This is a genomic window from Amaricoccus tamworthensis, from assembly GCF_049800875.1.
GTDB classification, from domain to species: Bacteria; Pseudomonadota; Alphaproteobacteria; order Rhodobacterales; family Rhodobacteraceae; genus Amaricoccus; species Amaricoccus tamworthensis.
In genome coordinates, this window is the sequence record NZ_JBNAFV010000008.1 from 1 (window position 1) to 55833 (window position 55833).

The window sequence follows — 55833 nt, forward strand, 5'->3', positions numbered from 1 at the left end:
CCTGTCTATCGTGAATGTGGTATGCCTGGGACCGGCGGCGAGCCCGTGCGTCGGCCTGGGGGGATTGACCCCGGCCATGGGATTGGGCCGCCGCCGGTTGGTCTGACCAGCCTGAACAGTTGCATGTGCCGCATGAGCACGAAGACATGGACAGGAACCCAGGATGACACGGATCTTTGTTGGCGTCGACCTTTCGAAGGACTGGCTCGACATTTTCGACCCGCGCCGCGGCAACATCCGCCGTGCGAACACCCCGGCAGGGGTGAAACGCTTTCTGTCGGAACTCGACCGCGGAGACATGGTGGTCTTCGAGGCCACGAGCGGCTGCGACGGGCTTCTGCTGCGCTCCGCCCTGGGGGCGGGAATTCCCTTCCACAGGGTCAACCCGCTGCACGCCTGGCACTTCGCCCGCTCGCTCAACCTCCCAAAAACCGACCGTGTTGACGCCCGCATGCTGGCGCGGATGGGGGCGGAACGCGCGTTTGGGCCCTCTCCGGTTTTCCTGCCCGAACGGGCGGAACTGGCGGAGCTCTCCGGACGCAGGGACCAGCTCAAACGCATGGAAACGCAGGAAAGAAACCGGCTTGCCAAAGCCTCCACCGCCGCGATCCGCGCCGACATCACGGCCTCTCTCAGGGCGATCGCCCGTCGCATTCGCAAAATCGAGGCCGCCATCGACGCCTTCGTCGCCGCACACCCGCGTCTTGCGAGGCAGCTCGACCTGCTCGAGACCGTGCCCGGCATCGCGCGGGTGACCTCCGTCACGCTCCTGTCGCACATGCCCGAGCTGGGCACGCTCGACCGCCACACGGTCGCCTCACTGGGAGGCCTCGCACCACGGGCGCGGGAAAGTGGACGCTGGCGTGGACAACGGTTCACCGGCGACGGCAGGCGACAGATCCGGCGCGGGCTCTACATGGCAGCGGTCAGCGCCATGAGCCACCGCAGGCTTTGCCCGGCTTTCGTGGAACGCCTGCGCGCGAAGGGAAAGCCGGGCAAGGTGATCGCCGTGGCCGTCGCCCGAAAGCTGCTCACCATCGCCAACGCCGTCCTGCGCGACCAGAAACCCTGGCAGCCCGCCACCTGACACCACGCTCAAACGATACAGTTGCCCATGGGACCGGTCCGGGGCTGGAACGGCGGGGCTGAAGCCCCTCTGTTCCGTGCCCCTCACCACCCACACAAAAAAACACCCGCCACATACCGTGGCGGGTGCCTCAAACCGTACCGGAAACCCCTGCGTCAGATGTCCTGACGCGCGATCTCCGTGACCAGAACGCTTTTTACCTCGGTGCCGCCCATGACCTCCTTCGCGGCCTTCAACAGAGCCGATTTCAGGTCTGTCATCTTGCGGCCACTGGTGAAGCTGCCATTGAACCCACCGGAATTCGAATGCAGGAAGAAGACCTTCAGGAACCGGTCCCGCAGCCGGGGCTCCATGGTGCCAACCACGGTCGCGCCCTCCTCACCGGTCTCAACCGACAGGGACACAACCACCATCGCGGCGATCTTCTCGCCCTCAAACACCGGCACCACGAACGGCTTCTCGAACGGCACGAAGGTCGTCAGAAGCTCCTCCGCCTCACCCTCGGCTTCCGGCTCCCCGTCAAACGGATCGGCGGCAACCTGGGTTTCGCAGTCCTCCGCCGCGGCGGGCTCCACGGCCTCGCCATCGGCATCGGCCTCGGCAGTCTGGCCCTCGCCACAGGGACCGGTCGCGGCCACTTCCGGCGCGGGCTTGAGCATCAAACCGGCACCAACCCCCGCGCCAAGCCCGGCAATCGCCAGAATAACTGGAATTAGAATTTTCATCATTGGGGGAGTCTCCTTGGCTCCTTAGTACGGCATGACCCGGTCCATGGTGCGCTGGCCGTATCTCGGCTGCTGCGCATCCGTGATCTGGCCGCGTCCACCATAGGAAATCCGCGCGCCGGCGATCCGGTCATATGAAATCTCGTTGTGACGGGAGATGTCGGCGGGCCGCACGATGCCCACGACCTGCAGATCGCGCAGCTCGTTGTTCACCCGAACCTCCTGATCGCCCTGGATCACCAGATGCCCGTTGGGCAGAACATCAACCACCGTCGCGGCCACCCGCAGCGTGATCCGCTCACCGCGGCTCACCGATCCATCGCCGGAGAAGGTCGAGGACGACCCCATCTCAAGCGTCGGGTTCAGACTGTCGAACGCGCCCGGCAGCTTGCTGCCAATGCCGAAAAACGCACCCACATCGGCGCTCTCACTGCCCGACCGGTCGCGCGTGGTGGAGTTCTCGAACTCCGCCTCGTCATCGATCTCAATGGTGATCGTCAGAATGTCACCGAGTGTCCTCGCGCGCTTGTCACCCAGCAGGCCGGTCGGCCCGGTATTCCACAGGGACCCGCGCTGATAGACATATTTCGCGGCCTGCGGCGGCGGCACGGCCAGAGCGGCCCGCTCGGCGGACATCACCGGATCGGTGCGCGGATCAACCGCGTCGATCGTCGACATGCCCGGCGTTGAGTTTGAGATCCCGCAGGCGGCAAGCCCCCCGGTCAGAACCACGAGAATCGGAAAGGATTTCAGTGTCATTTTACCACCGTGACTGAGCCGTCGGCACCAACCGTGCCGGATACGATCTGACGGGAGGACAGGTTCATGACCCGCACCGATTCCCCCGCGCCGCCGCGATCCAGCACCCGGCCATCGGCCGAAATGGTCAGCGGACCGTGGCTGAATGTCATCCGCACCGTCTGGTTGCGCTCGACCAGCGCGGGCGCGCCAACCTGACCCTTCAGAATGGGACGGCCGGGATAAAGCGTGATGCGGGCCTCCTTGCCGATCAGTTCCGCAGGATCGGTCACCGCACCCGGCACGTTCTGGTCGACGACCTGAAGATCGTCCGCCGTGACCATGTGCTGGGCGCGAATGGCGCGGATCGGAACCACGGCCTCGGCGAGGGCTCCGTGACCAAAGGCCAGCAGAGCAAGAACGGAAATCAAACGGTGCGGTTTGAGGGACATTTTCCTACCTGATCTGAACGGTTGCGGAGAGCATCTGGTCGGACGCCGTGATCACCTTGGAGTTCAGCTCGTACCCGCGCTGCGCCTCGATCAGATCGGTAAGCTCACGCACGGCATCGACACTGGATTCCTCCAGGTAGCCCTGACGGAAAATCCCGCGGCCATCCTCACCGGCATCACCCACATTGGGCTGCCCGGAGGCCTCGGTCTCGCGATAGAGGTTGTCACCCATCGCCTCGAGACCCTTCTGGTTGATGAAGGTCACAAGGCTGAACTGACCCAAAAGCTGCGGCTCGATCTGATCCTCAAACAGGGCATAGATCTCACCATCGGCATTGATGGTCAGGCTCACGGTTTCCTCGGGGATCGTCACATCGGGAACCACGGCAAACCCGTCATTCGTGACAATCAGACCCTCGCCATTGCGCTTGAGCGCACCGTCACGGGTATAGGCCGCCTCACCATTGGGCAGCGTCACCTCCAAGTAACCCTGGCCATCAACGGCAATATCCAGCGCACCGTTGGTTTCGCGCAGAGCGCCCTGCTGCACATGCATCGACACGGCGGAGGTGCGCACACCCAGACCAAGCTGAACCCCGGCGGGAATGACCGTGCCATCCGCCGAACTGATCGACCCGGGCGTGACAACCTGCTGATAGTGAAGGTCCGAAAACTCGGCCCGGCGGGCATTGTAGGCGGTGGTGTTGGAGTTCGCGATGTTGTGGGAAATGACCTCAACCCGCTTCTGCTGGGCCGCCATACCGGTCGCGGCGATACTCAAGGCACGCATTACTCTACTCCTGATTCAGTTTACTGGGTTTTGCCGAGGGTATCGACGGTCTTGCTGATGCGTTCATTCTCCTGTTCCAGGAGCTTCTGACCGCGCTCATAGGCACGCTGCACCTCGATCATCCGCGCAATCTCGGTAATGGCGTTGACGTTGGACTGTTCAACGAAACCCTGAACGATGCGGCCATCGGGTGTCTCAACCGGGATCACCTCGCCATCGACGCGGTAGATCGTACCGGCCTCGCGCTGGACCGTCGTGGGATCCTCGGGCACGAACAGACCGACGCGTCCAACCGGATCGCCATCGACCGATACCGTGCCATCCGGCCCGATATCGACGTTCTCTGCCTCAAACGGAATGACAATCGGACCGCCGCCATCATTGAGCAGCGGGTAACCATCCATGTTGACGACCTGACCAATATTGTCGCGCGTGAACGCACCGGCGCGGGTCAGCCGCTCACCGGCAGGTGTCAGGACCTGGAAATACCCGTCGCCCTCGACAGCCATGTCGAGCCTGCCGCCGGTCTGCACCAGAGCGCCCTGCAACTCGTCATTGTAACGGCCCCGCGCCCCGGACATGGCGACACTGCCACCATCGGTCTGAAGGCTCTGAACCATTTCGGAGAAGACAACGCCCTGGCGCTGGTAACCGGTTGTGTTGAGATTCGCGACGTTGTTCGCGACCGCATTCAGTTCCTTTTTCAAACCCGTCTGCCGGGTCAGAATCACATAACTGGCTGTATCCATCTCACACTCCCGCTTTCTGCAAGGGTCCACGCACGTACTGGCGCTCAGGGGGCAACCTGACCAGGCTTGGTAAATATTTGGTCAAGGCCATGGGCCGGCAAGCGACTGAAATATATGTAAAATACAGATCAATTGCGGTGTATGACGGCGGGGGAATCATCCGGCATCAGCCATCCGACACGGCCCCAAAATTCCGCAATTGCCTGAATCCGAACGATTTCATCCGAAGCGACCGAACACCCAAGTCGACCCAACCGCCCGCACCGGATAACCCCGCCTCAACCCGCCCGATTTGACCCGTGGCAAATCGGGCCGCGACTGCCCTCCCACGGCAGTCGCGCTCACGCGACCGCAGGGCAGCCACGCCCCGATCCGGGCCTTCGTTACCAGCTAAACCCCTCTCGGCCTCCGGGCGCAGCCCTCCAGCCGAACGAATCGCGCGGCGCTCCACAGGAGCCCCGCTGACGCGATTCCTCAGATCGGAATATCCGTGAAAAAGGTGATCCAACACGTCCGAAATCTAACGATTTCAGCGCCTTAAATGATCAGTTCCCGACCACCATGGGAATGATCATACCCTGGTAGAACTGCACCAGAGCCTGGCTGGAATAGCCCATCGTCACCCAGTAAACGGCCAAAATCGCACCGAGTTTCGGCACGAAGGTCAGCGTCATCTCCTGCACCGAGGTCAAAGCCTGCAACAGACCGATCAGCAGACCAACGGCCAGGGCGACCACCAGAACCGGGGACGAAATCAGCAGGGCCTTCCACAGACCCTGCCGTAATACATCAAGGACTTCCGCCTCACCCATAACGGTCAGACGGGCATTCTCAGGATTTCCTGATAGGCCTCTACCACCTTGTCGCGCACGGCAACGGCGGTTTCCACGGCCAGCTCGGTCGCGGCCAGCGCCTCAACAACGGCCTGCGGATCCGCACGACCGGCCAGACCGGCGGTCACGGTGGTCTCACCGGCCCGCAGGGTCTCCATGAAATCATCCGCCGCGACCTTGAAGGCCTCGCTGGCGCCACCGGATCCGCCACCATCCTGGTCGGGTTTCGCGGCGGCCTGTGCCTGGCTGTAGAGCTGGGATGCAAGTGTAGCCTTAACGTCCATAACTGGTTCCTTTTACTACTTGCGCAACAGGCCAAGCACGGAGCTTGCCATCTGACGCGCCTGATCGAACATTTTAAGATTGGCCTCATAGGAACGGCCGGCTTCCCGACCATCCGCAACCTCAACCATAAGGTTGACGTTTGATCCCTCGTAATAGCCGTCCACACCCGCAAGCGGATGATTGGGCTGATACACCCTTTCCAGATCGGACCGGTCAAGCTGAACCGGCCCCGCCGCGACGGCGCGGGTATCCCTGGTGTTGTTGTACATCTCCTCAAAGGAGACGGTTTTCCGCCGGTAGCCAGGCGTATCCGCGTTGGCCACGTTTTCCGCCGTAAGCCGCAGTCGCGTGGACTGGGCCCTCATGCCGCTGGCGGCAGCGGCCATGGTCTTCGCAAAATCACTCATACCGGTACTCCATTACTACAGGGGCGCGGCCTACTTGCGGCCGATCGACGTGCGCAAAATCGACAGGGACTTCTCATAGACGCCCAGCGCAAGCTGGTGATTCTGCTGCAACTCAACCGAACGGACCATCTGATCCTCCAGGGACACGTTGTTCCCGTTGGGGGATTCCGCTCCAAACGCCGCTTCCTCATGGGAGCGGTACTCATTCGGAGCGGTGCCGAACTGCACATGCCCTGGACGCGTGGTCCGGGCCGAGAAATTCGACGGGGTCTGCTCGAGCGTCTCCGAAAAATCGGCGATGTCGCGGGCCCTGTACCCAGGCGTGTCCGCATGGGCGATGTTTTCGGCAATAACCTGCTGCCGCGCGGCCGAATGCGATGCAAGACTGCTCGCAAGCCGTAGAATATTCAGGTTTAAATTCATGGGCCGGATTCTCCCGCCAGTAAGCTTGAAACACTCAATTAACGGTTCAGTGTTTAAAAAGTGTAACCAGATTTTAGACAAAACCGGGGCTTCCATGCTGATCGACTTCACGTCACTGACGTCCGAAATTTCCCGAATTTCCAACTATAAACGGGTCGGACGCGTGGTGTCCGTCAGCACGGCCTTCCTGGAAATCGAGGGCCTCACACACCAGGCGCGAATCGGAGACCAGGTCGCCATTCACCTGCGCAACGGCCAGGAGCTTGGCGGCGAAATCGTGAACATCACGGAAAGCCTCGCCCGCGCCATGACCTACTCACCGCTCGACGGTGCGGCCATCGGCAACGCCGTTACCCTTCTTGGCCCCACCGGCGTGCACCCCGACAAAACCTGGGTCGGCCGCATTGTCGACGCCTTCGGCCAGCCCCTCGACGGACGGCCCCTCAAACAGGGCGTGGCAAGCGCCAACCTGCGTCGCCCGGCCCCGGAACCTGCCACCCGCAAGGCGCTCGGCACCCGCATTCCCACCCATCTTTGCGCGTTTGATACCGTTTTGCCGCTCGCCACCGGCCAGCGCATCGGCATTTTCGCAGGCTCCGGCGTGGGTAAATCGACCCTCCTCGCGGATCTCGCCTGCGGCATTGAGGCCGATATCGTGGTACTTGCTCTAATCGGGGAACGCGGTCGTGAACTTCGCGACTTCGTCGATAACGTTCTGGGACCGGAAGGCATGGCCCGCTCCGTGGTGATCGCCGCCACCTCCGACCAGTCGCCGCTGATCAAACGCCGCGCCGCCTGGATGGCGATGGCCTCGGCCGAGGTCTTCCGCGACCAGGGCCACCATGTCCTGCTGCTGACCGACAGTCTCACCCGTTTCGCCGAAGCCCATCGTGAGATCGCGCTCACCGCCGGCGAAAGCCCCAGCCTGCGCGGCTTCCCGCCCTCGACCTCAAACCTGATCGCATCCTTCTGCGAACGCGCCGGCCCCGGCCCCTTCGGTAAGGGCGACATCACCGGCATCTTCAGCGTTCTGGTCGCGGCCTCGGACATGGACGAACCCGTCGCCGACATCACCCGCGGCGTGCTCGACGGTCACATTGTTCTGGAACGTGAAATTGCCGAACGCGGCCGCTTTCCGGCCGTGGATGTCCGCCGCAGCGTCTCGCGAAGCCTGCCGGGCATCGCCTCCGATCCGGAAAACGAGATGATCGCCAAAGTCCGCCGCGTGCTCACCACCTACGAAAACTCGGCCCTGATGATCCAGACGGGCCTCTACGCAAAAGGAAGTGACCCCGCCATCGACGAGGCCATTACCCTGTGGCCCAAACTGGACCAGTTTTTTACGGAACGGGAAAAAGGCGGCCCGGAGCAGAGCTTTCAGCGCCTGGCCGACATCCTCGCCACTCCGGTTCAGTAACCGTAAAGCAGGTTCAGAAGCCCCGAAGACCCCTGCGACGAGCCCGACTGCAACAGCGTCAGGGCCGTCGCCGCCGGACCGGTGGCAACATTGTAGTCCCCGTTCAACTGCGCGCGGGCGAGAAAATTCACGATCATCTTCTCGACATTCTCAGGATCCGACAGAAACGACAGATCCTCGGATCCAAACATCTGTCTGGCCTTGTCGGCCATGTATTCGGCCTGACGGTCGATATCGAGGTTCACAAACTGCGACGGGAAACCAAAGGCGGTCTCAAACACCGTGCGCAGGGATTCAGACCCCAGAACCGTGTACCAGCTTCGGGGACCGTCATCCGTCCCGCCTTCCGCCAGATCCAGCGCCTCCTGCTTGAAATGCAGCGCCAGACGCATGTTGTTGTCGGCATTGCCCACGGCCACCTGGAACGAGTGGTCGCGGAACCTGTTGACGATGTCCTCCACGAACTCCGGATTACCGGTCTGGACCCCACCCTCATTGCCGAAGCCAAAAGCCTCCGACATTTTCGCATAGGTTTTGTCCACGATTTTGTTCGCGAAGGACTCCTCGTCGTCAGTACCCTCCTCAAGCGCCTTGCGAATGAAGGCTTTCTTGTCGATTTCCTCCTCAAGCCCGAAGGCCGTGAGCGAGAACTCGAGCAGACGGTGATCCTGCATCAGGTCGGCAACCTCGGTCACCGATCCGATTTTCTCCCGGAAATACTCGATCTTCCGGTCGAGTTCGGGCGATGCATCAAACGCGGCCTGCTGCGTTTCCTGGGTTCTCTCAAGAAACCGCCATCCCGCCACACCGGCAAGTGGTATTTGAGGTTGATACATCGTCCCGTCTCCGTCTCTCTCAGGCGCTCGCGGCGCCCCCCGACGCGGACTCCCCGTCCGCCCCTACGGCCAGCAGCCTCGTCTCACGCGGAATAAGTCCGCGAAGAGCCCGCATGGCCTGGTAAAACCGCCCCTCCACAACCGCATCGGTCGCATCGGAAAGGAATTTGCGGCTGTCCTCATCCAGGAAAACCTGGCTGAGCTGTTCGATCCCGCTCAGAAGCTGCTTGCGCGCCTCCGTGGGATCGGCCTCCCCGGCCAGAACCAGCTGGGCGACGTAGCACACGCGCTTCACTGGCGTCTTGGCATCCTCGGGATGGATGGCGTCACGCAGTCGAAGCACGTTGGCTTCGGGCGTAACAATGTTGATCCGGGTCCGGCGATCGCCGTTTTCCATGACCACTCCGTTGATCATGATCCGCTCACGCGGCCCCAGTTTAAGGACAAGGCCACTCATGCCGCAGCCTCCACGGATTTACTCCCTCCGTTTCCCCGCAGACCGCGCATTATGGACGTGTTGATGTCAATCAGCGGCTCCACGGATTCACGGCCCGAGAGAACGGCATGTGTATGCCTGGCGACAAACATCGCCAGCGAGATCAGCTGTCCCTTCATCTCGTCGGAGAGTTTGTTCTCCTCACTCATCAGATCCTCGGCCAGCGCGGCCCAAAGACGTGAATTCTCCGCGACGGCCTTGGCCAGTTCCGGGAATGAAGCCCTGTCAGTTTCATCCACGGACTTCATTCGGTGAGTCACTCTGGCGAAGATCTTGTATTCCATTCCACGATCGGTACGGGTCGGTTTAACGGCAGCAGCGTAACCGGAGCTTGCATTGTTTTGGTTGTTCATCGCGAAACCTCATTGCAACCAGACCGGGAGTCCTTCACCGGGCAGGAGGCGTGTCAAAAATCCCAGGGGTTGGAGCGTGCCCAAATGATCAGGCCCACCCGCTCCCGTCGTCAGCTTACTGGAACAGCGACAGAAGTGTCTGCGGCTGCTGGTTCGCGATGCTCAAAGCCTGCGTACCGAGCTGCTGCTGGGTCTGCAAAGCCGTCAGTCGTGCGGAAGCCTCTTCCATATCGGCATCCACAAGGGCGCCAACACCGGTATCAAGGGCGTCCGCCTGTTTGGACATGAAGTCCATCTGGGCCTCGACCCGGGCCTGAGCCGCACCAAACGCGGCAGCAGCGGCGTTGACGATGTCCAATGCGTCGTCGACAGCGTCCATGTCGGTGTCGGAGCCGTCAAAGGCCAGACCGGTCATGGAGTTTGCAACAGCGTCAAGGTCGACAGCGGCAATCGTCATGGTTTCAGCGGTCAGAACACCGGCGGTATCACGTACAACCGAAACAGTGATCGTCTGCGTCGCACCGGCGCTGCCGGTCATGTTGATGCCATTGTACTGGGACGAGTTACCGATCGAACGGATCGTCTCAGCCATTGCCTCAATCTCGGCCTGAAGAATGCCGCGATCAGCGTCCGGGCTGGAAGCCTGGACGACCTTTTCCTGGATCTGGCGAACCAGGTCCGCAGCCTGCTCGGCTGCGGAACGCGCAACACCGACCATGGCCGACGCGGAGGTCAGAACCTCATTCAGTTTACTAAAGGTATTCTGGTCCGACTGCATGGTGGACGCGATCGACCAGGTTGAGGAGTCTTCTTTGGCGGTCGAAACCTTCAGACCGGTTGCGACCTCATTGGAAACCGCTCCCAGATCCTTGTTGATCGTTTTCAGGGTCTGGAGGGCGACCTTTGCGGCGTTGTTCGTCACTATGCTGGACATAGCTGTTTCCTTTCTGGCACGCGACACTTTTAGCGTCGCATTTCATAAAAACCCCGGAAAACCGGGGCACGTGACCGCCATTCTGACTGTACGACCGAGTTAGGGTTAAATCTCCGTCGTGCCGACCTTTCTGGGTCGCCTGCGGGATTGATAACCCCCAGACCGTGAACCAAGTCCTAACCACAAATCGAAAATTGACTGGTAACTAACTGCAAATAATGAAGATTTTCCGGGATTTTGTCCAAAACAAGAATCGACCCGAACCCTATTAACCACTCCCCGCCCCGGACAATCCTCCCCACAGAAGGCCGCCAGCCTGGCCCCAAAAACAAAAAAACCGCAACGCGAATGCGTGCGGAATGCAAAGGGATATGAAGTGAAGCGGGCCCGGAAATTCCGGGCCCGCCCCTGTCAGGAACTTACTGGAACAGCGACAGCAGGGTCTGCGGCTGCTGGTTCGCAATGCTCAGGGCCTGCGTACCGAGCTGCTGCTGAGTCTGCAGAGCGGACAGTCGAGCGGAAGCTTCTTCCATGTCGGCATCCACAAGAGCACCAACACCGGTGTCGAGCGCATCAGCCTGTTTGGACAGGAAGTCCATCTGGGCTTCAACACGTGCCTGGGCAGCACCGAAAGCAGCAGCAGCCGCATTGATGGTGTCCAGAGCGTCGTCAACGGCGTCCATGTCCGTTTCCGAACCATCGAAGGCGAGACCGGTCATGGAGCTTGCAACAGCGTCCAGGTCAACCGCGGCAATCGTCATGGTTTCAGCAGTCAGAACACCGGCGTTGTCACGCACAACCGAAGTCGTGATGGTCTGAGCAGCACCGGCGCTGCCGGTCATGTTGATGCCATTGTACTGGGACGAGTTACCGATCGAACGGATCGTCTCAGCCATTGCCTCGATCTCGGTCTGCAGGATGGCCTGGTCAGCGTCAGGGCTGGAAGCCTGAATGACTTTTTCCTGAATCTGACGGACGATATCAGCAGCCTGTTCAGTAGCGGAACGTGCAACACCGATCATGGCGGAGCTCGAGGTCAGAACCTCATTGAGCTTGCTGAACGAACCCTGGTCCGATTTCATGGTCGAAGCGATGGACCAGGTCGAGGAATCTTCCTTGGCGGTCGAAACCTTGAGGCCGGTGGATACTTCGTTGGAAACCGAAGCGAGGTCCTTGTTGATGGACTTCAGGGTCTGAAGAGCAACCAGAGCGGAGTTGTTCGTTACAATGCTGGACATAGTCATTTCCTTTTGGCGTGTGACGCTTTCGACGTCACGTTTGATGAATACTCCGGATCTTCCGGAGCAACTAATCGCCATTCTGACTGTGCGGTGGGAACTGGTAGCCAGTCCCGGTCGCGCCAACCTCGTGGGTCGCTTGAGGAGGTGATAGCCTGGAATCCGTGAAGCAATCACTAACGCCATGGTAAATGCGGCCGCGTAACAATCTGCAAATACTAAAGATTTTCCAGAATTTTGTCCCAAAAAGGATTCGACTGCAGGCGGATTAACCGCCCTTCCGGACCTTCCGCCCATAAAGCTCAAGCCGGTGATGCTCGATGCGGTAGCCCAGTTTTGCGGCGATTTCCTCCTGCAGCGCCTCGATCCGCTCACTGGCAAACTCAATCACCTCACCGGTGTCGAGATCGATCAGATGATCGTGGTGTTCCCCGTCATTCTGCTCAAACCGCGCGGGTCCGCCCTCAAAGGCGTGGCGCTGGATCGTACCCGATTCCTCCAGCACCTTCATCGTCCGGTAGACCGTGGCCAGCGAAATCCGCCGGTCGATCCGGTTCGCCCGCTCGAATATCTCCGTGGCGTCCGGATGCCCGGCGCTGTCATTGAGGATGTTCAGGATCAGCTGCCGCTGCCGCGTGATGCGAAACCCCGCCGCGCGCAGGATCTCCTCATACTTCGCGATGCCGGCCTCATCATTCATCCACCCAGCATACCGCGCCCACGGGGGCATGCAATATAATGTCGCAGACCCCTGGGGTCCAACCCGCACACCTGTCCCGCCCGGCGGCACGGCTTTTTTGCCACCACCGCCCAAAACACCCCACCCGCCCGGCGGCACCGCCGGGCAGCGCCAACCGCCCCCATGGGCGGCGCTCCGCTCCGCCCGCGGTTGTTCCTGCCCTCAGGGGAAAGGGCGGAAGGCCCGTCCAAACTTGCATGCAGGTTCCACCACTGCGAGCATCACGGAAACTGACAAACCGGATAATCTGGAACTACGTTATGGCTTTGTTTCTTGGGTACGATCCTGGAGGGCGCGGAAAACATGGCGTCGCCGCAATAGAAGTGGTCGGAAAAATCACCAAAGTAATAGAAGCATCGACTACCGAAGATGCAGGCGCGGCTCTGCTTTGGTTAAAGGGTTTCGACGGTGAAGCAACAGCGCTGGGTATCGATACTCTTCTGGCATGGACACTCCACGGGGACCGCGCGTGTGACAAAGCGCTAAGGGCCAAATACAAAAGCCGCAAGGTAATCACTCAAAACTCACTGTACAGTTCAATGACCTTGAATGGTGCTTTCGTTGCCAAACGGATTGGTTTGCCGCTTTACGAAAGCCATCCCAAGTTACTGCTTGAACTTTGGGTCGCGGATGAAATCCGGGAGACCTGGCAACAGGTCATTGATGATGGGTCGGATCATGCAGGTGACGCGGTCATTGCGGCCTGGTGTGCCGCTATGGGCGAAACAGGGGAATGGGCTGTCGATCTGTTTGAGGCTTGTAAGGAGGATTACGAATTCGTCGCACCACGAACTCGATATCCATGGTTTGAGACGCCAGAATAAATTCTCTCCAGGAACGGAGCCTCACCCAAACCGTAAATCCACCACCACCGCCCAACACACCCGTCCCGCCCGGCGACCAAGCCGGGCAGCGCCAACCGCCCCCATGGGCGGCGCTCCGCTCCGCCCGCGGTTGCCCCTGCCCTCAGGGGATGGGCGGAAACCAGCAAAAAAATATCCATGAGGAACATTTAGCTCAAACAAGGTTAAAAGATATATGGTGCCTCTCACACAGCATATTATCGAGCGGCCGCAACAACTGGAATAGATTCCACACGTTTCTTTCTTGACCAGCCCGCGGTACTACTGTTCTCACTCCGAATTGATGTGCAATTTCACCTCGAACTCCGCCATATGAATTTAGGCTTTGGCACAAAATGCGGTCAAATTCCATCAATCTGACTCCAATTGGACGAAGAATTGCATCTTGGTCTTTTGTCTTTATCCCATTTATGCCTTCTAAAGCTCTGACGTGTTCGGAACGTGCTTTTTTAAACAAGATCAGAAATAGGTCGTGGCACCTATCACCTGCTTGCCTGCTAGGCGCTTCCTCGCTCAATACTATCTTGTAATAACTGCATGCAGACAACAACGGATCCCTGAATACTGAATCGTTTTCGAAAGCCACCAAGCTATCGTTCAGAACTGCCAAGGACACGCTTTCCAAATACTCCTCAATGGCAGCATGACAAAGCAATACATAAGACTTTAACTTAAGTTGCTGAAGACGGTTTCCAACGTCATGTTGGGGAAGGTCCGCGAGCAAACCACCGGCCTCTACTAAAGCTAACTCCAATTTTGCAAATTCCACAGAGGTCTCAGTCATTACTTTATCAGAGGAAGACGAGGCCTTTTACCGAAATTACTAAAAAGACAATCATACCAAGCTCCGAAACGATACTTAGTGGCTGCAATACTCTTTGTTGTGGTTTCAACTGATCGAACAAAATTAACATTATCAAACATCCGTTTGTAAAGATCTTGAAACTTATCCGGATCAGCAGCGGCTTTTGCACGAATGCTTCCATCAGCGAGAGATCCACCCAAGACATCAAATATCGCTCTATTAAAACTACCCTCGAACTTTTTTGAATCAGGCACGTATTTTCTTGAAAATTGACGTTTGGAAAAAATTTCCAAACCAACAGATATCATATCTTCGAGATCTGCGACCTCTGCAATTGCTTCACCTTCCGAAAATCTCTTGTTCTTTTGACGACAGTAAGCATCCAAAAAATCTTTCAGGTTTCCGCGATATTCGATCGAGAAATCTTGAAAAGCGAAGTGACGTATCGCAACTTCGACGTCTTTCATTCGCTTATCGGGTTGACTGAGGCCAAGCATTTCTTGGAGATTTGGACAGCCAGCCGTTTGCTTGATCGCTTCACGAACAAACGGCCCTCGAATAAGTGACATTCGTAATTCCATCGGCGACAGCCTTACCGATCCGGAATTCAGTCGATGAAAAATTTCATACAGCACATCATCTCTACGCCATCCTCGAATTATCGCAGTCCTGATAATCGCAGCATCAATTGCTCGGGCAATTTGTGGAAAACCCTTTTTGATCGAACCCCAACTTTCCCCGTTGAGATCTTTCAAATCATTTAGACCTTTTAGCTTAAACTCATTTCCAGACGAATTCTTGCCTGTAAAAAACTCATTTATAGCTGATAGTCTTTGTTTTCCGTCCAAAACTAAAAACTTGTTTCTTTGATTGGAATTTTCGGCCAATAATATTTGTGGAATTGGAATTCCTAATATCAATGACTCTATGAATCTAGATTTGGACGTTTCGGACCAGACGCTGCGCCGCTGAAAGTGTGGCTCCAAGTCCACGATATCCACCATCTCGTGGCGAAGAGTGGAAACAGTCCAATCTGAAGGGATCACAAATATATCAGAAAAATCTGAAGGCGCGATTCTGTAATCATCGCTACCCTCGGCGGACTCATCGTCTTCGAATAATTGATCCAGTTCCGACATGCCCTTAGTCCTTTTCCAAGCCGTTGGACGGTATTGTAGTACATACCGCATCTGAATGCCGCTCAGATGTCAGAACCTCAACCGATCCAGTAGTTAGTGATGCTCATCTCCTCATTGGGTTGCCAAAATGGGATGTGCTTGGAAGATTGCCGGCCTGGCCCGAAACATCGGAACAAGGAGAAGCAATCGTTCTGTAAGTTCCTAGATCAAAGTTGCCCAAACCGACGGCCAAACATGCCTTCGAATACTGACGTACCTACGCCAAAATTGGAAGTCGTTTGAGAACTCCAGAGGGGCTCATTGCTCCCCCCTTCTGCACAACTGAACTCGACTAGTTGCCGACACCACGGCAACCAAAACCACCCCCAATTTCGGCCATTTTTGGCAAAACCCCGTGCAATCTGTGCCATTTGACTCACAATCTGTGCCAAATCCCTGCACATCTGTGCCACTTTTCGCACAATCCGTGCCACTCAGAAGGCCAGCTGGACCTTCATCGCCTGTTTTCTGTCCCCGGCCAGGTCAAAAGCCCGAACGGCGTCGTCCAGACTTTTTGTGTGCGTTATCAATGGCTTGACGTCAATCAGCCCCTTCCGCATCAGGCTCACGCCCGTGGCAAACTCCTCATGGAAGCGGAACGACCCCTGCAGGGATAACTCCTTGGAAATAATGGACAAAACCGGCAGATTCATATCCCCACTCATCCCCAGCTGCATCACCGTCCCCCCAGGCCGCATCGCCCCAATTCCAGCCGTCAAAGCCGGCACCGCGCCCGAGCATTCATACAGAATATCGAACGTCCCCTTATCCGCCGCGAACCGGTCCAGGCCATTGGAATCACTCGACAAATCAATGACCTCATCGGCGCCGGCGGCCCTGGCGAACTCCAGTGTAAACGCCGAAAGATCCGTCGCCACCACCCTGTCCGCGCCCGCTCTGCGCGCCGCCAGGATCGACAGGATCCCAATCGGCCCGCACCCGGTCACCAGAACGGATTTTCCCAGCATATTCCGCAACTTACGCGTCGCGTGCAGCGTCACCGCCAGAGGCTCCGCCATCGCCGCCTCCCCCGGCGTCAGCCCATCCGCCGGCACACACTGCTCCGCCTCCGCCACCAGCATCTCCCGAAACGCCCCCTGAATATGCGGAAACGGCATCGCGGAGCCGTAAAAGCGCATGTTGAGGCACTGGTTAAACATCGCCTCGGCGCAAAATTTGCAGTTTTTACAGGGCCTTGAGGGTGACACGGCCACGAGCTGCCCAGGCTCCAGCCCCGTCACGCCAGGCCCCGTTTCAACCACGTATCCGGCCACCTCATGCCCCAAAATCATGGGCTCCCGCAGCCGAACCGCCCCAAATCCGCCATTGTGGTAGTAATGCAGATCCGAGCCACAAATTCCGCCAGCCGCCATCCGCACCAGCACCTGCCCCTCTCCGATCACCGCCGGCTCCCGGTCCTCGACCCGCAGGTCATGCGCCTCATGAATGACTACCGTTTTCATCTTACTGCCCCTCAAACCCCGGAAATCAAAGCGATCCCATCTGCGCGCGCACCTTGACTTTAGGCGCGTTCGAAAACAAGACCGGTGTCACCTGATCCAGCCGAAATTGAAAGAGGCCCTGAATGAGCACCGCCCTGTTTGACCTGACCGCGAAGCGGGCTCTTGTAACCGGATCCTCCCAGGGCATCGGTTTCGCACTGGCCAAAGGCCTCCAGGAGGCCGGAGCGTCGATTGTCCTGAACGGACGCGACGCGGGCAAGCTCGAGGCTGCGGCCGCCGCGCTCCGCGAGAGCGGCGGTGAGGTTGAAATTCTGGCCTTCGACGTGACCGACCATGACGGCGTGCGTGCGGCAATTGACGGTTTTGAAAAGGAAAAAGGCCCGATAGACATTCTGGTCAACAACGCGGGCATGCAGCACCGGACACCGCTGGAAGACTTCCCGGCGGATGCGTTTGAGCGGCTGCTTCAGACAAATATCGCCTCCGTTTTCCATGTGGGACAGGCCGTGGCGCGTCACATGATCGACCGGAAGGCCGGCAAAATCATCAATATCTGCTCGATCCAGACCGCCCTCGCCCGTCCCGGCATCGCGCCTTACACGGCGACCAAAGGGGCCGTTGCGAACCTGACCAAGGGCATGGCGACCGACTGGGCCAAGCACGGGCTTCAGTGCAACGGTCTGGCGCCGGGGTATTTCAAAACACCGCTGAACCAGGCTCTGGTGGACGATCCGGAGTTCAGCGCGTGGCTTGAGAAACGCACACCTGCGGGCCGCTGGGGCAATGTCGAGGAACTGGTCGGGGCGTGTGTGTTCCTGTCCTCCGCGGCATCGTCGTTCGTGAACGGCCATACCCTCTTCGTGGATGGCGGCATGGCGGCCTGCGTATGACCCGGAAATTCGTGGTCATGGGCGTCGCGGGCTGCGGCAAGACGTCCATCGGAAACATGCTGGCGCGTCACATGAACGCCGTGTTCATCGACGGGGACGACCTGCATCCTCCTGCAAACATTGCAAAAATGTCGCGGGGTGAGCCCCTGGACGACAGTGACCGCGCACCCTGGCTGGCGCGGGTTTCCGCGACGCTGGCCGAAAGCGACGGCGTCACACTGATCGGGTGTTCCGCGCTGCGCAAAATCTACCGGCACTGGATCCGCGAGGGCGTCAGTGAACCGGTGATGTTCATTCACCTCGCCGGCAGCCGTGACGTGATCGCAGAACGCATGGGCGAGCGGGAGGGGCATTTCATGCCGACCAGCCTGCTCGACAGCCAGTTTGAGACGCTCGAACCGCCGGAAGACGATGAGCTTTCGCTCACCGTGGATATTGACCGGTCCCAGGAGGATGTCGTGGAGGCAATCCTCGCCGACCCGCTGATGCGGCAGCAGACGTCCTAAACGGCCGGCCGCGTCGTATTTTGGAGGTAGGCCTCGAACGCATCCTTCCAGTCGGGATGCCAACGGGACAGGGGTGGGCGGTTTTCGATAATGTCACCCATCGCCCAGGCCATGCGCTTTTCATCGAGGTCACGCGGCACATCATTGTCGGGGCAGAGAATATAGAAGTCGCCCGCCTCCAGCCGTTCCATCATGAAATCCGCGACCTGATCCGGAAGCCAGGCTCCCGCCGGTTTCTCCGTCCGATCCCCACGGGTGAGGTCGGTATAGACGAACCCTGGTATCAGCAGATGCGCGGTCAGGGCGGAGTCGGATTCGCGCAGATGATGGGCCAGCGCCTCGGTGAAGACCTTCACCGCCGCTTTTGACATGTTGTAGGCCGGATCGCCCGGAGGCGCGGTAATCCCCTGTTTTGAACCGGTATTGATGACCAGACCGGGTTTGCCCCGCTCCATCATCCCAGGAACGAACACCTGGCACACATTGACGATGCCGCCGAGATTGACACCGAGTATACGCTCCCAGGTTCCTGAGCTGTCGAAAATATCGCTGCCGGGCTGAACGCCCGCGTTACACATAAGGACGTCAATGCCACCGGTCAGTCCGTCGACTTCGTCGCGCAGGGCCTCAACTACATTGCGGTTCGACACGTCAACGGCGCGGGTAATGACATCCGCGGCTCCATCGTCCCGGAGGGTTGTTTCGGCCTCCGCAAAAAGTTCGTCCCGGACATCGAGAACGATGACGGTCATGCCAACTTTCGCAAAGCGGCGGGCGGCCGCGAGACCGATGCCGGCAGCTCCGCCGGTCACGAGTGCGGTGTTTCCGGATTTTATGGCTTCAACGCTCAAAGCGGTTCCCCCTGTTTTCTGTCAGCTCCGCGTCGGACGCGCGTTGTGGGAACAGTCAAACCTCAACAGGGCAGAAGGCACAAGGTATCTGGGGGTATGGCGCCGATGGGGAAACAGACAGTTTCCATTTCTGTTTGGCCGCGGGCGACCGGGTTCCGCCAGCGGCTTGTGTGGGAAAGGAATATGTCAGCCGTTCCGCAGGGGTTTGAGCGCGGCGGCCCATTTCTGCAGCTCGGTGAACATCCCGGTGGCACCCTTGCGCATTTCGTCGTTGGGCTCGAACACGCCGTCATCATCGATAAAACCGGTGAAGAACGGCGCGGGGACGACCTGTGGGATTGGCATGACGCCGACATTCATCAGGATGTGGCGCAGCGTTTCAGCAGAGCGAAGACCACCGGACACGCCACCATAGCTGACGATACCGGCCGCCTTGTAACCCCACTCCTTAAACACGAACTGGACCGCGTTGATCAGCGAAGCCGGGGCGAAAAAGTCATATTCCGGGGTGACAAAAACAAACGCGTCGGCATCGTCGATCACGGCGCTCCAGCGCTTGGTGTGCTCGTGCTCGTAATCCTGTGCGGCCGGGTGGCTGGCCTCATCAAGCAGAGGCAGATTAAAGTCAGCGAGATCAACCGCCTCCACCTCGAACCCGCCATGTTCGCGGGCGGCGGCATTCACCCATTCGGCGACCTTCGGCCCCTTGCGGCCAGGTCGCGTGGAGCCGGTGATGACCTTTAGTTTCAGTGTCATTTTTCGCTACCTTTCAGAGTGTTACAGAACCTGAAAAACGCCCAGCGCCTCCTGAAGTTCCGTTTCCTCATACCCGAAATGGGACCGGATCGCCGCGTCCAGCATCTCGAACGTGTCCCTGAGTGCCGCGTATGTTGACGGATCCGGCGACTGCATTACGGCCATGGCGCCGGTGCCGAGATCCTCCAGAAGGGCGTGGATGACCTCGTGCTCCTCACGGAGTTTGGCGATCACCGCGCGAAGACCGGTGTCACCAAGTTCCTCCAGGGCCGGGAACATGTGATGCTCCTCCGCGCCGTGGTGGAAGAGAAGGTTGTTGCATTCCCGACCGCAAAGCGCGCCGAAATTGCGAAGGTTCCGGGTCATGGCGAGTTCCGGCACGGCCTCGGCGAGGTCTTTGGCGGCGCTACGGTCGTGCTCGATACGCTCCACCATTTGACGGATCATGGCCATGTCCGAGAGGTGCATGGCGTGGATCATGGCAAGCGACCTGCCCTGCTCGCGCTGCGCGTCGGTGGCCCCGGGTATTTTCGGAGCGCGGGGACGGGCGTGTACCTTCAGGGCGGAGAGATCGGGCATGAAAGAGTCCGTGATTGCGTTTGGAAAGGGAGGTATCCGTGGAATACCTAACCACTCCAATCCGCTCCGCAAGACGGCACCTGAAAGGCGACGGCAACGACGAACGGTTGGCCGCCTGTTCGCGGCCGGTTTCAAGCAAAGACGGCGCCGGGAATGATGGCCATAAGTGCCAGCATCCCCGTCATGCAGGCCATGGCGACGGTGATGATCAGGAGATAGACCATGTCCTCCATCTCCGCCCCGCGCGGGTGACGGGGTGTATTGCGTCCCGCATCGTTCGGGCTGTGGGTTTTTCCATGGGTGATGTCGTGTCTCATGCGCATTGTGATGCCCTCCGGGTTGGTGGAGCCGCCGGTGTGTCGGTGTGGCGGCGATGGAGGGTGAATACGACGCAGCGTGTGTCCAGGTATCGGCAGTTTCTGACAGGTGCCTGGCCGGTTCTGCCAACCGTGGGTTCAGGCGGGTTCGCGCTGCTGGCGGTACTGGGCGGGGGCCTGGCCGACCCAGCGTTTGAAGGCGCGGCTGAAGGTGCTTTGTTCCGAGAAACCGGTGAGGAAAGCGATCTCGGCGATGGAACTGCGGCTCTCGCGCAGAAGCTCCTGCGCGAGGGAGGATTGCGCCTCGGTCAGTACATCGCGGAAGGTCAGACCCTCGTCAGAGAGGCGCCGGTAGAGGGTGCGTTCGCTCATGCCCATGTCGCGTGCGATGTCGGCCGCCTGGGGCAGACCGTTGCTGAGCGCCGGGGTCAAACGGCGCAGAAGGTCGGCGCGGATCGAAGTGTCATGGGTGAGCGGGCCGATTTCGGTTTCGAGATGGGCGGTCAGAAAATCCGACACCGCCGCATCGCCAAGCCGGTTGGGCAGGTCGAGCATGGATGACCTGAGGGCTATGGCGTTCCGGTCGGCATCGAACCGGACGGGGCAGCCGAATAGATCGGCGTAGCGTCCGGGATCGCTTCGACAGGCGTGGCGAAATGCCACGTGTTCGAGGACCAGGCCGCTTTCCACGAAGCGGTACATGTTGCGGGCGAGACCGGCCAGCGCGCCCTCGTTGCGGAAGTCGAGAACGGGATGGTGGCCGGTGCGCGCCTCAAAGACCAGCAGGGCCGGATCGCTGGACTGGTCCAGCGTGTAAACCGCCGTGTCCGTGACCACCCGCCAGTAGCGTTCGACACGTTCCAGTGACGCGCGAAGCGTGGGGGCGGTTTTGATCGCGAGGCCGAGAACGCCGATGTCATCGACGCGGATCAGTTTCGCATAGGCCTCAACCAGTGCGACCTCATCCTCATGCTCACGGCGGATCCAGTCGAGAAGGTCGAAGTAGTCCGTATCGGTCAGCTGGTCATCGGTGGTTTCCGAAATCCGGCGCACCACGACCCCATCGGAGACCAGCGCACCGTCCTCCCTGAGCGTCATGCCCGCGGCCTGCGCCATGGCGCGGGCGAATGCATTCGTCACCTTCGGCATACTGAATGGTACGCCGGGACGCGCGGTCGGGGAAGATGGCACGTACGGCAAACAGGGGCAGGTTTTCAACTCAGCGGGCCATTTTGCACGCGCTGGTTGTGAGTGGGTCGATGTTTCGCTCAAGACAGCGGATACGCGCATGCAAACGGGCCAGTTCACCGTGGCGTTCCCCGTCGGTGAGGCGCAGTGGAATGTCGTCTGAACCGGACCAGTCGAACGCGGCAATTCGAACGACAACCGCGAGATTTGCATCCGGTACGCCAAGCGGATTGAGGAACTCGACCACATCGGCATCATCGGTGGTCCGAACATGCCCGATCAGCCGCAGACGCCTGCGGCGGGCGAAATCAACGGCAATGATGGACACCCGGTCTTTCTGCTCCGGTCCACCGGCGCCAATGGCCTGCCGGTTGCTGCGGCGCTCGACAAATCCAATCGTGCGCTGGTCGATGATGCGGATGAAACCCGGCTGGCCGCCGCGAAACTGAACGTCGGGCCAGGCGGCCTCAGTGGCGGTTGCCTGGAAGAGTCCGTCCCGTTCAGTGAGGAACGTGGCCTCGCGTGCGGTAAGTTCCTGCCCGTAGTCCGTTTCCGGCGGCCGGATGTCGGCGTAATCTCCGGCGACGGAAACATGCGGCGGGTAATCGCAAAATTCGGGCGCAAATGCGGTTTGTGCGTTTGACATGGCAACGCCTCCTACAGTCCAAGTTCGGTCAGGCCGGGGTGATCCTCGGGCCGCGGTCCGTCCGCCCAGTGCATCAGGCGGTCCGCTTCTGCGATGGGCAGATCATTGATCGACGCGACACGCCAGCGCATCAGGCCCTCGCCATCGAATTCCCAGTTCTCGTTGCCATAGGCGCGAAACCAGTTGCCCGCATCATCGCGGTACTCATAGGCAAAGCGCACGGCGATGAGGTTGCCCTGCCAGGCCCAAAGCTCCTTGATCAAACGGTAGTCGAGTTCGCGGGCCCATTTCCGCGTCAGAAATTCGACGATACGGGCGCGGCCCTCGAAAATCTCCGCACGGTTGCGCCAGCGGCTGTCGGGTGTGTAGGCGAGCGACACCCGTTCGGGATCGCGGCTGTTCCAGCCATCCTCGGCCAGGCGGACCTTGGTGCGGGCCGATGTTTCGTCAAAGGGCGGAATCGGAGGGCGTGTCATGGTGCGGGCCTCGTGTGAAATTCGGAAAACGGCCCCGGTCGCGGACGAAGGGGGTGGGGGTGAATGCGACCGGGACCTGGGTGAGGTCAGGCCGCCTGGGCGCTGACCTCGGGGAAATCAATCGGCGTGCCGAGCGCCTCATTGAGGTAGTTCGTCAGGGTGTTGAGCGCGACATGGGTCACGATCTCAACGATCTCACCCTCGGTGTAGCCGGCCATTTTGACGGCGGAGACATCCGCATCCGACACCTGGCCACGGGCCTCAACAAGTTTGGCGGCAAAGCGCACGGCGGCATCCGCCTTGGGGTCCGACGATCCGCCGCGACGGTTGGCGGCGATTTCCGCCTCGTCGAGTTTCGCGACGTTTTTGCCCAGATAGGTATGCGCCGACAGGCAGTAGTCACAGCCGTTGATCTGGGCCACGGCAAGCGCAATGCGCTCGCGGGTCTGCGGCGTCAGGGTGCCCTTGGCGAGGCCCGAGTTAAGGCCAAGATATCCGGTCAGCGCCGCCGGGCTGTTGGCCGTGATGCGGAACATATTCGGAACGCTGCCGAGCATCTTCTTCACGCCCTCCAGCTGGGCCTGGGACGCGGCGGGGGTCTCATAAATGGAATCGGGCAGGGTGATACGGGACATGTTGTGTCTCTCCAGGTGTGTTTCAGTGCCCTGAAGATAGGCCCCTGACCCGCCCCGGTATTGGCGCAACCTGCCAGCGTTTTGGCCGGCTCTGCCAATGAATCGGCGTGGCCCCAGGTCGGTCCGTTACGCCGGGACAGGGTACGTCAGAAACGAGAAATGAACCGCATTGAGGGCAAAATGCACCAGGATCGCGGCCTCGATGCGTCCGGTGACATGGCGGGCAAACCCGTAGCCAAGCCCAGCGAGTGTCGCGAAGACCACGAGAGCAACACCGCCAGCGGCATGGGCCAGACCGAACAGCAGGGCGGCCAGCACCACGCCCGCCAACGCCGGTAGTCGCCGGTCACGGCACGTGTGGACCAGGCGGGACTGGATAAGGCCACGAAACAGGGCCTCTTCGACAACGCAAACGCTTAACAGATTGACCACGGCCCAGGGCCAGAAGGCCGCTACCGGCGTCACGTCCAAATGCAACGAACCGGACAGCACCGCCAGAATGGCCAGCAAAAGCGGAACACCGACAATCCACGGCCAGGACTGCACGAGCATCACCCGCCAGTCGGCGCGGCTCCGGAGATCCGGCAGGGCAACTGCGAGCAGGAGTACGCCCGCACCGACCTTGTCGACGGACAGCCATTTGCCATATTCCGCGCCCGCGCCAATCCGCATCGGCCCTAAAATCGGCCAGCCCGTAATTCCCGGCACCAGATGCAGGAAAAACACGGCCGAAGCGATGACAAGTGCTGCCCATGCCGACCATCCGCCTGACTGCCGATACCACCAGGCAAGCCCCGCGAAACCGGCCAGGCATAACGCACCCACGAATGTGACATGCCCGGCGACGCCGGAGACCACGGTGGCAAGTCCAAGCACCCCAAGGGCCACGTACCGTTTGATCCACAGGCTGACTACGGCGAGGAGCAGCAGGATGCCTGACGCAGTGGTAAGCCCGGTCAGTTCCGCCGAAAATATCAAGAGCTGAACTCCGACACGGGTTTTCGAAGCGATGATCCGGCGCCGTCACCCGGGCGACTCGTCGGGGCAATAATTCCACGGCACCGCACTATGCAGGATGGTGCGGGCGGGGGGACTCGAACCCCCACGGGCTCACGCCCTCCGGATTTTAAGTCCGGTATGTCTACCATTCCATCACGCCCGCACGCCCCTGCTTCCTACGGTTTCAGCGGCGTCTGGGCAAGGGTATCAGTCGATGGGCAGCTCCCGGTCGCCGAGATATTCGCGCAGGGCGGCGGCGGCCCGATCGAGCTCCGCCTGGTTGTCCCCGCGGAACACGACATCGGCACCGAAACCGCCGTTGCGGTTGAAGGGATAGCTGCCGATATCCACACCCGGCCAGGCCTCGTTCAGCTCACGAAGTGGACCGGCAAGCTCGCCCTCGGGCATACCGGCACGAACCGTGAGCGACAGAACCGCCCGGCCCTGCCGCAGCGTGGGCAGGAGGACACCGACCATGGATTTGAAAACCGACGGGACACCCGCCATCACATGGACGTTTTCCAGGCTGAAACCCGGCGCCTTGGAGACCGAATTTTCGATCAGGGTCGCGCCATCGGGAATGCGGGCCATGCGCAGGCGGGATTCGTTCAGATCCACCTCCGGATTGGCGTAGTTCTGGGCCAGGATTGCCCGGGCATCCTCCCGCACGTCGATATTCACGCCAAATGCGGCGGCGACGCAGTCTGCGGTGATGTCGTCATGGGTCGGGCCAATACCGCCGGAGGTAAACACATAGGTGTAGCGTTTGCGCAGGTGGTTGACTGCTGCGATGATTTCCTCGGCCACATCCGGGACAACGCGGGTTTCGCGCAGGCCAATTCCGCGGGCCGTGAGTTCCTTCGCCAGGAAATTCATGTTGGTGTCCTGCGTGCGGCCGGACAGTATCTCGTCACCTATGGTGATCATTGCGGCGGTTGGATTGCTCATCTGAGGTCTTGTCCCTGAAACGCGTAACCCCCATGGTCGCGCGCATGAAATTTGAAGCACCCCTTGTCCGTGGTCAACTGCTGCGGCGCTACAAACGGTTCCTGGCGGACGTATTGCTGGAGGACGGCACGGAGATCACCGCCCACTGCGCCAATCCTGGCGCGATGCTGGGCCTGAACGCGTTTGGCAGCACCGTCTGGCTGGAGCCGTCGAACAATCTTAAACGCAAGCTGAAATGGAGCTGGCGGCTGGTTGAACTGGACGGCGGGCACATGGCCGGAATTGACACCAGCCTGCCAAACAGGGTGACGGGTGAGGCGCTGACCTCCGGGGTAGTACCGGAGCTGGCCGCCTATGCGCAATGGCGGGCGGAGGTGAAATACGGCGCCAACAGCCGGATTGACTGGCTGGGCCGCGGCGACGGTCTTCCCGATGTCTATGTGGAGATCAAAAACGTGCATCTGCGGCGTGAACCTGGGCTGGCGGAGTTTCCCGACTGTGTCACGCTGCGCGGGGCCAAGCATCTGCGCGAGCTGTCGGACATGGTGGCGGAGGGGCACCGGGCGGTGATGCTGTTTCTGGTCCAGCGCACGGACTGTGACCGCTTCCGGCTCGCGGCCGATCTCGACCCTGGCTACGCAGCCGCTTTTGCGGAAGCCCGTGCGGCGGGGGTGGAGGCGCTGGTGTTTGACACAGTGATTACGACCTCCGGCGTTGAGTTTGGCCGTGCGATCCCGATGGAACATCCCTGAAGCGTGCCCGGAGGGGTTTGCAAACCGGGCCTTCCTTAGTTACATCTTGCCGGTCGCGACAGCCGGGAGACCGAACCATTGGAAGGCAACCTGCCAGGCCACCTCAACAAGGATGGCATCCGCATTCATTCCAAAGACGATTTTGCCGGCATGCATGCCGCCGGTCGGCTTGCCGCGAACATACTTGACCGGATTACCGATCACGTTGTCCCTGGTGTTACCACTCTGGAACTGGATACGCTGATCCATCAGATGGTGATTGATGCGGGCGCCAAATCGGCCACGGTCGGCTACAAGGGCTATCAGCACGCCTCCTGCATTTCGATCAACCATGTGGTATGCCACGGCATTCCGTCGGAGAAGAAGAAACTCAACGCGGGCGATATTCTGAACATCGACGTGACGGTGATCGTGGACGGGTGGTTTGGTGACACCAGCCGCATGTATGTGGCGGGCCAGCCCAACCGCAAAGCGGCGCGTCTGATGGACATCACCCATGACGCCCTGTTTCAGGGCATCGCCCAGGTCAAACCCGGCAATACGTTTGGTGATATTGGAGCGGCCATTCAGCGCTATGCCGAGGCGCACCGCTGTTCCGTCGTGCGCGATTTCTGCGGTCACGGGCTTGGGCGGGTGTTTCATGCCGCGCCCAACGTGCTGCATTACGGCCGCTGGGGATCAAAGCCGGTTCTGGAGCCGGGGATGTTCTTCACCATTGAACCGATGATCAACCTGGGGCGGCCGGAAACCAAGGTTCTCGATGACGACTGGACGGCCGTCACACGGGACCGGTCGCTGTCGGCGCAGTTTGAGCACTCGATTGGTGTGACGGAGGATGGCTGCGAGATTTTCACGCTGTCCCCGGCCGGGCGCTTTCATCCGACCTGGAAGCGCGACGAAACCTAAACTTCAGCCTCCGACGGTGATGACCCGGCCGCCCGCGGCCTTGGCGTCCTCCGGGTCATGGGTGACGAGCACAACCGGCAGGCCGGCGGCACGGGCGTGATCGAAAACGAGGTTGCGAATCTGATCCCGCAGGCCCGCATCCAGTTTGGAAAACGGCTCATCGAGCAGTAGCGCCTTTGGTTGCGACAGCAGCACCCGCATGAGTGCCACGCGCGCCCTCTGGCCCCCAGACAGGGTTGCCGGGTCGCGGTCGGCAAATCCGGCGAGACCGACACCCGCGAGGGCTTCATCCACCGCCGCCATGCGCGCCTTGCGTCCTTTCACCGAGGGATGCAGGCCAAAGGCGAGGTTACCCCGCACGGAGAGATGCGGGAAGAGAACGTCGTCCTGGAAAAGGATGCCAACCTGCCGGTCCTGGGGCGGAAGAGCGGTAATGTCCCGGCCACCCAGGATGATACGACCCGATGTGTCGAATTCAGGGCTGATCGTGCCAGTCGCCATGGCGAGCAGCGTCGACTTGCCGGACCCGGACGGCCCCATGATCGACAGCGTTTCCCCCGGCGCGACCGTCGCGGAAAGGGTGAGGAGCCGCTGACCGTCGCGGGTCAGGATTACGTCCTGGAATTCGAGATCACCGTTAGAGGTCACTGTCGCGCCTCCATGGCCCTGCGGTTCCGCCAGACGAGCCTTGGTACCGCAAGTGCCACACCAAACCCGATAAACGGCAGGATCGCCTGGAGCAGACCATAGACACCGATCAGGCGGCGATCACCACCTGCCGTAAGCGCCACGGCCTCGGTGGTCAGGGTGGTCACGCGGCCCACGCCGATCAGGAGCGTGGGCAGATAGAGGCCCAGCGAAACGGCCAGGCCCACCGCCGCGGCGGTCAGAATTGGTGTCAGCATCAGTGGCAGGCGCACCCACCAGAAGATGCGCCACGGCCCGGAGCCGAGGGTCGCCGCAACGGTTGAAAACCGCGGATTAAGCGCCCTCCAAGGGTCAGAAAGTGACAGATAGACGTAGGGCAGGACAAACATGAGATGACAGACAAAAACTCCGAAATGGGTCCCGTCGAGGCCGGAGATCGCGCTGAGGATTTGCAGACCCAGTAAAAACGCAATCTGCGGCAGAATGAGCGGCAGATAGATGAGCCACATCCCCTGTCCGCGGTCCGGGGAACCGTCGAGGCGGGTTGTCTGCTGCAACTGGTACAGCACGAGGATCAGTGCCACGACCACACTTGCAACGGCAATCCCCATTCCGGTGGCCACGAGGGACAGGAGCGTGTCGCCCGACCGCATCCAGGTTTTGAGCGAGAACGCCTGAGGCAATGCGTCCGGGAAGCGCCAGAACCCGGCAAACGACCAGATTCCGAGGACCACGAGCCCCGCGAAGACCGCACCGGAAACGGCAAGTGCCGATACCAGGGCGATGGCACGCGGGAACCAGTCGGACCGCCCGCGGTGCCCCGCCATGATGCGCATCAGGGCCAAACGGGCGATAACAGTTTCACCGAAGCGCCAGAGCAGGAAGGCGAAGAGCACCAGTGCGAGTTGCAGTGTCGCCCCCGCGGCCGCCTGAAACCAGAGCGTGAGATCAGGGTCACGCATCCAGCCCGTCACCCGGACCGCGAGGGTCGCCGGTGTGGTGGGGCCGAGGATCAGCGCGACCTCAACCGTGGACATGGAGAAGGCCAGAACGGCGTAGACCGGCAGCCGGATCTGGGGGTAAACCCGTGGCAGAACGGTCCGGCACCAGCCCGAAACGCGACCATATCCAAGGGTCATGGCGGCGGCCAGTGTGCGGGAGGCATCGGCCTGGGGCAGTGCGGCAATGGTCATCAGCAGCAGGAACGGCACCTCCTTGATGACCAGACCTCCGATAAGTGTCAGACCCCAGGTGTCATGGATGATCAAAAGATCCGGCGGCGCGTTCCAGCCCGTCAACCAGGGTGACAACAGCCTCGACAGCCACCCGGATGGTGCAATCAGAAACGCGAGTCCAAATGCCGCCGCCGCGTGTGGGACCGACAATAGCGGTGACAGGACGCGCTCGACCCTGCGAAAACCGCGGGTGCCCTGAAAGGTTGCGACGATCAGTATGACCAGAATGACGGAAATTAGTGTGGCGGCGAGGCCGGTGCCGAGACTGAGCAGGGCGGACCGGAGGATGCCAGGTACCGCGAAAAGATCATGCCACGGTTGAAGCGAGAGGGTTTCGCCGCCCAGCGCAGGCATCCACCCAAAACCCGGGAGTATTGCACCGGCCAGCCCGGCCGTTACCGGGATGGCCAGGATCAGCGGAACCAGGCCGACGCGAAACCGGTGTTGAATGCCAGGCTGTCCAGCTATTGGGAAACCCCGTAGCGGGAAATCCAGTCTTCCGACAGGCGGTCCATCCAGCTTGGGTGTGGCTCCTGAAGCGCCTGGCCCAGCTCCTCGGGCGTCAGCGTGGCAACACCCAGTTCAAGCGAATCGAAGCGGGCGCGGTGGGTCTCGTTGAGCTTGTCCAGGTCGAGAACCGTGAAATTGCCCAGAACCTCGGGATCCTGCGCACGGGCCTGTGCCTCGGGCGACATCAGGAAGTTTGCGAAGACCATGGCCCCTTCCCTCGCCGAGGCGTTGTAGGGGATGGCCACGAAATTCGCGTTACCAATGGTTCCGCCCTCAAGGACATAGGAGCGCACGGTGTCGGGAAGCTCACCGGCCGCGATGGCGGCGCTGGCCTCGGACTGGTTGAAGGAGAACGCAATTTCAATCTCTCCATCTGCCAGAAGCTGTTTCATCTGGGTGCCGGTGGACGGATAGGCGCGGCCACTGCGCCAGAGATTCGGCGTCACACCATCGAGCCAGGCCCAAAGCGGTGCGGTCAGGTCCTCATAACGGTCCGGATCGACCGGCTCCTGAAGGACGGACGGGTCCTGCATAAGCTCATAGGCGGCCTGTTTGAGGAAGGTCAGGCCATGAAAATCCGGGGGCTGTGGATAGGTGAACCGACCGGGGTTTTCCTCCAGCCATTCGCCGATTGCGACGATGGATTTCGGCGGATCGGGCAGCGTTTCCGTATCGTGATAGAAAATCAGCTGCGCCATGCCCCACGGGGCCTCAAGACCATCGGTCGGCACCGTGAAATCGCTCTGGACGGTGGGTTTGCCCTCCACATCCACATACTGCCAGTTGGGAAGTTCCTCGGCCCAGGGGCCGTAAAGGAGGTCCTGCTCCTTCATGGAGGCGAAGTTGGCACCGTTGATCCAAATAAGATCAACCGACCCGTCCTCGTCACGACCCGCGGCCTTCTCCGAAACGACCTGGGACACGGCCTCGGCGGTATCGGCAAGTTTCACATGGGTAACGACTACGCCGCTGCGGTTGAGAATCTGTTCGGCCGCCCATTCGATATAGGCATTCCGGCGCGGATCGCCGCCCCAGGCGTGGAAATACACCTCCTGCCCGGTTGCCTTGGACTCAATCGCCGACCAGTGTTCCACGTCAATATGATGATCCGCCGCAGCAGTCGCGGCATGAAACAGGAACAACGGCACAACGGCGGCAAAAACGGATTTATGCATTCGACTTCCAATCGTTACGTACAGCCGGCAAATTCCCCGGCCTCCGGAGACTACCCATAGAATCTTTTCGGTACTCGCGTCCAAATTGTTTCACCAAAAACCGGATAGCATGATAAATCTTCCGTCGGGAGTTGCATTTGGCTCTAATCACAGGGAATTTTCGTCCTGAATTTTGCCATTGAGAGGAAATCGAAGATGATCCGAAGTCTGCTTGTCGTCACGGTCATCGCCATGCTGACCGCATCCTGCACCCGGGATGGGACGAAATGCGACGATGGCGGCGATGGCGGGGACAAAAACGGTATCGTCATTGACGGCGTGTGCCTCTGACGAAGGAAACGGCTGTCCAGTGAGTATTTCGAAGGACCGCGTAGCGGTACCGGTTAACGTGTGACTCCCTTAAGCGTGCTAGGTTTTCTGGGCCGGCAGGCCCGGTGGATTCTGCTTGGCGGGATCGCGCTTTGCTTTTTCATTCCCGAGGTGTCCCGGTTTCTGCGGCCGGCGCTGCCGTTTCTGGTCTGTGTCGTGCTTGGTCTCGCAATGGCGCGGGTGGATATGGTCGCGACGCTGCGCGCATCCGTTCAGCCTGGGCGTCTGGGATTCCTTTTTCTCGTCATGGTTGTACTGATGCCGGTCAGCGCCGGTATTTACCGGTTCGTCGCGACCGCGGTCGGGTTGGATACGGAGATGGTCATGGCGCTGGTGTATCTGGCGGCGGCGCCCCCCATCGCCTCGACGGGGACGCTGTGTTTCATTCTCGGCTACAACGCGAGGCTGGCCGTTGAGGTGACGGTGGCGTCAATGCTTTTGACGCCGGTGCTGGGGCCCCTGACCGTCGCGCTGTTTCTACCGGGTGAGGTCGTGATCACGCCGGTTGAGCTGGCGGTGAAGCTGTTTCTGATGATTGCGGGGGCGTGTCTTTTTGCACTCGTGCTCAATCTCGTGGCGGGGCGGGAAAGGCTGATGCGCTATTCGACCGAGCTGGATGGGGTGGGCGTCATTGCGCTGATCGTCTTCGTCATTCCGCTCTTTGACGGTGTGCCGCAGCTTTTGGCTGCGGATCCGGTGTGGGGTTTGAAGGTGCTGGTTTTGGCCACAATCGCCAATATTGGAGTGAACCTTTTGGTCCAGTTCCTGGCCGGTCTGGCCGGACCGCCGGGGGATACAGGTGCGCTGGGGGTTCTGTTCGGCAACAGAACAATTGCCATTTACCTGGCCGCCCTGCCGTTCATTGAAAGTTTTTCAGTATTTGTGGCGCTTTACCAGGTTCCAATGTTATTGACGCCGCTAATATTGCGTGCATTCTCTTTTCGCAATCGCAGCATTTGACAGAATCCGGACCGGTCCATAATAACCGGTCAGGGTGGGCGTTAACCATGGCCAACGGAACCGAGAGAGTTCCGGTCAATCAAGGAAGGAAGGGGATCCGTTCCAGTGATCATCGGTGTACCAAAAGAAATAGCATCGGGTGAGGCGCGTGTGGCGCTCACACCCCAATCCGCAGGGCAACTGGCCAAACTCGGTTACGAGGTGATCGTCGAGAGCGGTGCGGGTTCCGCAGCCCGTTTCACGGATGACGCCTATCGCGACGCCGGTGTTACCGTGGTAGATACCGCCGCCGACCTTTGGGCCAAGGCCGATGTTGTCGCCAAGGTGCGCGCACCGGAACCTTCCGAGGTAGAGGCCACCCGCGAAGGTCAGAAGCTGATCAGCTTCATTGCCCCGGCCCAGAACCCGGACCTGCTGGAGAGCCTGAAGGCAAAGGGCGTCACCACCATTGCCATGGACATGGTGCCCCGCATCTCCCGTGCGCAGAAGATGGACGCGCTGTCCTCGATGGCCAACATCGCGGGGTACCGCGCTGTCATTGAGGCCGGCAACAACTTCGGCCGCTTTTTCACCGGTCAGATCACCGCGGCGGGCAAGGTTCCCCCGGCGAAGGTTCTGGTCGTCGGCGCCGGCGTGGCCGGTCTGGCCGCCATTGGTACCGCCACATCGCTTGGCGCAATCACCCACGCCTTCGACGTGCGCCCCGAAGTGGCGGAGCAGATCGAGAGCATGGGCGCCGAGTTCGTGTTCCTGGACTTCGAGGAAGCCCAGCAGGACGGTGCGGCAACCGGTGGCTACGCGGCCCCGTCGAGCCCCGAATTCCGGGAAAAGCAGCTTGAGAAGTTCCGCGAGCTCGCCCCGGAGATGGACATTGTCATCACCACCGCTCTGATCCCCGGTCGTGACGCGCCGAAACTGTGGACCGAAGACATGGTTCACGCCATGAAACCCGGCTCGGTCATCGTCGACCTTGCCGCGGAAAAAGGCGGTAACTGTGACCTGACCGTACCGGACGAGAAAATCGTCACGGACAACGGTGTGACCATCATCGGCTACACGGATTTCCCGAGCCGGATGGCGACACAGTCCTCGACGCTTTACGCGACCAACATCCGTCACATGATGGACGACCTGACGCCGGAAAAAGACGGCAACCCGGTCATCAACATGGAGGATGACGTTATTCGTGGCGCCACGGTGACCCACGAAAACGAGATTACCTTCCCGCCTCCCCCTCCGAAGGTGGCCGCCATTGCGGCGCAGAAGCCCAAGGAAAAGAAAAAGGAACTGACCGCAGAGGAAAAGCGGGCCGAGGAGGTCGCGGCCTTCAAGGCGCAGACCAAACAGCAGGTCACGCTTCTTGCAGTTGGCGGTGCGCTGACCCTTCTGGTGGGTGCGGTGGCCCCGGCAAGCTTCATGCAGCACTTCATCGTGTTCGTGCTGGCGGTCTTTGTCGGCTTCCAGGTGATCTGGAACGTCAGCCATTCGCTTCACACGCCGCTGATGGCCGTCACCAACGCCATCTCCTCCATCATCATTCTGGGGGCGTTGATGCAGATCGGCTCGGGATCGTTCCTTGTCATTCTGCTGGCCGCACTCTCGGTCTTCATGGCCGGGATCAACATATTTGGCGGTTTCCTCGTAACACGGCGCATGCTCGCCATGTTCCAGAAGTCGTAAGGGGGCAGGAATAATGGAATTGGGATTCACCACCGCAGCCTACGTGGTTGCAGCCGTCCTCTTCATCCTCAGCCTTGGCGGACTTTCCGGCCAGGAAAGCGCCAAGCGCGCGGTCTGGTATGGCATAGTCGGCATGGCGCTGGCGGTTGTTGCGACACTGATCGGACCGGGATCCGGTCTGTGGCTTCTGTCGCTCATCCTCGTGCTTGCGGGCGGCGCCATTGGCTATGTCGTTGCAAAACGGGTTCAGATGACCGAAATGCCGCAGCTTGTTGCGGCCATGCACTCCCTGGTCGGCCTCGCCGCCGTGTTTGTGGGCTACAACGCCCATATCGAACTCGGTCGTGTGCTCGCCATGGACGAAACAGCCAGGGAAGCCCTGACCGGCTTTGCCGCCCTTCTCGCCCACAAGAGCCCGGTTGAGATCAACATCCTGCGCGTTGAGCTGTTCCTTGGCGTGTTCATCGGTGCGATCACCTTCACGGGCTCCGTCGTCGCCTATGGAAAACTAGCCGGCAAAGTCACCAGTGCGGCAACGAAACTGCCCGGCGGTCATGCGCTGAACGCCGGTGCTGCCGCCATCTCGCTGCTCTGCCTGATCTGGTACTTCAATACCGGTGGCTTCTTCCCGCTGTTTCTGATGACGCTGGCCGCGCTCTTCATCGGCTATCACCTCATCATGGGTATCGGCGGTGCGGACATGCCGGTGGTTGTATCCATGCTGAACAGCTATTCGGGCTGGGCGGCCGCAGCGATTGGCTTCTCGCTGGGCAATGACCTTCTTATCGTGGTTGGTGCGCTTGTGGGTTCGTCCGGTGCCATCCTGTCCTACATCATGTGTAAGGCCATGAACCGGAACTTTGTGTCCGTGATCCTCGGTGGATTTGGCGGCACGGGTGGACCTGCAATGGAGGTTGAGGGCGAGCAGATCGCCATCGACGCCGACAGTGTGGCCTCCGCTCTGGAAGACGCCGACAGCATTATCATCGTGCCAGGGTACGGCATGGCGGTGGCGCAGGCGCAGGGTGCGATTTCCGAACTGACGAAGCTGCTTCGCGGCAAGGGCAAGGAGGTGCGTTTCGCAATTCACCCCGTTGCCGGTCGTCTGCCGGGACACATGAACGTTCTGCTGGCCGAGGCGAAGGTGCCCTACGATATCGTTCTGGAAATGGACGAAATCAACGACGACTTCCCTTCCACGGATGTGGTGATCGTTGTTGGCTCGAACGACATCGTAAACCCCGCCGCCCAGGACGATCCGAACTCCCCGATCGCCGGTATGCCGGTTCTGGAAGTGTGGAAAGCCAAGCAGGTGTTCGTATCCAAGCGTGGTCAGGGTACTGGCTATTCCGGTATCGAAAACCCGCTGTTCTACAAGGAAAACACCCGCATGTATTACGGCGATGCCAAGGAAAGCGTAAACGCGCTACTACAGCGCATCAGCTGACGCTTGTTTTTGACGGGGTCGCGCGCCCCGTCAAAACAACCAAACCCCGCCCTTACCGGCGGGGTTTTTCTTTGCCTGATTACAGTGGATCAGAAAGGCACCGGCGCGGCGAATTTGATCCATGCGCCGCCATCGGGGTTCATAACCGTGATGTCGCTGGCATGGAGCTGCAACCTGTCCGCCGCCGCGAGCGCGGCACCCTGGGCGTAGAAACCGTCGCCAAGGATGGGGTGGCCAAGTTCACGCATGTGAACCCTCAACTGGTGACTGCGACCCGTTTGCGGTTTGAGTTCCATCCGGGTATGGCCGTCCGGTTCCCGCTCCAGGACCTTCCAGCGCGTCACCGCCGGTTTACCCCGCTCATAACACACCATTTGCAATGGGCGGTTGGGCCAGTCGCAGATGAGGGGCAGGTCAATGAAACCCTCATCCTGGGCGACATGCCCGTCCACGCGGGCCACGTAGGTTTTGCGTGTCTGCCGCCGCTCGAACTGCCAGTTGAGGTGCCGCTGTGCGAGCCGGGTACGGGCAAAGAGGATGACACCGGACGTATCCATATCGAGGCGATGGATCAGCAGGCTTTCGGGAAAGGCGGCTTTCACGCGGGCCTCAAGGCAATCCTGCGGGCCCGGCGGCTTGGCAGGAACGCTCAGCAAACCTGAGGGCTTGTCAAACGCGAGAAGGCTGTCATCCTTGTGGACAAGCCTGAGACCAGGTTCCGGGTCGTAAACCTGACCCATATCAAGGCGCAACATTTTGGAATCCGGTTTCATCAGGTCAGCGCATAAAGTGGAGGGGTCAAAATGTATAGCAACATTCTTGTGCCGGTGGACCCGACGCATGTCGAGGTGGCGGACAGACTGATTGAGGTGGCGAATAAACTGGTCAGCGATGGTGGAAGCATCACCGTGGTGTCCATCATAGAGCCGCTTCCGGCCTATGTTCAGGGCTATCTGGCGGCAAATGCGCTCACGGACACGATTGCGGCGAACAAAAACAAGGCCAGGGAGACGCTGGAACAGCTGCAAACCAAGGTGCCGGGCACGTCGCACGCCCTGCTTGACGAGGGGCATCCGCCGTCGGAAATCCTCCGGCTGGCCAAGGAGGGCAACATGGATCTGATCATCCTTGGCAGCCATCGTCCGGCGCTGAAGGACTACATGCTCGGTTCAACCGCAGCCCGCGTGGTGCGCCACGCGGAATGCAGCGTGATCGTCGAGCGGTCGGTTATCGTCAGGCAGTAAGCGACCTGAGCTCCGCCAAAAGCCCGGCGGTTGATCCGTCTTTGGTGTCCAGGCCCTCGCCGGTCTGGACCAGCGGCAGAAGTGCGGTCGCCAGTTCCTTCCCGAGTTCCACACCCCACTGGTCGAAGCTGTTGATGCCCCAAATGACACCTTCGACGAATACGCGATGCTCATAGAGCGCGATGATCCGACCCAGTGTCGCCGGGTCGAGGCGCGCGTAGATCAGCGTGGTTGAGGGACGATTGCCTGGGAAGACCTTGTGCGGTGCGAGGGCCGGGTCGTTGACGAGGCCCTTCGCTGTCTCCAGGTCACGGCCCTTCATCAGCGCCTCGGACTGCGCGAGGCAATTTGACAGCAGCAACTCGTGGTGGTGACGCAGGTCGCTCTCGTGTCCGTTCGCCGCGACCAAAAACTCACAGGGGATCACGTTGGTGCCCTGATGGATCAACTGGTAGAAAGCGTGCTGACCGTTGGTGCCGGCCTCGCCCCAGACGATGGGACCACTGGCGGAGGACAGGGTCTCGGATTCCAGGTTCACACCCTTGCCATTAGATTCCATGTCGAGCTGCTGCAAATATGCGGGCAGGCGCGACAGGCGCTGGTCGTAGGGCAGAACCGCGCGGGACGGATAGCCACAGAAATTGCGGTGCCAAATGCCCACGAGGGCCAGAAGAACCGGCATGTTCTGCGGCAAAGGTGTTTCCTGGAAGTGTCGGTCCATTTCGTGCGCGCCGGAAAGGAACTCCTTAAACCGCTCCGGACCAATGGCAATCATCAGCGGCAGCCCAACCGCCCCCCAGACGGAATAGCGTCCACCAACCCAGTCCCAGAACCCAAACACCCGTTCGTCGGAAATGCCGAAAGCGGCCGTTTTCTCCAGCGCGGTTGAAACCGCCGCGAAATGCTGGTCCGCGGCCTTTTCGCCCAGCGCCGAACGGAGCCAGCCCTGCGCCGTTTTGGCGTTGGTCATGGTCTCGATGGTGGTGAAGGTCTTGGACGCAATAACGATCAGGGTCGTTGCCGGGTCGAGCGGTGCCAGCACGTCATGGATATGCGCGCCATCCACGTTGGAGACGTAATGCAGCTTCGGTCCGTCGTGATATGGCGCGAGTGCCAGTGTTGCCATTACGGGGCCGAGATCGCTGCCGCCAATGCCGATATTGACGACATCGGTGAATTTCTGACCGCCGGACGCGGCAATGGAGCCGTCGCGTACGCCATTGGCAAAGGCGGTCATGTTGTCGAGAACCCGGTTGACCTCGGGCATGACATCCTCACCATCGACCAGAACGGGCGTGTTTGACCGGTTTCGCAGCGCCGTGTGCAGAACAGCGCGGTCCTCGGTCGTGTTGATTTTCTGGCCCGCGAACATCTCGTCGCGGCGGGTCGGCACGCCGCTGGTCTCCGCAAGCTGAATGAGCAGCGTCAGAGCGTGCGAATCGAGGTTCGTCTTGGAGAAATCAAGCCGCATGTCCCCGAGCGTCGCGGAGAACTCTTGGAACCGGTGCGGGTTCCGGTCGAAAAGTGACGTGATGCGGCGGTCTTCCGAGCTTTTTGCCGCCTCCTCAAGCTCCTGCCAGATCCGCTGCGTCATTTCTTTATGCTCCCAGCTGCGATGCCTCGCGGGCGATCGCCTCAATCTCGTCCCATTTTCCGGCATTCATCAGATCAGCCGGTGCAACCCACGATCCGCCCACGCATAGCACGTTCGGCAGCGACAGGTAATCAGCCGCGTTCTGCGGGGTAACGCCACCGGTCGGGCAGAAATTGATCTGCGGGATCGGGCCGTTCCAGGCTTTCAGCACCGGCGCACCGCCATTGGCCTCCGCCGGGAAGAATTTGCAGACGTCATAGCCACGGGAATACATTTTCATGGCTTCGCTTACGGTGGCCGTCCCGCCCAGCAGCGGCAGGTCCTCGGCCTCGCAGGCATCGATCAGTTCGTCGGTAATGCCTGGGGATACACCGAACAGGGCGCCGGCCTCTTTCGCCGCGCGCACATCCGCAGGCGACAGCAGCGTGCCCGCCCCAACGACGCCGCCCTCAACGGTTGCCATCTCGCGGATCACGTCGAGCGCGTTCGGCGTGCGCAGGGTCACTTCCAGGACGGGAAGTCCACCGGCCACCAGCGCTTTGGCCAGAGGAACGGCATGCGATGTATCCTTGACGACCAGAACGGGAATGACCGGCGCAAGACCGCAAATCTCCCGGGAATATTTGGCTGCGTCCTGTGGCGTCATCTGTATCTCTCCATTGAAACGCTGGATGCACCGGTTTCGGCGGGTCCAACGGCATTTCGGAAGGTGGCAAACAGTTCGCGTCCCGTTCCGGTTTCATTCGCTGTCAAAATGGCTCTGGTTGGATGACGGTCGAACACACCGGGGGTCAGTACGTCAAGTGTTCCGTTCACGGCGTCGACTTTAACGACGTCCCCGTCCTGCAAAAGCGCGAGCGGACCGCCGTCCAACGCCTCCGGGCTGACGTGGATCGCCGAGGGAACCTTGCCGGATGCGCCCGACATGCGGCCGTCGGTGACCAGAGCTACGCGGAGCCCCCGGTCCTGCATCACCGCGAGAACCGGTGTGAGGCTGTGGAGTTCGGGCATTCCGTTGGCCTTTGGCCCCTGGAAGCGCACGACAACGACCATGTCGCTGATCAGTTCACCAGCCTTGAACGCGGCTTTTACCTCATTCTGGTCATGGAAAATCCGTACGGGTGCCTCAATGATCTGGCGTTCCGGCGCCACGGCGGAGACTTTCATCACGCCGGTTCCAAGATTGCCGCTCAGGCGGCGCGTGCCGCCGGTTGACTGGAACGGATCGGACATGGGACGCAGAATTTTGTCGTTCAGCGTCTCTTTGGCGCCATCTTCCCAACTCAGGGCGCCATCGACGAGCTTCGGCTCCTGAACGTAGTTTCCGAGACCATCGCCAACCACGGTCTTCGTGTCCGGGTGAAGCAGGCCACCGTCGAGAAGTTCGCCAATCATGTAGCCAAGCCCTCCGGCCGCGTGGAAGTGATTCACGTCGGCAAGTCCGTTCGGATAGACCCGCGCCATAAGCGGCGTGGCATCGGAGAGTTCCGCAAAATCCTCCCAGTCCAGCACCACGCCCGCGGCACGGGCCATGGCGATCAGGTGGATCAGCAGGTTGGTGGAGCCGCCCGTGGCGTTCAGGCCGACGATACCGTTCACGAAAGCCCGCTCGTCGAGCACGTCACACACCGGCGTGTACTCATTGCCAAGCGCGGAGATCGAGAGCGCCCGCTTGGCCCCCTCAATTGTCAGCGCCTCACGCAGGGGCGTGCCCGGGTTCACGAAACTGGAGCCGGGCAGGTGCAGCCCCATGAACTCCATGAGCATTTGGTTGGTGTTCGCCGTGCCGTAGAAAGTGCAGGTGCCGGGGCCGTGATAGGACGCCATCTCGGCCTCCATCAGCTTGTCACGCCCGACCTCGCCGGTTGCGAACTGCTGGCGTACCTTGGCCTTCTGGTCGTTGGGAATACCACTTGGCATCGGTCCAGCGGGCAGGAACACGGCCGGAAGGTGACCGAACGTGGCCGCTGCAATCACCAGACCAGGAACGATCTTGTCGCAGACGCCGAGGTAAACCGTGCTGTCAAAAACATTGTGGCTGAGCGCAACACCTGCCGCCATGGCAATCACGTCGCGGGAGAACAGGCTGAGTTCCATGCCCGGCTGACCCTGGGTGACGCCGTCACACATGGCGGGAACACCACCCGCGACCTGTGCCGTACCGCCGACCCTGGCCGCGGCCTGACGGATGAGCGCCGGATAGGTCTCGAAGGGCTGATGCGCCGAGAGCATGTCGTTATAGGCGGTGACGATGCCGAGGTTTCCGGCGCTCTCGCCAACAAGGATGTCCTTTTCCCCGTCGCTCATCGCCGCATAGGCGTGGGCCTGGTTGCCGCAGGTCAGATGCGCCCTTCGCGGCCCCTCGTCCCGCGCCCGGGCCATCCGCTCGAGATAGGGTTTGCGCACCGGAGCGGACCGCTCGACGATGCGGTCTGTTACACGGACGACAGTGGCATTCAGGCTCATGTCAAATTCCTCGTAGTATCAGGTGGCGTAGTGGACCGTGACCGGGCGCTCCGCCTCAAAAACCGTGCGGACGGGGGCTTCCGCCGCCGGCCCGTCTTCGAGCGCTGTTTCGAGCGCGGTCATTTTCTCCGGCCCCTGGATCAGGATGTGGGCGTTTTTTGCGGATTTCAGCACCGGCCCCGAGAGGGACAGCCGCGATTCCGGCTGACCGGCCGGATTGACCTCGACCAGAACCGGAGCGTCATCGGCCACCGCGTCCTCCAGCTCCTTCGCATCCGGGAACAGGGACGCGGTGTGCATGTCGGCACCCATGCCAAGAACCAGCACATCGATGGGCAGAATCGCGTGAACCCGCTCCCGGGCTTCATTCAACGGGTCGGCACCGGCGTTGTAGTTGATCAGCGTGGCCTGCGCCGCATGGTTGTGGAGCAGGGTTTCGCGTACGAGGCGGGTATTCGAACGGTCGGAATCCTCCGGCACCACGCGTTCGTCGGTGAGCAACACGGTAACATTCGACCAGTCCATGTCCTCTTCGGACAGCATTTCCAGAAACGGACCGGGCGTTGTGCCTCCGGGAACGGCGAGACTGGCCTGCCCATTGGTGGCCAGTGCCCGGCGCAGTTCACTGGCGACGGTGTCGGCTATACCGCGCATCAGGGCAGTGCGATCGGGCCAGGTTTTGATGGAAACGTTGGAATAACTCACGCTGAAATCTCTCGCCAGAGGTGCCCCTCGGCACCGGTCAGCTTGTAGGATTCGATAGGCCCGCCGGTTTTCGGATCGTAGGGCAGCGGCCGGACGGAACTCTCCGACCAAAGCTTGATGATCGGGTCGGTCCAGGCCCAGGCAGCCTCCACCTCGTCGCCCCGCATGAACAGGGTCTGATCCCCGCGGATCACGTCCATGATCAGACGCTCATAGGCCTCGGGCATGACACCCGCCTCCTCGCCCAGCGCATCGGCAAATGTCATGTCGAGAGGCACCTCGATCAGGCGCATTCCGCCGGGGCCCGGATCCTTGATCGTTACGCGCATGGTAATGCCCTCATCCGGCTGAAGCCGAATAATCAGGGCATTGCCCTTTTGCGCATCGACCTGCGGGAATATGGTGTGAGGCGGATGTTTGAAGGTTACCACGATTTCCGACAGCCGCGCACCGAGTTTCTTACCCGTTCTTAGGTAAAAAGGTGTACCAGCCCAGCGCCAGTTTGAGATGTGGCAACGCAAAGCAACGAAGCTTTCGGTCCTACTGCTGGGATCGCCCACGTGGTCAAGATAGCTCCCCTCGTCACCAGTTGCACGATACTGCCCCCGAACCGTGTCGGAAGCGGACAACGGATCCAGTGCGCGGATAACCTTGAGTTTTTCGTCGCGCACGGCATCAGGTTCAAACCGGGCGGGCGGCTCCATCGCGGTCAGGCAGAGAAGCTGCATCATGTGGTTCTGGACCATGTCCCGCATGGCTCCGGATTTGTCGTAATAGGCGCCACGCCCCTCGACACCCACGGTTTCGGCCACGGTGATCTGGATATGCTCCACGTGCCGCGCGTTCCAGAGCGGCTCGAAAAGGGCATTCGCAAACCGGATTGCCATCAGGTTCTGGACCGTCTCCTTGCCGAGATAGTGGTCGATCCGGTATATCTGCTGCTCGCAGAAGCTCTGCGACAGGGACCGGTTGAGCGCCACAGCGGATTCAAGGTCATGGCCAAGGGGTTTTTCAACAACAATTCGGCTGTCCGGCGTTGCGATACCCGATTTGGACAGGCGGGTTGCAATGTCCTCGAACAGCGACGGTGCCACGGAAAGATAGAACGCCCGGATGCTGTCCGAGCGCTCGTTTAGCAGTTTTTTAAGTTCGGGCCAGCCGTTGGTGCCTTTGGCATCGATCTGCACGTACTCGATGCAGTTCAGGAAGTTTTTGACAACCTCGGGCTTCAGCACTTTCGGATCAACGAACTCGTCCAGTGCCTCGGAAACCGTCTTCCGGAACGCTTTTACGTCCATTTCGGACCTGGCGGCACCAACGATCCGGGCATCCGTGGGCATTTGGCCAACGGCCATGCGACGGTAAAGGCTGGGGAAAATTTTACGACGTGCGAGGTCGCCGGTGCCGCCGAAGATCACAAGATCAAAGGGCTGAACCGGAATAACCGTTGATACCATTTACGTGTCTTTCGTTGGTCTAGTTCAGATCGGAACGACGCGGCATGTCCGCACCGCGGCGGGAGCAGGTAATGGCAGCGGCGCGGGCCGCAAAATTGAGGATGTCGGACAGACCGTCCGAATCCATGTTGTCGAGAGCCGCCTTCGGCCCGCCCGGCTCTTCCATCAGGCGGGTCAGCAGGGCCGCCTGGAACGTGTCCCCGGCCCCGACAGTGTCGATCACCTCCGACTTGGGCGGTGTGGCGGTGGCGGTAGCACCATTGGCCAGAACGGCCCGCGCCGGCCCGGACCCGTCGGTGACCGCGACCATCTGCACGCCCCGCTCGATCAGTTGCGCGGAGTATTCCTCGGCCGACATGCCAGGATGCAGAATTTCCAGATCCTCGGCGCTGATTTTTACGAGGTTCGCATGTCCGTAAAGCTTGTCGAGGCGGATGCGCCAGATGCCCATGTCAGGCTCAACGGTCGGGCGGATGTTGGGGTCGAGCGAAATGAAACGGTCGTCAAACTTCTCTGCCAGATGCGCCAGCACGCCCGCCACGGGCGGAGCGACAACAGAAAACGATCCGAAATGGAAGCCGGTCACGTCAGAGCCGATCTCCGGCAGTTCCTCAAGCGTAACCCCCGACCCGGCCGAATTCTCGTCGTAAAACTGATAGGCGGGAACACCCACCGAATCGACACCCACCACACTCAGCGTCGTGGGCCGGTCGGTGGAGATGGCATAGCGGGTGGAAACATTCTCGGACCGCAGAACGGTTTCAAGACGCTGACCCAGCATGTCCGTGGAGATACCCGTCAGCAGCCCGGAATCGGCGCCAAGGCGGGACATTCCGATGGCAACATTGAAAGGCGAACCGCCAGCGCGCGCATCGTATGTCGCGATGCCGGGTCCCTGTTCGTTCTCAAGAAACAGGTCGAACAGCGCTTCTCCACAGACCAAAAACATGTATCGCTCCCCCGCTCATTTCCGGCAAAGGCTATAAATCACGAAAAGTGATTTATTCCAAGCACTGTTTTCAGGCTAGCGGAGAATCATCTGTGATGAAAGGAAATTCCATTTGAATCAAAGAGATGAAGTTTCTCCCGCGCCGCTGTCAGCTTGATGCTCTCACCTTTTTTCAACCGATGGATCCCTGGAAGCTTGGCAATCGCGGGCTCATCCCCGCCAATTTTTGCGAGGTGGACCAGCGTGGTTTCACCAAGGCCCTCAATGATTTCCACGGTGCCATTCACCAGGACGCCCTCCTGCGAGGGTACGAGATCCTCGGGCCGAATGCCCAACTGCACTGCCGTGCCCATATCTGCATCGGCGCTTGGAACAGACACATGGGCCGTGCCCCCGGCCTCAAGCTCCACGGCCGTCTCGGCGCCCGTTGAGACTACCTTGCCGTGAAAGATGTTCATGGCAGGAGAGCCAATGAACTGCGCCACAAAGAGGTTTGCCGGGCGCTCATAGAGCTCCAGGGGCGACCCCACCTGCTCAATATCCCCACCATGCAGCACCACAATCCGCGAGGCCAGGGTCATGGCCTCAACCTGGTCGTGGGTCACGTAGATCATGGTCGAATCGGGCAGGCTCTCCTTCAGCTGCGCAATCTCAATTCGCGTGGCGACGCGCAGGGCCGCATCAAGGTTCGAGAGCGGCTCATCGAAAAGGAACACCTTCGGCTGCCGCACAATCGAACGACCGATTGCAACACGCTGACGCTGACCACCCGACAGTGCTTTGGGCAGACGGTCGAGATAGGGCTCAAGCTGAAGCATCTTCGCCGCGCGATCCACCGCCGCCTCAATCTCCGCCGGCGGGGTTTTGGCGATTTTCATGCCGAACGCCATGTTTTCACGGACGGTCATGTGGGGGTAAAGCGCGTAGGACTGGAACACCATCGCGATACCACGCTGCGCGGGCGGCACGTCATTCATGCGAACGCCGTCGATCTGAAGGTCACCGCCGCTGATTTTCTCCAGCCCCGCAATCATGCGCAGAAGGGTGGATTTGCCGCAGCCGGAGGGTCCGACGAACACGATCAGCTCGCCGGTGTTGATGTCGAGATTGATATTCCGCAGAACCTCAACCGGACCATAGGATTTGGAGACGTTTGAAAGTGTTAGCTCAGCCATTGTTCCCCCCGGAATTTTGGTTTGTCTTTTGTCGTGCAAAGAACGCCTGACCACCGTCCAGATGCGCCATGCCGTGTTCGATCTGCGCCTCGAATCCCGGCGCGGCGACCTGCTCCCATTCGCCATCAGGCAGCGAAACCGTGAGTGGCGATTTCATCAGGTTGAATGCGCAGAACATGCTCTCGCCTGGCATGGTCCGCACAAAGGCCACATGGCCGTCGCCAATATCGCGAACCTCGAACTCACCCTTGGCCAAAACGGCGTGATCCTTACGCCACGCGATCATGTCGCGGTAGAAGGACAGCATTGAGGCCGGGTCGCCTTCCTGAACCTCGACCGCGGCGTTTACGTGATCGGCCGATACCGGCAGCCAGGGTTTCGACTGACTGAAACCGCCATTGCTGTTGTCTTTCTGCCAGACCATCGGCGTGCGGCAACCGTCCCGGCCCTTGAATTTTGGCCAGAACCGCTTGCCATAGGGGTCCTGAAGCGCCTCAAACGGCACATCTGCCTCCCGCAGGCCCAGTTCCTCGCCCTGGTACAGGCACACGGAGCCGCGCAGCGACAGCATCAGCGCCAGATAGACCCGCAGCATGTCCTCATCGAGGTTCCAGCGGGAGGAATGGCGCTCAACATCGTGGTTCGAAAATGCCCAGCAGGCCCAGCCGTCTGCCGCGACCTTGCTGAATTTCTGCAGCACCTCGCCAACGCGTCGACCGGTCGGAGCATCAGGCGCCAGGAACTCAAACGCGTAGCACATGTGCATCAGGTCATCGCCACGGGTGTATTCGCCCATGATCTGCATGCCACGCTGTGCGTCCCCGACCTCACCCACGGCGGCGGTATCCGTGTACTCGTTCATCAGGGCGCGCAACCGTCGCAGGAAACCAGTCATTTCGGGACGGCTTTTGTCGAACAGATGATCCTGATGGTTGTACGGGTTCACGGCCGGCGCAGTGGAATAGTCGCGATCCTCCGGCGCCAGCGGCGGATTGCTCCGCAATTCCTCATCGTGAAAGTAGAAGTTGATCGTATCGAGCCGAAACCCGTCCACACCCCGGTCCAGCCAGAACCGGGCAGTGTTCAGCAGCGCGTCCTGCACTTCCGGTTCATGGAAATTCAGATCCGGCTGCTGGGTCAGGAAGTTGTGCATGTAGTACTGCAGACGCTCCGAGTCCCACTCCCAGGCCGGGCCGCCAAAGATCGACAGCCAGTTGTTGGGCGGCGTTCCGTCCGGGCTCGGTTCGGCCCAGACATACCAGTTGGATTTAGGGTTATCCCGGCTCGAGCGGCTTTCCTTGAACCACGGATGCTGGTCAGAGGTGTGGCTGATGACGAGGTCGATCAGCACACGAATACCCAGTTCATGCGCCCGTTCGATCAGGGCATCGAAATCGGCCAGTGTGCCAAACATCGGATCAATGTCGCAGTAATCCGTGATGTCATACCCGAAATCCAGCATGGGAGATTTAAAGATCGGAGATATCCAGACCGCATCCGCACCCAGTTTTGCCACATGCGGCAGGCGCTGGATAATCCCCTGGAGGTCCCCGATGCCGTCGCCGTCGGAATCCTGGTATGAGCGCGGATAGATCTGATAGATCACCGCGCCACGCCACCAGTCCGGATCGGAACGCAAAGCTGAATTTGTCGCCACGGGTTTACTCACTTCTACTTGACGGACCCGGCCAGCAGGCCGCGAACCAGGTAACGCTGCATCGAGAAGAACACGACGAGCGGAATTGCGATTGATACGAATGCCGAGGTCGCCAGGATCTCCCACTGACCGCCGCGCGAACCAAGCAGGTTCACCAGGCGCCCGGTCAGAACCAGAGTGTCATCATCCGTGCCAAGGAACACCAACGCCACCAGCAGGTCATTCCACGTCCACAGGAACTGGAAGATCGCAAAAGACGCCAGCGCCGGGAAACTCAGTGGCAGAACGATTTTGACAAAGATTTGGAAATCCGTCGCACCGTCGACCCGCGCGTTCTCGATGATGTCCTTGGGCAGGCCAACCATGTAGTTGCGCAGCAGATATATGGCGAGCGGCAGACCAAAGCCGGTATGCGCCAGCCAGGTGCCCAGATAACCCTTACCGATACCGATGTCGTTGTGCAGCTGCAGAAGCGGGATCAACGCGAGCTGCAACGGGACCACCAAAAGCCCCACGACAGCAGCAATCAACAGCGCACGACCGGGAAAATCCATCCAGGCCAGTGCATAGGCCGCAAATGCCGCAATCAGAATGGGAATGATCGTCGCCGGAATGGACACCGTCAGTGTATTGATAAACGACTTCCCAATACCGGCCGCCGCGGTCGAACTGAACAGCACGTTGCGGTAGTTTTCGAGTGTGAAATCAGGTGGTGACGACACGGTCGAAAAGATCCGGGGCAGACGTTCACCCTCAAAACTCTCCGGTCCGGACAGAACGAACCGGCCTTCTTCCGAAAGGACCAGGGTCTCCCCATCTCCGAGGTCGGCCACGTCGCCGGGGCCATATGCCTCCGTTTCCCGGGAGCTCGTCCCCCAGGCGGATACCGAAACGGAAGAGTTCTCAAACAGATCGCCCTCAATCACGAACATGCCGTCGCGCTCGACCTCATCGCCGCTGATGCGGATGGCGGGGTTCTGACGCTCCTGTGTCGACAGGGCCGACCACCAGCCGCTCGACGCGATCTGATCACCCGTGCGGAACGACGACACGAACAGACCAACGGTCGGGAAGACCCACGCCGCGACCAGCAGCACAACGGACAGGTGAACCGCCCAGACCAGGGATGATTTTTTGCCTACGACTTCGCTCATTGCACCATCCCCCCTATTTCAGTTCCTTGCGAACGTTGTGCACGTTCCAGATCAAAATCGGCAGAACCAGCAGCATGATGACCATCGCCGCGGCGGAGCCCACACCCCAGTCAAACGACCGGAACATCTTGTCATACATGTAGTTGGCGAGAACCTGCGTCTCCCACTGGCCGTTGGTCATGGCCAGAACGATGTCGAACACCTTGAGCACAACGAGCGTAATGGTCGTCCAAACCACCACGATCGTGCCCATAATCTGCGGCACCTTGATCTTGAAGAAAATCTGGAAAGGATTCGCGCCGTCGATGATTGCAGCTTCCACCGTCTCCTCGGGAATACCACGCAGGGCGGCGGACAGGATCACCATCGCGAAACCGGTCTGGATCCAGATCAGCACGACCATCAGCAAAAAGTTGTTCCACGGAATAATGGTCAGCCACGTCTGCGGCTCGCCACCCATCCAGACCCAGATGGCGTTGAGGACGCCGATCTGATCCTGGCCCTCCGGGCGTGTGTCGTAGATCAGCTTCCAGATTACCGACGCGCCAACGAAGGAAATTGCCATGGGCATAAACACCATCGACTTGGCGATGCTGCCCCAGCTGATCCGGTCGGTCAGCTGCGCGGCAAGCAGCCCAAACGCGGTCGACATCGCCGGCACGATCAGAAGCCACAGGAAGTTGTTGCGAAGCGCTTCCCAAAACTTCGGTTCCGCCATCATCGCACTGTAATTGGCTAAGCCGACGAAGGCGCCGCCGGCGTCCCGGTCGGTCAGGGAGAGCCACAATGTGGCGACAACCGGATAGGCGAGGTAAAGCCCAAGGGCGAATACGGCCGGAAAGAGAAACAGCCAAGGCCGGACCATGTTGGCGCGGTTGATGTTGCGCCCCATATCCTTGCCTTTGGCCGGAAAAATGACCTTATCGAGTATCTGGTTGGAAAAGTAAAAGTACCCTACACACCCCCCAACCCCAAGGATGATCGTGATAATACCCTGCAATGCCGGATGCATGAGCCCCTCCCCTGGCTGATTAAAGGAGACCCCGCACTCGGCGGAGCCTCACAATTAGTTTGGCTTATTTCAGGCCATCCCAGCTGCTCTGAATTTCGCCAGCAACCTCGGCGGCATCCTTGCCACCGGCATAGTCAACCATACCGGTCCAGAAGGTGCCGGCACCCACACCGGCGGGCATCAGGTCCGAACCGTCAAAGCGGAACGTGGTCGCGTCGAGAAGGATGCTGCCCATTTTCTTGAGAGTCGAATCTCCGTAGAGCTCGGTGTCCACTGACTGCAGCGGTGTGAGGAACCCGGTCTGGGCCATCCATACCTCGTGAGCGATTGGGGTTTTCAGGAATTCAATGAAAGCACGGGACGCAGGGGTATCATTGGTTATGAAAGCCAGCGTACCGGCACCAAGAACCGGATTGCCCAGATCTTTTTCAGCGTATGACGGGAAGTAGAAGAAGTCCGCGTCGATGCCCAACTCGGTGCCTTCCGGGAAGAAGGACGGAATGAAGGAGGCCTGGCGGTGCATGTAGCACTGCGGCGGCGAGGAGAAGAGACCTTTCGGACTGTCGCGGAAGTCGGTTGACGCCACCGCTCCAGCACCACCGGCAACATAGTCGTCATTGCGGGCAAAGGCGCCAAATTCCTCGATGGCGGCCACAACGCGCTCGTCATCAAACGGAATTTCGTTGTTGGTCCACTGGTCGTAAACCTCGGCGGGCTGAGTGCGCAGCATCAGATCCTCAACCCAGTCGGTCGCGGGCCACCCGGTAGCGCCACCTGACCCCAGACCGATGCACCACGGTGTCCCCCCATCCGCGACGATCTGGTCATTCAGGGCTTTCAGCTCCTCCATCGACTCCGGAACTTCGTATCCCGCATCCTCGAAGTTGTCGGGCGAGTACCAAACGAGGGATTTCACGTCAATTTTGTAGGGGAACGCATAGAGACGGTCCTCGCCGTCCGGACCGGCATAGGTGCCAAGACCCACCCAGCTGTCACCGGCGGCGTAATTGTCAGCCAGCCAGGACGCGGTTTCCTCGCCCAGCGGCTCGACAAAACCTTTGGAGACAAGGTTCTGGATCAGGCCAGGCTGCGGCAGGATCGCGATGTCCGGCGGGCTGCCGGCCTCGGTGTCGATCACGATCTGCTGCTCGTAAGATTCGGAAGATGAGTAGTTGACGGTCGCACCCGTTGCCGCCGCAAAATAGGCCCACACGCTTTCGGCAAGCGCCTGGTCATCGCCGCGCCACGGTCCAAACAGGTTCAGGGTCTGGCCGGACAGGTCGTTTGCCTCCGCGAAAGCATTGTAGCTGTCCCAGTTGTAACCACCCTCACCCGGCGTAAATTTCAGATCCTGGGCGGATACCGACCCCGCGGCAAGCGCGAGTCCGGCAACACCGGCCAATAGCGATTTCCTCATTTGGTAGTCTCCCATTTTTCCGACCCTTACAGGCCGCTGCAGTTTTTTTCTTCGGCTCAATGCATGGCATTCAAACCGTTTTGAATGCCAAACGAATGCGCCAGCCCCCCAATTCTGTCAAGTAATTTGACAGATTGCCAGAAAAAAAAGGATTGTCAGCATCAGGGGTTTTTGCAACGATCCAAAGCGCTTTGGAGGCCTCCTGATAAAAATGAACCTTAAGGAACTTGCAAAACTGCTTGAATTGTCGCCGACAACCGTCAGTCGCGCGCTGAACGGCTACCCGGAAGTTAACGCCAACACGCGTGAACGGGTGACCGCGGCGGCCCGAAAATACGGTTACGCACCGAATCAGGTCGCCAAGCGTCTTGCCACGGGCCGGTCGCACACCATCGGCCACGTCATTCCCATTTCCGGCCACCAGATGATCAACCCGATCTTCGCCGAATTCATGGCTGGCGCCGGAGAGGTCTATTCAACGCGGGGCTACGATTCCATTCTGTCGGTGGTTCCCGAAACCGAGGAAGCCGACGCCTACCGCACGCTGGTCGCGAACCGAAAGGTAGACGGCGTGATCGTTCACGGGCCGCACATCAACGACTACCGGATTGATCTGCTCCAGGAACTTGGGCTGCCCTTTGTGGTTCACGGGCGGGATACGCGACCGGAATCTGAATACTCATGGCTCGACATGAACAACCGTCGTGCCTTTCTACGGGCAACGGATTTCCTGCTCGATCTTGGCCACAGGCGCATTGCCCTGCTCAACGGCATCGAGACCCACAACTTCGCGGCAAGGCGGCATCAGGGCTATCAGGACGCGCTGACCCGGCGTGGCGTACCCTATGACCCGGCCCTCGTTTTTGCGGCCGATATGGTGGAACCACTCGGATACGATTCCACGCGAAAAATGCTGGCGGATGACAATCCTCCAACAGCCATTATCACCTCATCCATCATGGTTGCCCTGGGCGTGCTTCGCGCGACCGGGGAACTTGGCCTGCATTCCGGGCGGGACATTTCCATCATCACCCACGACGACGATCTCTCCTATCTTCCGAATGGGGGCGCCGTGCCTCTGTTCACCGCAACCCGATCATCCGTGCGAGGCGCCGGGCGTCGATGCGCGGAAATGCTCATGGACATCATTGAAAGCGCGGACCGGTCTCCACAGCACGAGCTTTGGGAAGCCGATCTGACCGTGGGCCGCTCCACCGGCCCCTGCCCCGAGGGACTAAAATATGGATAACGCCACCCTTTCCTTCAGTCGAAGCGATTTCCCGGAAGGCTTCGTGTTTGGCACCGCCGCCGCCGCCCTTCAGATCGAGGGATCAGGCTATGGCGGGGCCGGCCCTTCGCACTGGGATACCTTTTGCGCCACGCCGGGGAACATCGCAAACAGCGAAAACACCCTTGTCGCCTGTGACCATTACCATCGTTGGGAAGAGGACCTGGACCTCGTCCGCAATGCCGGTTTGGACGCCTACCGCTTTTCCCTGTCCTGGCCGCGGATCCTGCCTGAGGGTCGCGGAACACCCAATGAGGAAGGTCTCGACTTTTACGATCGGCTCATCGACGGGATGCTCGAGCGCGGGCTCCAGCCCTGGGCCACGCTCTACCACTGGGAAATGCCCGCGGCGCTCTCCGATCTCGGCGGATGGCGCAACCGCGACGTCGCCAACTGGTTCACGGACTACTCCCGCCTGGTTATGAACCGCTTCGGGGACCGCATTGAGGGTACCGCAACGCTCAACGAACCCTGGTGCGTGGCCTGGCTGAGCCACTTCCTCGGCCATCACGCCCCCGGTTTGCGCGACATTCGCGCCGCTGCCCACGCCATGCATCATGTTTTGCTGGCCCATGGTACGGCGGTGCAGGCCCTGCGCGCTGACGGTCATGACAACCTCGGTATCGTCTGCAACTTCGAGTATTCCCAGCCGGCGGACGATAAACCCGAGACCATCCGTGCCGCGGAATTGAACGACGCGATCTACAACCGCTGGTTCGTTGGCGGCATATTTGAGAAGACGTATCCGACACAGGTCCTCGAGGGGCTTGCACCCCACATGCCGCAGGGCTGGCAGGATGATTTTGACGTGATCGCCACGCCACTCGACTGGTTCGGCATCAACTACTACACCCGCAGCGTCATCGCCGCTGACCCGGTCAGCCTATGGCCGTCCTACATGACAGTCCCCGGCCCCCTGCCGAAGACCGATATGGGCTGGGAAATTTATCCGGAGGGCCTTTTGCATTTCCTTAAACGCGTCGGCGACCTGACAGACAGGAAAATGCCCATCTACGTCACTGAAAACGGCCTCGCGGACAGTGAACCCGTCAATGATCTGGTCCGCACCGACTACATGGACAGCCACTTCGGCGCGGCGCTTGACGCGATAAAATCAGGCGTGCCGCTGAAAGGCTTCTTCACCTGGTCGCTGATGGACAATTTCGAGTGGGCTTTCGGCTACGACAAACGTTTCGGCATGGTCCACGTGGATTTCGAAACCCAGAAGCGTACACCGAAGGCCAGCTGGCACGCCCTGCGTCAGGCGATCAGCACGAACCAACCGGGCTGACCCTCACGGGGATCAGCCGCGGGCCGTCAGAGGCGACGTGTCCAAACCGGCCGGTGTCACGGCCCCAAAGCGACGGTTGCGGCCCGCAAAATCCGCGACCTCGCGTCTCAGATCCTCAACCGTGAAGTCCGGCCAGGAAATTTTCGGGAAGGAATATTCGGAATACACGGACTGCCAGAGCAGGAAGTTCGAGAGCCGCAGCTCCCCCGACGTGCGAATGATGAAATCCGGATCGGGCAACTCCCGCGTGTCGAGCGAGCGGTCCATCATGGATTCGTCAATGTCGGCGGGTGAAATCTCACCGGACACCACACGGCCGGCAATTTCCTGAGCCGCCCGCGCCATTTCATCCCGCGATCCATAGTCAATGGCGATGGTCAGGTTCAAACCACGACAGTCGCGGGTCTGCGCCTCGAGCTCTTCCATCAGGTCACGCAAATTCTGCGGCACCCGATGGCGCATTCCGATGAAACGCACGCGAACGCCATGCTTGCGCAGGCCCGCCATCTTCCTCTGAATATACTGCTGAAAAATCCGCATCAGCCCCTCAACCTCACTCACCGGCCGCTGCCAGTTTTCGGTCGAGAACGCAAAAAGCGTCAGATGCGAAATGCCCAGATCCGGACAGGCCCGAACTATGTCGGTGACACGGCGTGCGCCCTGGGTATGTCCTGAAATACGGGCCAGACCCTGTGCTTTCGCCCAGCGCCCGTTGCCATCCATAATGATGCCGACATGTAAAGTCGGCGAGGTTACATGCTTCATAATCAACTCACCTGCTCGATCGCGCTGCATACCGGGACTTGCGACAGCGCGCAACTCAGCTGGCTCAACCCGTAATATAACCGACTGTTCCCGTCACAATTCGTGAGCACCCCGGAAATTTGGGGAACTTTTTTAATCAACAAGACACCAACCTTTCAGGTCAGTTGAGGGACATCATTCTGTAAACACGCCCGTACACCACGGCCGTGACAAAAAATAGAACCGCGCTGAGCCAAACCGTGTGGTAGCTCACCGCAGCAAACACCGCCGTCAAAACCGGCAGCGTCCAGGTCACAATACTGGTGGCCGGATTGCGCAGATCGTAGCGGCCTCCGGTGTTCGGAACCAGTTTGCGGGCATACCAGCGATAGGCCAGCATGTGGAAATGCACCCGGTCAGGTTTGCCAACGCTATGGCCCTGACGTTTGGCCTTGCGCCGCATCGACGACAGTGTCTCAATCACCGGGTAGCCACAGATAAGGATCGCCGCCCAGGCCGAGGTTTCCGGGTTGCGCATCGGCAGCAAAACACCAAGACAGGCCAGCAGAAAGCCGCAAAAATAGGCCCCACCATCCCCGAGGAAAATACGACCCAACGGGAAATTAACGCAGAAAAACCCGGCGACGATTGCCGCAAATAAAACGGCCAGCGAGAAGACAAGACCGTCGCCTACCTGATAGGCCACAAAGGCAAACGCCGTGAACATGATAATCAGCGCGCCGGAAGCCAGCCCATTAAAACCGTCGATGATATTAATCGCATTCGCCACACCACCCATGGCAAAGCCGGTAAAAAGCACCGCGATCATGTAAAAAGACAAAAGCCAGTCCACACCCGGCAGATAAACCCGGTTCATCACGTAGCCCGACAGACCGGCAAAGGCGACGCCGGAAATCATAGTAGCCAGCAACCGCCCCTTCACACCGACCTTGCGGGTCACATCCTCGGTCAGACCGGCGGCCAGCGCGGGGATTCCGGCAATACCGGTCGCGAGCCAGAACTGCCGGATACCTTCGGGCAGGAAGGGCGTCACCGCAGCGAAAGCGATTGCTATTGCGGCGCCACCAATGCGGGGAGTTGGGTTTTTGTGAAACTTTTGTACGCCAACACTGTCATCATGGGACAGGTGACCGTGCCAGCGCTGCGTAAGGACCAGTCCTACACAGACAATCAGACTCAATGTGAATCCGGCCAGAGCGGGCAAAAAAATCGCCTGCAAATCGATACCGGCCGACACCGCATTCATACTCTGCCACTCGCCCCAGGGAAGTCAGGTTATGGTGAATTTTTGCCAGCCATACCCGAATTTTCACAAACATGCGACACAAAAAAGAAGGCGGACCCACGCCTCAGCGGAAAACCGTCAGGCGTAGCCCTCGGGGTTCCGCGCGCCCCATGCCCAGGCCGACCGGCACATGTCGGTGAGGGTAAGTTCAGCCTTCCATTTCAGTTCACGTTCCGCCCGCCCAGGATCGGCATAGCTGCTGGCCACGTCGCCTGGACGTCGCGGGGCAACGACAAACGGGATATCTCTGCCGGTGGCGGTTTCGAACGTCCGGATAAGATCGCGAACGCTGGTTCCCTCGCCTGCTCCAAGATTGAACTCACGCGCCCCGGTCGCGCCTGCCGTCCAGTCGAGCGCAGCCACATGCGCCCGCGCAAGGTCCGTGACGTGGATGTAGTCCCGGACGCCGGTTCCATCCGGCGTCCCGTAGTCATCGCCAAACACGTTCAGCCGCGGCAACCGGCCCCGGGCCACATCCACAATGTAAGGCACCAGATTGGTGGGAATATCCTGTGGGTGTTCCCCGATCAGCCCCGACGCATGCGCCCCAACCGGGTTGAAATAGCGCAAAATAGCGCAGGTCAACGTGGTATCCTTCGCAGCCTCCTGGACGAGAATATCCTCAACCTCGGCCTTGCTCGCGCCATAGGGCGTTGTGGGACGGCGCGGGTGATCCTCGGAAATCGGAAGAAAGTCGGGAGGCCCGTAAACCGCCGCACTTGATGAGAACACCAGCCGCTGACACCCGCCCGCGCGCATCGCATCCAGCAGTCTAAGACTGCCTATGACGTTTACCTCACGATAGAGGTCCGGTTTTTCGATCGATTCGGACGGAGACTTCAGCCCCGCAAAATGAATCACAACATCAGGGCCAAACGCTCGGATCACCTCCGAAACGCGAGCCGCATCACGGATATCGGCCTCCGAGAACCCAAAATCCCGTCCGACAATCTGGCGGCACCGCTCCAAAGCCACGCCATGCCCATTGGAAAGATCATCAATGACATGAACCTCATGTCCAGCCATCATCAGTTCGGGAAGGGTATGGCTACCGATGTATCCGGCCCCACCGGTTACCAGAACACGCTGG

The 55833-nt window shown here is 60.1% G+C and carries 60 protein-coding genes and 1 tRNA gene (1 of these 61 only partly in view); 14 read left to right on the plus strand and 47 right to left on the minus strand.

The genetic code is table 11. The features are described 5' to 3' along the window. Window positions 1-163: 163 nt before the first annotated feature. Complete coding sequence (locus ACP15P_RS13420) at window positions 164-1087, plus strand: IS110 family RNA-guided transposase (protein ID WP_424928833.1); 924 nt, start codon at window positions 164-166, stop codon at window positions 1085-1087. 155 nt (window positions 1088-1242) lie between these two features. On the opposite strand, the gene ACP15P_RS13425 is transcribed toward ACP15P_RS13420, so the two are convergent. The 9 genes from ACP15P_RS13425 to ACP15P_RS13465 all read right to left on the minus strand — a co-directional run bounded on the left by ACP15P_RS13425 (window position 1243) and on the right by ACP15P_RS13465 (window position 6489). Beyond that, window positions 1243-1815 (minus strand): flagellar basal body-associated FliL family protein, encoded by a 573-nt coding sequence (locus ACP15P_RS13425; RefSeq protein WP_424928984.1) that lies wholly within the window; start codon window positions 1813-1815, stop codon window positions 1243-1245. 21 nt (window positions 1816-1836) lie between these two features. Beyond that, a complete protein-coding gene (gene flgH / locus ACP15P_RS13430) occupies window positions 1837-2571 on the minus strand; it encodes a flagellar basal body L-ring protein FlgH (protein WP_424928985.1) in 735 nt (244 codons plus the stop codon). Next, window positions 2568-3002: a flagellar basal body P-ring formation chaperone FlgA gene (flgA, locus tag ACP15P_RS13435; protein ID WP_424928986.1), complete on the minus strand. Its 435-nt coding sequence runs from the start codon at window positions 3000-3002 to the stop codon at window positions 2568-2570. The genes flgH and flgA overlap by 4 nt, the downstream gene beginning before the upstream one ends. Window positions 3003-3006: 4 nt before the next feature. Then, window positions 3007-3792, minus strand: coding sequence for a flagellar basal-body rod protein FlgG (gene flgG / locus ACP15P_RS13440; protein WP_424928987.1), 786 nt, complete (start codon window positions 3790-3792; stop codon window positions 3007-3009). A gap of 20 nt (window positions 3793-3812) precedes the next feature. Continuing rightward, window positions 3813-4541: a flagellar hook-basal body complex protein gene (locus ACP15P_RS13445; RefSeq protein ID WP_424928988.1), complete on the minus strand. Its 729-nt coding sequence runs from the start codon at window positions 4539-4541 to the stop codon at window positions 3813-3815. Between the two features lie 545 nt (window positions 4542-5086). Then, a complete protein-coding gene (locus ACP15P_RS13450; RefSeq protein ID WP_424928989.1) occupies window positions 5087-5353 on the minus strand; it encodes a flagellar biosynthetic protein FliQ in 267 nt (88 codons plus the stop codon). Window positions 5354-5358: 5 nt separating this feature from the next. Continuing rightward, window positions 5359-5658 carry a flagellar hook-basal body complex protein FliE gene (gene fliE / locus ACP15P_RS13455; RefSeq protein WP_424928990.1) on the minus strand — a complete coding sequence of 100 codons (300 nt, stop codon included), beginning with the start codon at window positions 5656-5658 and terminating at the stop codon, window positions 5359-5361. A 15-nt stretch (window positions 5659-5673) separates the two neighbouring features. After that, on the minus strand, window positions 5674-6066 hold the full coding sequence (gene flgC / locus ACP15P_RS13460; protein ID WP_424928991.1) for a flagellar basal body rod protein FlgC: 393 nt from the start codon (window positions 6064-6066) through the stop codon (window positions 5674-5676). 30 nt (window positions 6067-6096) lie between these two features. After that, window positions 6097-6489 (minus strand): FlgB family protein, encoded by a 393-nt coding sequence (locus tag ACP15P_RS13465; RefSeq protein ID WP_424928992.1) that lies wholly within the window; start codon window positions 6487-6489, stop codon window positions 6097-6099. A 94-nt stretch (window positions 6490-6583) separates the two neighbouring features. On the opposite strand from ACP15P_RS13465, the gene ACP15P_RS13470 reads away from it, so the two are divergent. Then, on the plus strand, window positions 6584-7906 hold the full coding sequence (locus tag ACP15P_RS13470; RefSeq protein ID WP_424928993.1) for a FliI/YscN family ATPase: 1323 nt from the start codon (window positions 6584-6586) through the stop codon (window positions 7904-7906). On the opposite strand, the gene ACP15P_RS13475 is transcribed toward ACP15P_RS13470, so the two are convergent. The 6 genes from ACP15P_RS13475 to ACP15P_RS13500 form a co-directional block, all read right to left on the minus strand. Further along, window positions 7900-8742 carry a DUF1217 domain-containing protein gene (locus ACP15P_RS13475; protein WP_424928994.1) on the minus strand — a complete coding sequence of 281 codons (843 nt, stop codon included), beginning with the start codon at window positions 8740-8742 and terminating at the stop codon, window positions 7900-7902. The genes ACP15P_RS13470 and ACP15P_RS13475 overlap by 7 nt on opposite strands. A 19-nt stretch (window positions 8743-8761) precedes the next feature. Beyond that, entirely contained in the window at window positions 8762-9199 is a 438-nt protein-coding gene (gene flbT, locus ACP15P_RS13480; protein WP_424928995.1) for a flagellar biosynthesis repressor FlbT, read from the minus strand. After that, complete coding sequence (flaF, locus tag ACP15P_RS13485) at window positions 9196-9591, minus strand: flagellar biosynthesis regulator FlaF (RefSeq protein ID WP_424928996.1); 396 nt, start codon at window positions 9589-9591, stop codon at window positions 9196-9198. Before flaF ends, flbT begins: the two co-directional genes overlap by 4 nt. Before the next feature lie 115 nt (window positions 9592-9706). After that, on the minus strand, window positions 9707-10525 hold the full coding sequence (locus tag ACP15P_RS13490) for a flagellin N-terminal helical domain-containing protein (RefSeq protein ID WP_424928997.1): 819 nt from the start codon (window positions 10523-10525) through the stop codon (window positions 9707-9709). A 419-nt stretch (window positions 10526-10944) separates the two neighbouring features. Continuing rightward, the gene (locus ACP15P_RS13495; RefSeq protein WP_424928998.1) at window positions 10945-11763 is read right to left on the minus strand and encodes a flagellin; all 819 of its coding nucleotides are present in this window, start codon (window positions 11761-11763) and stop codon (window positions 10945-10947) included. Between the two features lie 268 nt (window positions 11764-12031). Further along, window positions 12032-12463 (minus strand): Fur family transcriptional regulator, encoded by a 432-nt coding sequence (locus ACP15P_RS13500; RefSeq protein ID WP_424928999.1) that lies wholly within the window; start codon window positions 12461-12463, stop codon window positions 12032-12034. Between the two features lie 299 nt (window positions 12464-12762). Here ACP15P_RS13500 and ACP15P_RS13505 point away from each other — a divergent pair, with 299 nt between their 5' ends. Then, window positions 12763-13326 (plus strand): hypothetical protein, encoded by a 564-nt coding sequence (locus ACP15P_RS13505; RefSeq protein WP_424929000.1) that lies wholly within the window; start codon window positions 12763-12765, stop codon window positions 13324-13326. Window positions 13327-13519: 193 nt separating this feature from the next. Here ACP15P_RS13505 and ACP15P_RS13510 read toward each other — a convergent pair whose 3' ends face one another. The 3 genes from ACP15P_RS13510 to ACP15P_RS13520 all read right to left on the minus strand — a co-directional run bounded on the left by ACP15P_RS13510 (window position 13520) and on the right by ACP15P_RS13520 (window position 16811). Beyond that, window positions 13520-14149 (minus strand): HEPN domain-containing protein, encoded by a 630-nt coding sequence (locus tag ACP15P_RS13510; RefSeq protein WP_424929001.1) that lies wholly within the window; start codon window positions 14147-14149, stop codon window positions 13520-13522. After that, complete coding sequence (locus ACP15P_RS13515) at window positions 14149-15309, minus strand: GmrSD restriction endonuclease domain-containing protein (protein WP_424929002.1); 1161 nt, start codon at window positions 15307-15309, stop codon at window positions 14149-14151. The genes ACP15P_RS13510 and ACP15P_RS13515 overlap by 1 nt, the downstream gene beginning before the upstream one ends. A 473-nt stretch (window positions 15310-15782) precedes the next feature. Then, complete coding sequence (locus ACP15P_RS13520) at window positions 15783-16811, minus strand: L-idonate 5-dehydrogenase (protein WP_424929003.1); 1029 nt, start codon at window positions 16809-16811, stop codon at window positions 15783-15785. 122 nt (window positions 16812-16933) lie between these two features. On the opposite strand from ACP15P_RS13520, the gene ACP15P_RS13525 reads away from it, so the two are divergent. Both ACP15P_RS13525 and ACP15P_RS13530 read left to right on the plus strand, forming a co-directional pair. Next, on the plus strand, window positions 16934-17701 hold the full coding sequence (locus ACP15P_RS13525) for an SDR family oxidoreductase (RefSeq protein WP_424929004.1): 768 nt from the start codon (window positions 16934-16936) through the stop codon (window positions 17699-17701). Further along, window positions 17698-18207 (plus strand): gluconokinase, encoded by a 510-nt coding sequence (locus ACP15P_RS13530; RefSeq protein WP_424929005.1) that lies wholly within the window; start codon window positions 17698-17700, stop codon window positions 18205-18207. Before ACP15P_RS13525 ends, ACP15P_RS13530 begins: the two co-directional genes overlap by 4 nt. On the opposite strand, the gene ACP15P_RS13535 is transcribed toward ACP15P_RS13530, so the two are convergent. The 11 genes from ACP15P_RS13535 to ACP15P_RS13585 all read right to left on the minus strand — a co-directional run bounded on the left by ACP15P_RS13535 (window position 18204) and on the right by ACP15P_RS13585 (window position 25602). Continuing rightward, window positions 18204-19058 carry an SDR family NAD(P)-dependent oxidoreductase gene (locus ACP15P_RS13535; protein WP_424929006.1) on the minus strand — a complete coding sequence of 285 codons (855 nt, stop codon included), beginning with the start codon at window positions 19056-19058 and terminating at the stop codon, window positions 18204-18206. The two genes, ACP15P_RS13530 and ACP15P_RS13535, sit on opposite strands and share 4 nt — an antisense overlap. A 186-nt stretch (window positions 19059-19244) precedes the next feature. Beyond that, the gene (locus ACP15P_RS13540; protein ID WP_424929007.1) at window positions 19245-19814 is read right to left on the minus strand and encodes an NADPH-dependent FMN reductase; all 570 of its coding nucleotides are present in this window, start codon (window positions 19812-19814) and stop codon (window positions 19245-19247) included. Between the two features lie 21 nt (window positions 19815-19835). Beyond that, window positions 19836-20393: a hemerythrin domain-containing protein gene (locus ACP15P_RS13545; RefSeq protein ID WP_424929008.1), complete on the minus strand. Its 558-nt coding sequence runs from the start codon at window positions 20391-20393 to the stop codon at window positions 19836-19838. 131 nt (window positions 20394-20524) lie between these two features. Then, window positions 20525-20716, minus strand: a complete 192-nt coding sequence (locus tag ACP15P_RS13550) for a hypothetical protein (RefSeq protein ID WP_424929009.1) — start codon at window positions 20714-20716, stop codon at window positions 20525-20527. A gap of 132 nt (window positions 20717-20848) precedes the next feature. After that, window positions 20849-21859 (minus strand): AraC family transcriptional regulator, encoded by a 1011-nt coding sequence (locus ACP15P_RS13555; RefSeq protein WP_424929010.1) that lies wholly within the window; start codon window positions 21857-21859, stop codon window positions 20849-20851. A gap of 70 nt (window positions 21860-21929) precedes the next feature. Continuing rightward, window positions 21930-22544, minus strand: a complete 615-nt coding sequence (locus ACP15P_RS13560) for a pyridoxamine 5'-phosphate oxidase family protein (RefSeq protein ID WP_424929011.1) — start codon at window positions 22542-22544, stop codon at window positions 21930-21932. Between the two features lie 11 nt (window positions 22545-22555). Beyond that, complete coding sequence (locus ACP15P_RS13565) at window positions 22556-23020, minus strand: nuclear transport factor 2 family protein (protein ID WP_424929012.1); 465 nt, start codon at window positions 23018-23020, stop codon at window positions 22556-22558. An 86-nt stretch (window positions 23021-23106) separates the two neighbouring features. Then, entirely contained in the window at window positions 23107-23655 is a 549-nt protein-coding gene (locus ACP15P_RS13570; protein ID WP_424929013.1) for a carboxymuconolactone decarboxylase family protein, read from the minus strand. A 126-nt stretch (window positions 23656-23781) separates the two neighbouring features. Next, on the minus strand, window positions 23782-24633 hold the full coding sequence (locus ACP15P_RS13575) for a CPBP family intramembrane glutamic endopeptidase (RefSeq protein ID WP_424929014.1): 852 nt from the start codon (window positions 24631-24633) through the stop codon (window positions 23782-23784). 98 nt (window positions 24634-24731) lie between these two features. After that, window positions 24732-24817: transfer RNA gene (locus ACP15P_RS13580), tRNA-Leu, on the minus strand. A gap of 44 nt (window positions 24818-24861) precedes the next feature. Beyond that, window positions 24862-25602 carry a competence/damage-inducible protein A gene (locus ACP15P_RS13585; RefSeq protein WP_424929015.1) on the minus strand — a complete coding sequence of 247 codons (741 nt, stop codon included), beginning with the start codon at window positions 25600-25602 and terminating at the stop codon, window positions 24862-24864. 44 nt (window positions 25603-25646) lie between these two features. On the opposite strand from ACP15P_RS13585, the gene sfsA reads away from it, so the two are divergent. Next, window positions 25647-26354, plus strand: coding sequence for a DNA/RNA nuclease SfsA (gene sfsA, locus ACP15P_RS13590; RefSeq protein ID WP_424929016.1), 708 nt, complete (start codon window positions 25647-25649; stop codon window positions 26352-26354). Window positions 26355-26432: 78 nt separating this feature from the next. Then, window positions 26433-27260 (plus strand): type I methionyl aminopeptidase, encoded by an 828-nt coding sequence (gene map, locus ACP15P_RS13595; RefSeq protein WP_424929017.1) that lies wholly within the window; start codon window positions 26433-26435, stop codon window positions 27258-27260. 3 nt (window positions 27261-27263) lie between these two features. On the opposite strand, the gene ACP15P_RS13600 is transcribed toward map, so the two are convergent. The 3 genes from ACP15P_RS13600 to ACP15P_RS13610 all read right to left on the minus strand — a co-directional run bounded on the left by ACP15P_RS13600 (window position 27264) and on the right by ACP15P_RS13610 (window position 30828). Then, on the minus strand, window positions 27264-27872 hold the full coding sequence (locus ACP15P_RS13600; protein WP_424929129.1) for an ATP-binding cassette domain-containing protein: 609 nt from the start codon (window positions 27870-27872) through the stop codon (window positions 27264-27266). A gap of 32 nt (window positions 27873-27904) precedes the next feature. Further along, window positions 27905-29497 carry an ABC transporter permease gene (locus tag ACP15P_RS13605; protein ID WP_424929018.1) on the minus strand — a complete coding sequence of 531 codons (1593 nt, stop codon included), beginning with the start codon at window positions 29495-29497 and terminating at the stop codon, window positions 27905-27907. Between the two features lie 110 nt (window positions 29498-29607). Next, complete coding sequence (locus tag ACP15P_RS13610; RefSeq protein WP_424929019.1) at window positions 29608-30828, minus strand: ABC transporter substrate-binding protein; 1221 nt, start codon at window positions 30826-30828, stop codon at window positions 29608-29610. 195 nt (window positions 30829-31023) lie between these two features. On the opposite strand from ACP15P_RS13610, the gene ACP15P_RS13615 reads away from it, so the two are divergent. From ACP15P_RS13615 to ACP15P_RS13630, 4 genes are all read left to right on the plus strand, one after another. Next, a complete protein-coding gene (locus ACP15P_RS13615) occupies window positions 31024-31158 on the plus strand; it encodes a hypothetical protein (RefSeq protein ID WP_424929020.1) in 135 nt (44 codons plus the stop codon). 75 nt (window positions 31159-31233) lie between these two features. Next, window positions 31234-32157, plus strand: coding sequence for a hypothetical protein (locus tag ACP15P_RS13620; protein ID WP_424929021.1), 924 nt, complete (start codon window positions 31234-31236; stop codon window positions 32155-32157). A gap of 105 nt (window positions 32158-32262) precedes the next feature. Continuing rightward, window positions 32263-33837, plus strand: a complete 1575-nt coding sequence (locus ACP15P_RS13625) for a Re/Si-specific NAD(P)(+) transhydrogenase subunit alpha (protein WP_424929022.1) — start codon at window positions 32263-32265, stop codon at window positions 33835-33837. 13 nt (window positions 33838-33850) lie between these two features. Continuing rightward, on the plus strand, window positions 33851-35284 hold the full coding sequence (locus ACP15P_RS13630; RefSeq protein ID WP_424929023.1) for an NAD(P)(+) transhydrogenase (Re/Si-specific) subunit beta: 1434 nt from the start codon (window positions 33851-33853) through the stop codon (window positions 35282-35284). Between the two features lie 89 nt (window positions 35285-35373). Here the strand turns inward: ACP15P_RS13630 and ACP15P_RS13635 are convergent, their stop codons facing one another. Beyond that, entirely contained in the window at window positions 35374-36039 is a 666-nt protein-coding gene (locus ACP15P_RS13635) for a pseudouridine synthase (RefSeq protein WP_424929024.1), read from the minus strand. A 48-nt stretch (window positions 36040-36087) separates the two neighbouring features. Between ACP15P_RS13635 and ACP15P_RS13640 the strand changes: the two genes are divergently transcribed. Then, window positions 36088-36528, plus strand: a complete 441-nt coding sequence (locus ACP15P_RS13640; RefSeq protein ID WP_424929025.1) for a universal stress protein — start codon at window positions 36088-36090, stop codon at window positions 36526-36528. Here the strand turns inward: ACP15P_RS13640 and pgi are convergent. The 11 genes from pgi to ACP15P_RS13695 all read right to left on the minus strand — a co-directional run bounded on the left by pgi (window position 36518) and on the right by ACP15P_RS13695 (window position 50114). Continuing rightward, on the minus strand, window positions 36518-38122 hold the full coding sequence (gene pgi / locus ACP15P_RS13645; RefSeq protein WP_424929026.1) for a glucose-6-phosphate isomerase: 1605 nt from the start codon (window positions 38120-38122) through the stop codon (window positions 36518-36520). The two genes, ACP15P_RS13640 and pgi, sit on opposite strands and share 11 nt — an antisense overlap. A 4-nt stretch (window positions 38123-38126) precedes the next feature. Continuing rightward, window positions 38127-38768, minus strand: a complete 642-nt coding sequence (gene eda / locus ACP15P_RS13650; protein ID WP_424929027.1) for a bifunctional 4-hydroxy-2-oxoglutarate aldolase/2-dehydro-3-deoxy-phosphogluconate aldolase — start codon at window positions 38766-38768, stop codon at window positions 38127-38129. Further along, the gene (gene edd / locus ACP15P_RS13655; RefSeq protein ID WP_424929028.1) at window positions 38765-40588 is read right to left on the minus strand and encodes a phosphogluconate dehydratase; all 1824 of its coding nucleotides are present in this window, start codon (window positions 40586-40588) and stop codon (window positions 38765-38767) included. Before edd ends, eda begins: the two co-directional genes overlap by 4 nt. An 18-nt stretch (window positions 40589-40606) precedes the next feature. Continuing rightward, on the minus strand, window positions 40607-41293 hold the full coding sequence (pgl, locus tag ACP15P_RS13660) for a 6-phosphogluconolactonase (RefSeq protein WP_424929029.1): 687 nt from the start codon (window positions 41291-41293) through the stop codon (window positions 40607-40609). Continuing rightward, window positions 41290-42750 carry a glucose-6-phosphate dehydrogenase gene (gene zwf / locus ACP15P_RS13665; RefSeq protein WP_424929030.1) on the minus strand — a complete coding sequence of 487 codons (1461 nt, stop codon included), beginning with the start codon at window positions 42748-42750 and terminating at the stop codon, window positions 41290-41292. Before zwf ends, pgl begins: the two co-directional genes overlap by 4 nt. 19 nt (window positions 42751-42769) lie before the next feature. Further along, window positions 42770-43699: a carbohydrate kinase family protein gene (locus ACP15P_RS13670; RefSeq protein WP_424929031.1), complete on the minus strand. Its 930-nt coding sequence runs from the start codon at window positions 43697-43699 to the stop codon at window positions 42770-42772. A gap of 86 nt (window positions 43700-43785) precedes the next feature. Then, a complete protein-coding gene (locus ACP15P_RS13675) occupies window positions 43786-44874 on the minus strand; it encodes an ABC transporter ATP-binding protein (RefSeq protein ID WP_424929032.1) in 1089 nt (362 codons plus the stop codon). Further along, window positions 44867-46531: an alpha-amylase family glycosyl hydrolase gene (locus tag ACP15P_RS13680; protein WP_424929033.1), complete on the minus strand. Its 1665-nt coding sequence runs from the start codon at window positions 46529-46531 to the stop codon at window positions 44867-44869. Before ACP15P_RS13680 ends, ACP15P_RS13675 begins: the two co-directional genes overlap by 8 nt. Window positions 46532-46545: 14 nt before the next feature. Further along, window positions 46546-47685, minus strand: coding sequence for a carbohydrate ABC transporter permease (locus ACP15P_RS13685; protein ID WP_424929034.1), 1140 nt, complete (start codon window positions 47683-47685; stop codon window positions 46546-46548). A gap of 13 nt (window positions 47686-47698) precedes the next feature. After that, window positions 47699-48697, minus strand: coding sequence for a carbohydrate ABC transporter permease (locus tag ACP15P_RS13690; RefSeq protein ID WP_424929035.1), 999 nt, complete (start codon window positions 48695-48697; stop codon window positions 47699-47701). 64 nt (window positions 48698-48761) lie between these two features. Next, a complete protein-coding gene (locus tag ACP15P_RS13695) occupies window positions 48762-50114 on the minus strand; it encodes an ABC transporter substrate-binding protein (protein WP_424929036.1) in 1353 nt (450 codons plus the stop codon). Between the two features lie 211 nt (window positions 50115-50325). Here ACP15P_RS13695 and ACP15P_RS13700 point away from each other — a divergent pair, with 211 nt between their 5' ends. Continuing rightward, on the plus strand, window positions 50326-51363 hold the full coding sequence (locus ACP15P_RS13700; RefSeq protein WP_424929037.1) for a substrate-binding domain-containing protein: 1038 nt from the start codon (window positions 50326-50328) through the stop codon (window positions 51361-51363). Next, a complete protein-coding gene (locus ACP15P_RS13705) occupies window positions 51356-52693 on the plus strand; it encodes a GH1 family beta-glucosidase (RefSeq protein ID WP_424929038.1) in 1338 nt (445 codons plus the stop codon). The genes ACP15P_RS13700 and ACP15P_RS13705 overlap by 8 nt, the downstream gene beginning before the upstream one ends. A 12-nt stretch (window positions 52694-52705) precedes the next feature. Here the strand turns inward: ACP15P_RS13705 and uppS are convergent, their stop codons facing one another. The 3 genes from uppS to galE form a co-directional block, all read right to left on the minus strand. Beyond that, window positions 52706-53458: a polyprenyl diphosphate synthase gene (gene uppS / locus ACP15P_RS13710; RefSeq protein WP_424929039.1), complete on the minus strand. Its 753-nt coding sequence runs from the start codon at window positions 53456-53458 to the stop codon at window positions 52706-52708. A 160-nt stretch (window positions 53459-53618) separates the two neighbouring features. After that, window positions 53619-54638 carry an MraY family glycosyltransferase gene (locus ACP15P_RS13715; protein ID WP_424929040.1) on the minus strand — a complete coding sequence of 340 codons (1020 nt, stop codon included), beginning with the start codon at window positions 54636-54638 and terminating at the stop codon, window positions 53619-53621. A gap of 183 nt (window positions 54639-54821) precedes the next feature. Further along, window positions 54822-55833, minus strand: the 3' portion of a protein-coding gene (gene galE / locus ACP15P_RS13720; RefSeq protein ID WP_424929041.1) for a UDP-glucose 4-epimerase GalE. It continues 14 nt past the right edge of the window; 1012 of the gene's 1026 nt are visible here — the last part of the coding sequence; the start codon falls outside the window, past its right edge; the stop codon is at window positions 54822-54824.

Bases quoted from the DNA above. Each gene is read 5' to 3' on its own strand.
- ACP15P_RS13420 (WP_424928833.1), top strand. From the start codon at position 164: ATGACACGGATCTTTGTTGGCGTCGACCTTTCGAAGGACTGGCTCGAC.
- ACP15P_RS13425 (WP_424928984.1), bottom strand. From the start codon at position 1,815: ATGATGAAAATTCTAATTCCAGTTATTCTGGCGATTGCCGGGCTTGGC.
- flgH (WP_424928985.1), bottom strand. From the start codon at position 2,571: ATGACACTGAAATCCTTTCCGATTCTCGTGGTTCTGACCGGGGGGCTT.
- flgA (WP_424928986.1), bottom strand. From the start codon at position 3,002: ATGTCCCTCAAACCGCACCGTTTGATTTCCGTTCTTGCTCTGCTGGCC.
- flgG (WP_424928987.1), bottom strand. From the start codon at position 3,792: ATGCGTGCCTTGAGTATCGCCGCGACCGGTATGGCGGCCCAGCAGAAG.
- ACP15P_RS13445 (WP_424928988.1), bottom strand. From the start codon at position 4,541: ATGGATACAGCCAGTTATGTGATTCTGACCCGGCAGACGGGTTTGAAA.
- ACP15P_RS13450 (WP_424928989.1), bottom strand. From the start codon at position 5,353: ATGGGTGAGGCGGAAGTCCTTGATGTATTACGGCAGGGTCTGTGGAAG.
- fliE (WP_424928990.1), bottom strand. From the start codon at position 5,658: ATGGACGTTAAGGCTACACTTGCATCCCAGCTCTACAGCCAGGCACAG.
- flgC (WP_424928991.1), bottom strand. From the start codon at position 6,066: ATGAGTGATTTTGCGAAGACCATGGCCGCTGCCGCCAGCGGCATGAGG.
- ACP15P_RS13465 (WP_424928992.1), bottom strand. From the start codon at position 6,489: ATGAATTTAAACCTGAATATTCTACGGCTTGCGAGCAGTCTTGCATCG.
- ACP15P_RS13470 (WP_424928993.1), top strand. From the start codon at position 6,584: ATGCTGATCGACTTCACGTCACTGACGTCCGAAATTTCCCGAATTTCC.
- ACP15P_RS13475 (WP_424928994.1), bottom strand. From the start codon at position 8,742: ATGTATCAACCTCAAATACCACTTGCCGGTGTGGCGGGATGGCGGTTT.
- flbT (WP_424928995.1), bottom strand. From the start codon at position 9,199: ATGAGTGGCCTTGTCCTTAAACTGGGGCCGCGTGAGCGGATCATGATC.
- flaF (WP_424928996.1), bottom strand. From the start codon at position 9,591: ATGAACAACCAAAACAATGCAAGCTCCGGTTACGCTGCTGCCGTTAAA.
- ACP15P_RS13490 (WP_424928997.1), bottom strand. From the start codon at position 10,525: ATGTCCAGCATAGTGACGAACAACGCCGCAAAGGTCGCCCTCCAGACC.
- ACP15P_RS13495 (WP_424928998.1), bottom strand. From the start codon at position 11,763: ATGTCCAGCATTGTAACGAACAACTCCGCTCTGGTTGCTCTTCAGACC.
- ACP15P_RS13500 (WP_424928999.1), bottom strand. From the start codon at position 12,463: ATGAATGATGAGGCCGGCATCGCGAAGTATGAGGAGATCCTGCGCGCG.
- ACP15P_RS13505 (WP_424929000.1), top strand. From the start codon at position 12,763: ATGGCTTTGTTTCTTGGGTACGATCCTGGAGGGCGCGGAAAACATGGC.
- ACP15P_RS13510 (WP_424929001.1), bottom strand. From the start codon at position 14,149: ATGACTGAGACCTCTGTGGAATTTGCAAAATTGGAGTTAGCTTTAGTA.
- ACP15P_RS13515 (WP_424929002.1), bottom strand. From the start codon at position 15,309: ATGTCGGAACTGGATCAATTATTCGAAGACGATGAGTCCGCCGAGGGT.
- ACP15P_RS13520 (WP_424929003.1), bottom strand. From the start codon at position 16,811: ATGAAAACGGTAGTCATTCATGAGGCGCATGACCTGCGGGTCGAGGAC.
- ACP15P_RS13525 (WP_424929004.1), top strand. From the start codon at position 16,934: ATGAGCACCGCCCTGTTTGACCTGACCGCGAAGCGGGCTCTTGTAACC.
- ACP15P_RS13530 (WP_424929005.1), top strand. From the start codon at position 17,698: ATGACCCGGAAATTCGTGGTCATGGGCGTCGCGGGCTGCGGCAAGACG.
- ACP15P_RS13540 (WP_424929007.1), bottom strand. From the start codon at position 19,814: ATGACACTGAAACTAAAGGTCATCACCGGCTCCACGCGACCTGGCCGC.
- ACP15P_RS13545 (WP_424929008.1), bottom strand. From the start codon at position 20,393: ATGCCCGATCTCTCCGCCCTGAAGGTACACGCCCGTCCCCGCGCTCCG.
- ACP15P_RS13550 (WP_424929009.1), bottom strand. From the start codon at position 20,716: ATGCGCATGAGACACGACATCACCCATGGAAAAACCCACAGCCCGAAC.
- ACP15P_RS13555 (WP_424929010.1), bottom strand. From the start codon at position 21,859: ATGCCGAAGGTGACGAATGCATTCGCCCGCGCCATGGCGCAGGCCGCG.
- ACP15P_RS13560 (WP_424929011.1), bottom strand. From the start codon at position 22,544: ATGTCAAACGCACAAACCGCATTTGCGCCCGAATTTTGCGATTACCCG.
- ACP15P_RS13565 (WP_424929012.1), bottom strand. From the start codon at position 23,020: ATGACACGCCCTCCGATTCCGCCCTTTGACGAAACATCGGCCCGCACC.
- ACP15P_RS13570 (WP_424929013.1), bottom strand. From the start codon at position 23,655: ATGTCCCGTATCACCCTGCCCGATTCCATTTATGAGACCCCCGCCGCG.
- ACP15P_RS13585 (WP_424929015.1), bottom strand. From the start codon at position 25,602: ATGAGCAATCCAACCGCCGCAATGATCACCATAGGTGACGAGATACTG.
- sfsA (WP_424929016.1), top strand. From the start codon at position 25,647: ATGAAATTTGAAGCACCCCTTGTCCGTGGTCAACTGCTGCGGCGCTAC.
- ACP15P_RS13605 (WP_424929018.1), bottom strand. From the start codon at position 29,497: ATGCCTGCGCTGGGCGGCGAAACCCTCTCGCTTCAACCGTGGCATGAT.
- ACP15P_RS13610 (WP_424929019.1), bottom strand. From the start codon at position 30,828: ATGCATAAATCCGTTTTTGCCGCCGTTGTGCCGTTGTTCCTGTTTCAT.
- ACP15P_RS13615 (WP_424929020.1), top strand. From the start codon at position 31,024: ATGATCCGAAGTCTGCTTGTCGTCACGGTCATCGCCATGCTGACCGCA.
- ACP15P_RS13630 (WP_424929023.1), top strand. From the start codon at position 33,851: ATGGAATTGGGATTCACCACCGCAGCCTACGTGGTTGCAGCCGTCCTC.
- ACP15P_RS13635 (WP_424929024.1), bottom strand. From the start codon at position 36,039: ATGTTGCGCCTTGATATGGGTCAGGTTTACGACCCGGAACCTGGTCTC.
- ACP15P_RS13640 (WP_424929025.1), top strand. From the start codon at position 36,088: ATGTATAGCAACATTCTTGTGCCGGTGGACCCGACGCATGTCGAGGTG.
- pgi (WP_424929026.1), bottom strand. From the start codon at position 38,122: ATGACGCAGCGGATCTGGCAGGAGCTTGAGGAGGCGGCAAAAAGCTCG.
- eda (WP_424929027.1), bottom strand. From the start codon at position 38,768: ATGACGCCACAGGACGCAGCCAAATATTCCCGGGAGATTTGCGGTCTT.
- edd (WP_424929028.1), bottom strand. From the start codon at position 40,588: ATGAGCCTGAATGCCACTGTCGTCCGTGTAACAGACCGCATCGTCGAG.
- zwf (WP_424929030.1), bottom strand. From the start codon at position 42,750: ATGGTATCAACGGTTATTCCGGTTCAGCCCTTTGATCTTGTGATCTTC.
- ACP15P_RS13670 (WP_424929031.1), bottom strand. From the start codon at position 43,699: ATGTTTTTGGTCTGTGGAGAAGCGCTGTTCGACCTGTTTCTTGAGAAC.
- ACP15P_RS13675 (WP_424929032.1), bottom strand. From the start codon at position 44,874: ATGGCTGAGCTAACACTTTCAAACGTCTCCAAATCCTATGGTCCGGTT.
- ACP15P_RS13685 (WP_424929034.1), bottom strand. From the start codon at position 47,685: ATGAGCGAAGTCGTAGGCAAAAAATCATCCCTGGTCTGGGCGGTTCAC.
- ACP15P_RS13690 (WP_424929035.1), bottom strand. From the start codon at position 48,697: ATGCATCCGGCATTGCAGGGTATTATCACGATCATCCTTGGGGTTGGG.
- ACP15P_RS13695 (WP_424929036.1), bottom strand. From the start codon at position 50,114: ATGAGGAAATCGCTATTGGCCGGTGTTGCCGGACTCGCGCTTGCCGCG.
- ACP15P_RS13700 (WP_424929037.1), top strand. From the start codon at position 50,326: ATGAACCTTAAGGAACTTGCAAAACTGCTTGAATTGTCGCCGACAACC.
- ACP15P_RS13705 (WP_424929038.1), top strand. From the start codon at position 51,356: ATGGATAACGCCACCCTTTCCTTCAGTCGAAGCGATTTCCCGGAAGGC.
- uppS (WP_424929039.1), bottom strand. From the start codon at position 53,458: ATGAAGCATGTAACCTCGCCGACTTTACATGTCGGCATCATTATGGAT.